Origin of the sequence: Brenneria izadpanahii, from assembly GCF_017569925.1 — a bacterium.
Taxonomy (GTDB): domain Bacteria; phylum Pseudomonadota; class Gammaproteobacteria; order Enterobacterales; family Enterobacteriaceae; genus Brenneria; species Brenneria izadpanahii.
The window spans coordinates 1,609,925-1,667,595 of sequence record NZ_CP050854.1; the positions used below are offsets into that span (position 1 = coordinate 1,609,925).

The 57,671-nt window shown below is 53.7% G+C and carries 52 protein-coding genes (2 of these 52 running past the window's edge); 44 read left to right on the forward strand and 8 right to left on the reverse strand.

What is annotated here, in order from left to right; all coding sequences use genetic code 11:
- The 4 genes from HC231_RS07150 to yfcD all read left to right on the forward strand — a co-directional run.
- On the forward strand, positions 1-953 hold the 3' portion of the coding sequence (locus HC231_RS07150; protein WP_208230370.1) for an ethanolamine ammonia-lyase subunit EutB. The gene continues 439 nt to the left of window position 1, outside the view; the window shows 953 of its 1,392 coding nt (coding positions 440-1,392); its start codon lies beyond the left edge, outside the window; it ends in the stop codon at positions 951-953.
- Positions 950-1,744, forward strand: coding sequence for an ethanolamine ammonia-lyase subunit EutC (gene eutC / locus HC231_RS07155; protein WP_208230371.1), 795 nt, complete (start codon positions 950-952; stop codon positions 1,742-1,744). Before HC231_RS07150 ends, eutC begins: the two co-directional genes overlap by 4 nt.
- Before the next feature lie 135 nt (positions 1,745-1,879).
- Complete coding sequence (yfcE, locus tag HC231_RS07160; protein ID WP_208230372.1) at positions 1,880-2,431, forward strand: phosphodiesterase; 552 nt, start codon at positions 1,880-1,882, stop codon at positions 2,429-2,431.
- A gap of 74 nt (positions 2,432-2,505) precedes the next feature.
- The gene (gene yfcD / locus HC231_RS07165; RefSeq protein WP_208230373.1) at positions 2,506-3,117 is read left to right on the forward strand and encodes an NUDIX hydrolase YfcD; all 612 of its coding nucleotides are present in this window, start codon (positions 2,506-2,508) and stop codon (positions 3,115-3,117) included.
- 470 nt (positions 3,118-3,587) lie between these two features.
- Here the strand turns inward: yfcD and pta are convergent, their stop codons facing one another.
- Both pta and ackA read right to left on the reverse strand, forming a co-directional pair.
- Complete coding sequence (gene pta / locus HC231_RS07170) at positions 3,588-5,729, reverse strand: phosphate acetyltransferase (RefSeq protein ID WP_208230374.1); 2,142 nt, start codon at positions 5,727-5,729, stop codon at positions 3,588-3,590.
- Between the two features lie 77 nt (positions 5,730-5,806).
- Positions 5,807-7,009, reverse strand: a complete 1,203-nt coding sequence (gene ackA, locus HC231_RS07175; protein ID WP_208230375.1) for an acetate kinase — start codon at positions 7,007-7,009, stop codon at positions 5,807-5,809.
- Between the two features lie 429 nt (positions 7,010-7,438).
- On the opposite strand from ackA, the gene yfbV reads away from it, so the two are divergent.
- The 4 genes from yfbV to HC231_RS07195 all read left to right on the forward strand — a co-directional run bounded on the left by yfbV (position 7,439) and on the right by HC231_RS07195 (position 11,257).
- Positions 7,439-7,897, forward strand: coding sequence for a terminus macrodomain insulation protein YfbV (gene yfbV, locus HC231_RS07180; RefSeq protein WP_208230376.1), 459 nt, complete (start codon positions 7,439-7,441; stop codon positions 7,895-7,897).
- A 155-nt stretch (positions 7,898-8,052) separates the two neighbouring features.
- A complete protein-coding gene (locus HC231_RS07185) occupies positions 8,053-8,547 on the forward strand; it encodes a YfbU family protein (protein WP_208230377.1) in 495 nt (164 codons plus the stop codon).
- Positions 8,548-8,568: 21 nt separating this feature from the next.
- On the forward strand, positions 8,569-9,222 hold the full coding sequence (locus HC231_RS07190; protein WP_208230378.1) for a sugar phosphatase: 654 nt from the start codon (positions 8,569-8,571) through the stop codon (positions 9,220-9,222).
- Between the two features lie 202 nt (positions 9,223-9,424).
- The gene (locus HC231_RS07195; protein WP_208230379.1) at positions 9,425-11,257 is read left to right on the forward strand and encodes an SLC13 family permease; all 1,833 of its coding nucleotides are present in this window, start codon (positions 9,425-9,427) and stop codon (positions 11,255-11,257) included.
- A 30-nt stretch (positions 11,258-11,287) separates the two neighbouring features.
- Here HC231_RS07195 and yfbR read toward each other — a convergent pair whose 3' ends face one another.
- Positions 11,288-11,887: a 5'-deoxynucleotidase gene (gene yfbR, locus HC231_RS07200; protein WP_208230380.1), complete on the reverse strand. Its 600-nt coding sequence runs from the start codon at positions 11,885-11,887 to the stop codon at positions 11,288-11,290.
- Between the two features lie 122 nt (positions 11,888-12,009).
- The gene (locus HC231_RS07205) at positions 12,010-13,224 is read right to left on the reverse strand and encodes a pyridoxal phosphate-dependent aminotransferase (protein WP_208230381.1); all 1,215 of its coding nucleotides are present in this window, start codon (positions 13,222-13,224) and stop codon (positions 12,010-12,012) included.
- A gap of 493 nt (positions 13,225-13,717) precedes the next feature.
- On the opposite strand from HC231_RS07205, the gene lrhA reads away from it, so the two are divergent.
- The 15 genes from lrhA to elaB all read left to right on the forward strand — a co-directional run bounded on the left by lrhA (position 13,718) and on the right by elaB (position 30,958).
- Positions 13,718-14,617: a transcriptional regulator LrhA gene (lrhA, locus tag HC231_RS07210; RefSeq protein WP_208231245.1), complete on the forward strand. Its 900-nt coding sequence runs from the start codon at positions 13,718-13,720 to the stop codon at positions 14,615-14,617.
- Between the two features lie 675 nt (positions 14,618-15,292).
- A complete protein-coding gene (locus HC231_RS07215) occupies positions 15,293-15,733 on the forward strand; it encodes an NADH-quinone oxidoreductase subunit A (RefSeq protein ID WP_208230382.1) in 441 nt (146 codons plus the stop codon).
- A 16-nt stretch (positions 15,734-15,749) separates the two neighbouring features.
- Complete coding sequence (locus HC231_RS07220; protein ID WP_208230383.1) at positions 15,750-16,424, forward strand: NuoB/complex I 20 kDa subunit family protein; 675 nt, start codon at positions 15,750-15,752, stop codon at positions 16,422-16,424.
- Positions 16,425-16,522: 98 nt separating this feature from the next.
- A complete protein-coding gene (gene nuoC, locus HC231_RS07225) occupies positions 16,523-18,322 on the forward strand; it encodes an NADH-quinone oxidoreductase subunit C/D (RefSeq protein ID WP_208230384.1) in 1,800 nt (599 codons plus the stop codon).
- A 2-nt stretch (positions 18,323-18,324) separates the two neighbouring features.
- Positions 18,325-18,873: an NADH-quinone oxidoreductase subunit NuoE gene (gene nuoE / locus HC231_RS07230; protein ID WP_208230385.1), complete on the forward strand. Its 549-nt coding sequence runs from the start codon at positions 18,325-18,327 to the stop codon at positions 18,871-18,873.
- Positions 18,870-20,219: an NADH-quinone oxidoreductase subunit NuoF gene (gene nuoF, locus HC231_RS07235; protein WP_208230386.1), complete on the forward strand. Its 1,350-nt coding sequence runs from the start codon at positions 18,870-18,872 to the stop codon at positions 20,217-20,219. Before nuoE ends, nuoF begins: the two co-directional genes overlap by 4 nt.
- Before the next feature lie 127 nt (positions 20,220-20,346).
- Positions 20,347-23,073, forward strand: a complete 2,727-nt coding sequence (gene nuoG / locus HC231_RS07240) for an NADH-quinone oxidoreductase subunit NuoG (RefSeq protein WP_208230387.1) — start codon at positions 20,347-20,349, stop codon at positions 23,071-23,073.
- Positions 23,070-24,047 (forward strand): NADH-quinone oxidoreductase subunit NuoH, encoded by a 978-nt coding sequence (gene nuoH, locus HC231_RS07245; protein WP_208230388.1) that lies wholly within the window; start codon positions 23,070-23,072, stop codon positions 24,045-24,047. Before nuoG ends, nuoH begins: the two co-directional genes overlap by 4 nt.
- Before the next feature lie 14 nt (positions 24,048-24,061).
- Positions 24,062-24,604, forward strand: coding sequence for an NADH-quinone oxidoreductase subunit NuoI (gene nuoI / locus HC231_RS07250; RefSeq protein ID WP_208230389.1), 543 nt, complete (start codon positions 24,062-24,064; stop codon positions 24,602-24,604).
- Between the two features lie 9 nt (positions 24,605-24,613).
- Positions 24,614-25,174 (forward strand): NADH-quinone oxidoreductase subunit J, encoded by a 561-nt coding sequence (gene nuoJ / locus HC231_RS07255; protein ID WP_208230390.1) that lies wholly within the window; start codon positions 24,614-24,616, stop codon positions 25,172-25,174.
- On the forward strand, positions 25,171-25,473 hold the full coding sequence (nuoK, locus tag HC231_RS07260; protein WP_048638113.1) for an NADH-quinone oxidoreductase subunit NuoK: 303 nt from the start codon (positions 25,171-25,173) through the stop codon (positions 25,471-25,473). The genes nuoJ and nuoK overlap by 4 nt, the downstream gene beginning before the upstream one ends.
- Positions 25,470-27,317 (forward strand): NADH-quinone oxidoreductase subunit L, encoded by a 1,848-nt coding sequence (gene nuoL, locus HC231_RS07265; RefSeq protein ID WP_208230391.1) that lies wholly within the window; start codon positions 25,470-25,472, stop codon positions 27,315-27,317. Before nuoK ends, nuoL begins: the two co-directional genes overlap by 4 nt.
- 98 nt (positions 27,318-27,415) lie before the next feature.
- On the forward strand, positions 27,416-28,951 hold the full coding sequence (gene nuoM / locus HC231_RS07270) for an NADH-quinone oxidoreductase subunit M (protein ID WP_208230392.1): 1,536 nt from the start codon (positions 27,416-27,418) through the stop codon (positions 28,949-28,951).
- Positions 28,952-28,957: 6 nt separating this feature from the next.
- Positions 28,958-30,418, forward strand: coding sequence for an NADH-quinone oxidoreductase subunit NuoN (gene nuoN, locus HC231_RS07275; protein WP_208230393.1), 1,461 nt, complete (start codon positions 28,958-28,960; stop codon positions 30,416-30,418).
- Between the two features lie 228 nt (positions 30,419-30,646).
- The gene (gene elaB, locus HC231_RS07280) at positions 30,647-30,958 is read left to right on the forward strand and encodes a stress response protein ElaB (protein WP_208230394.1); all 312 of its coding nucleotides are present in this window, start codon (positions 30,647-30,649) and stop codon (positions 30,956-30,958) included.
- Positions 30,959-31,098: 140 nt separating this feature from the next.
- Here elaB and HC231_RS07285 read toward each other — a convergent pair whose 3' ends face one another.
- Positions 31,099-31,629 (reverse strand): GNAT family N-acetyltransferase, encoded by a 531-nt coding sequence (locus HC231_RS07285; RefSeq protein ID WP_208230395.1) that lies wholly within the window; start codon positions 31,627-31,629, stop codon positions 31,099-31,101.
- Between the two features lie 48 nt (positions 31,630-31,677).
- Positions 31,678-32,559, reverse strand: a complete 882-nt coding sequence (locus tag HC231_RS07290; RefSeq protein ID WP_208230396.1) for a PhzF family phenazine biosynthesis protein — start codon at positions 32,557-32,559, stop codon at positions 31,678-31,680.
- A 391-nt stretch (positions 32,560-32,950) separates the two neighbouring features.
- Between HC231_RS07290 and HC231_RS07295 the strand changes: the two genes are divergently transcribed.
- The 16 genes from HC231_RS07295 (at position 32,951) to HC231_RS07370 (ending at position 50,620) form a co-directional block, all read left to right on the forward strand.
- A complete protein-coding gene (locus tag HC231_RS07295) occupies positions 32,951-34,519 on the forward strand; it encodes an ABC-F family ATPase (RefSeq protein ID WP_425490550.1) in 1,569 nt (522 codons plus the stop codon).
- A 620-nt stretch (positions 34,520-35,139) separates the two neighbouring features.
- Entirely contained in the window at positions 35,140-36,303 is a 1,164-nt protein-coding gene (hybO, locus tag HC231_RS07300) for a hydrogenase 2 small subunit (protein WP_208230398.1), read from the forward strand.
- A 3-nt stretch (positions 36,304-36,306) separates the two neighbouring features.
- Positions 36,307-37,341, forward strand: a complete 1,035-nt coding sequence (hybA, locus tag HC231_RS07305) for a hydrogenase 2 operon protein HybA (RefSeq protein ID WP_208230399.1) — start codon at positions 36,307-36,309, stop codon at positions 37,339-37,341.
- Positions 37,328-38,527: a Ni/Fe-hydrogenase cytochrome b subunit gene (gene hybB / locus HC231_RS07310; protein WP_208230400.1), complete on the forward strand. Its 1,200-nt coding sequence runs from the start codon at positions 37,328-37,330 to the stop codon at positions 38,525-38,527. Before hybA ends, hybB begins: the two co-directional genes overlap by 14 nt.
- The gene (gene hybC / locus HC231_RS07315) at positions 38,505-40,211 is read left to right on the forward strand and encodes a hydrogenase 2 large subunit (RefSeq protein ID WP_208230401.1); all 1,707 of its coding nucleotides are present in this window, start codon (positions 38,505-38,507) and stop codon (positions 40,209-40,211) included. Before hybB ends, hybC begins: the two co-directional genes overlap by 23 nt.
- Entirely contained in the window at positions 40,211-40,711 is a 501-nt protein-coding gene (locus HC231_RS07320; protein WP_208230402.1) for a HyaD/HybD family hydrogenase maturation endopeptidase, read from the forward strand. The genes hybC and HC231_RS07320 overlap by 1 nt, the downstream gene beginning before the upstream one ends.
- Before the next feature lie 28 nt (positions 40,712-40,739).
- The gene (gene hybE / locus HC231_RS07325; protein WP_208231246.1) at positions 40,740-41,240 is read left to right on the forward strand and encodes a hydrogenase-2 assembly chaperone; all 501 of its coding nucleotides are present in this window, start codon (positions 40,740-40,742) and stop codon (positions 41,238-41,240) included.
- A gap of 77 nt (positions 41,241-41,317) precedes the next feature.
- Positions 41,318-41,659 carry a hydrogenase maturation nickel metallochaperone HypA gene (gene hypA, locus HC231_RS07330; protein WP_208230403.1) on the forward strand — a complete coding sequence of 114 codons (342 nt, stop codon included), beginning with the start codon at positions 41,318-41,320 and terminating at the stop codon, positions 41,657-41,659.
- Positions 41,660-41,788: 129 nt separating this feature from the next.
- The gene (gene hypB, locus HC231_RS07335) at positions 41,789-42,889 is read left to right on the forward strand and encodes a hydrogenase nickel incorporation protein HypB (protein WP_208230404.1); all 1,101 of its coding nucleotides are present in this window, start codon (positions 41,789-41,791) and stop codon (positions 42,887-42,889) included.
- Positions 42,880-43,167 carry a hydrogenase maturation factor HybG gene (gene hybG / locus HC231_RS07340; protein WP_208230405.1) on the forward strand — a complete coding sequence of 96 codons (288 nt, stop codon included), beginning with the start codon at positions 42,880-42,882 and terminating at the stop codon, positions 43,165-43,167. Before hypB ends, hybG begins: the two co-directional genes overlap by 10 nt.
- Entirely contained in the window at positions 43,154-44,269 is a 1,116-nt protein-coding gene (gene hypD / locus HC231_RS07345) for a hydrogenase formation protein HypD (protein ID WP_208230406.1), read from the forward strand. Before hybG ends, hypD begins: the two co-directional genes overlap by 14 nt.
- 42 nt (positions 44,270-44,311) lie before the next feature.
- Positions 44,312-45,328: a hydrogenase expression/formation protein HypE gene (gene hypE / locus HC231_RS07350; RefSeq protein ID WP_208231247.1), complete on the forward strand. Its 1,017-nt coding sequence runs from the start codon at positions 44,312-44,314 to the stop codon at positions 45,326-45,328.
- 157 nt (positions 45,329-45,485) lie between these two features.
- The gene (gene hypF / locus HC231_RS07355; protein ID WP_208231248.1) at positions 45,486-47,795 is read left to right on the forward strand and encodes a carbamoyltransferase HypF; all 2,310 of its coding nucleotides are present in this window, start codon (positions 45,486-45,488) and stop codon (positions 47,793-47,795) included.
- A 377-nt stretch (positions 47,796-48,172) separates the two neighbouring features.
- Positions 48,173-49,486, forward strand: coding sequence for a heme anaerobic degradation radical SAM methyltransferase ChuW/HutW (gene hutW, locus HC231_RS07360; protein WP_208230407.1), 1,314 nt, complete (start codon positions 48,173-48,175; stop codon positions 49,484-49,486).
- A 13-nt stretch (positions 49,487-49,499) separates the two neighbouring features.
- Complete coding sequence (gene hutX, locus HC231_RS07365; RefSeq protein ID WP_208230408.1) at positions 49,500-49,994, forward strand: heme utilization cystosolic carrier protein HutX; 495 nt, start codon at positions 49,500-49,502, stop codon at positions 49,992-49,994.
- The gene (locus HC231_RS07370) at positions 49,991-50,620 is read left to right on the forward strand and encodes an SDR family oxidoreductase (protein WP_208230409.1); all 630 of its coding nucleotides are present in this window, start codon (positions 49,991-49,993) and stop codon (positions 50,618-50,620) included. The genes hutX and HC231_RS07370 overlap by 4 nt, the downstream gene beginning before the upstream one ends.
- A gap of 46 nt (positions 50,621-50,666) precedes the next feature.
- On the opposite strand, the gene HC231_RS07375 is transcribed toward HC231_RS07370, so the two are convergent.
- Positions 50,667-50,927: a hypothetical protein gene (locus tag HC231_RS07375; protein WP_208230410.1), complete on the reverse strand. Its 261-nt coding sequence runs from the start codon at positions 50,925-50,927 to the stop codon at positions 50,667-50,669.
- Between the two features lie 469 nt (positions 50,928-51,396).
- On the opposite strand from HC231_RS07375, the gene HC231_RS07380 reads away from it, so the two are divergent.
- Positions 51,397-52,122: a glutamine amidotransferase gene (locus HC231_RS07380; RefSeq protein ID WP_208230411.1), complete on the forward strand. Its 726-nt coding sequence runs from the start codon at positions 51,397-51,399 to the stop codon at positions 52,120-52,122.
- 62 nt (positions 52,123-52,184) lie between these two features.
- On the opposite strand, the gene HC231_RS07385 is transcribed toward HC231_RS07380, so the two are convergent.
- Positions 52,185-52,583, reverse strand: a complete 399-nt coding sequence (locus tag HC231_RS07385) for a lysozyme inhibitor LprI family protein (protein WP_208230412.1) — start codon at positions 52,581-52,583, stop codon at positions 52,185-52,187.
- 457 nt (positions 52,584-53,040) lie between these two features.
- On the opposite strand from HC231_RS07385, the gene fdnG reads away from it, so the two are divergent.
- The 4 genes in view from fdnG to fdhE are tightly spaced (at most 12 nt apart) and all read left to right on the forward strand, a layout consistent with a single transcriptional unit that may run on beyond the window.
- Positions 53,041-56,088: a formate dehydrogenase-N subunit alpha gene (gene fdnG, locus HC231_RS07390; RefSeq protein ID WP_208230413.1), complete on the forward strand. Its 3,048-nt coding sequence runs from the start codon at positions 53,041-53,043 to the stop codon at positions 56,086-56,088.
- 12 nt (positions 56,089-56,100) lie between these two features.
- Complete coding sequence (gene fdxH / locus HC231_RS07395) at positions 56,101-57,018, forward strand: formate dehydrogenase subunit beta (protein WP_208230414.1); 918 nt, start codon at positions 56,101-56,103, stop codon at positions 57,016-57,018.
- On the forward strand, positions 57,005-57,640 hold the full coding sequence (gene fdoI, locus HC231_RS07400; RefSeq protein WP_208230415.1) for a formate dehydrogenase cytochrome b556 subunit: 636 nt from the start codon (positions 57,005-57,007) through the stop codon (positions 57,638-57,640). Before fdxH ends, fdoI begins: the two co-directional genes overlap by 14 nt.
- A protein-coding gene (gene fdhE / locus HC231_RS07405) for a formate dehydrogenase accessory protein FdhE (RefSeq protein ID WP_208230416.1) crosses the window boundary here: on the forward strand, positions 57,640-57,671 show its beginning. 895 nt of this gene lie beyond the right edge of the window; only the first 32 of its 927 coding nucleotides appear in the window; its start codon is at positions 57,640-57,642; its stop codon lies beyond the right edge, outside the window. Before fdoI ends, fdhE begins: the two co-directional genes overlap by 1 nt.

Consider the following 57,671-nt stretch of genomic DNA (forward strand, 5'->3'; position numbering starts at 1 on the left):
GTAATACCATTGGGTTGCCGGGCCACATTAGCGTGCGGCTGCAACCTAATCATCCGACCGACGATCAGAAAGGCATCGCCGCCAGTATGCTGGACGGATTGCTGTACGGCAGCGGCGACGCGGTGGTCGGCATTAACCCCGCCAGCGACAGCCTGCCGCTGCTGGAGAAGCTGAACTACATGCTGGATGATGTGATCGGCCGTTTTGAAATCCCGACCCAGTCTTGCGTGCTGACGCATGTCACCAATACTTTACGGCTGATGGAGAGGGGCGCGCCCGTTGATCTGGTGTTCCAGTCGATTGCAGGAACCGAAGCGACCAATGCCAGCTTCGGTTTTAATTTGGCTACGCTGGAAGAGGCGCATCAGGCGGCTTTAAGCCTGAAGCGCGGAACGCTGGGCAACAACGTGATGTATTTTGAAACCGGGCAGGGCAGTAGCTTATCCGCCAATGCGCATCACGGTGTCGATCAGCAAACCTGCGAAGCCCGCGCTTACGCGGTGGCCCGACGCTTCTCTCCGCTGCTGGTGAATACGGTGGTGGGATTCATCGGCCCTGAGTATCTGTATGACGGCAAACAGATTATCCGCGCCGGTCTGGAAGACCATTTCTGCGGCAAGCTCTTGGGCGTCCCCTTGGGATGCGATGTGTGTTACACCAATCACGCCGAAGCCGATCAGGACGATATGGATACGCTGTTAACGCTGCTGGCCAATGCCGGATTGACCTTCCTGATGGGCGTTCCTGGGGCTGACGATATCATGCTCAACTATCAGAGCACCTCTTTCCACGATGCGCTATATATCCGTGAACTGCTGGGGCTGAAACATGCGCCGGAGTTCGGCGCATGGCTGGAGCAGATGAGGATCATCGATACGCAGGGACGGTTGTGCGACCCCGGCAGCCAGCATCCGCTGTTACAGCATCAACCCTATCTGGAGAAGAGCGTATGAGTAAGGTAATCCACGCCAATCCCTGGGAAACGTTGCGTGAGTACACCAATGCACGCATTGCTTTGGGACGCACGGGAGCCAGTATGCCGACCAGCGAGCTGCTGAAGTTCGGTATGGCGCATGCGCAGGCGCGCGACGCCGTTCACCAGGCATTTGACAGTGAAACGCTTGCCGGCCAGTTGGAACAAGCGGGGCTAAAAACCCTTACGGTGCACAGCGCGGCGGAAAATCGGCAACAATATCTATGCCGGCCGGATTTAGGCCGCCGCCTTTCCGCCTCAAGCCGCGAGCTGTTGTCATCAATGCCCGGCAAACCCGCTGATTTACTGCTGGTGGTGGGAGACGGTTTATCGTCCAAGGCGGTGCACCGGCAGGCTGCGCCGCTGATAAAAGCCTTATTGCCATATATTTCCCAATTAGAGCTGTCGCTGGCTCCGGTTGTACTGGCGCACCAGTCCAGGGTGGCGTTGGGCGACGACATCGGCGAGTGTTTACAGGCCAAAGCGGTCGCCATCCTGATTGGCGAACGTCCCGGACTTTCTTCGCCGGATAGCCTGAGCGTCTATATGACCTGGGGGCCGAATATCCGGCGGTTGGAGTCGGAGCGTAACTGTATTTCCAACATTCGTCCTGAAGGACTGGATTATCCCCTGGCCGCATTTAAGCTGGCCTGGCTGCTGGAGCAGAGTTTCCAGCGCCGGCTATCGGGCGTGCAGCTTAAAGATGAAAGTGATAATCCTGCGCTGCATGGGCGGATTGCGCCGCCATCTTCCTGGTTATCGTCACGCTAGCGGTAATGCCTTGGTTGCGAGGGAAAACAGGGCCGCTGCGGCGTTGTGATTTATCCTGAATTGGTAGTAAGACCGACCTCGCAACTTTGTTAAACTATACCCGAATTGCAACTTCAAGTAAGAAGGGTATACACGATGAAATTGATGTTTGCATCAGACATACACGGATCTTTAACCGCCACGGATCGGGTATTGGCTATTTTTGAACAAAGCGGCGCCGAGTGGCTGGTTCTCCTGGGCGATTTTCTTAATCACGGCCCACGCAATCCGCTGCCTGAAGGCTATCAGCCCTCGGAGGTCGCCGCCCGGCTGAATGCTTATGCCTTACGTATTATTGCGGTGCGGGGAAACTGCGACAGCGAGGTGGATCAGATGCTGCTGAGCTTTCCGGTGACGGCGCCTTGGCAACAAGTGCTATTGCCGCAAAATCGTCTTTTCCTGACGCATGGCCACCTCTATCATCCTGACAATCTGCCGCCATTAAATGAAAATGACGTGTTGGTTTATGGTCATACGCATATTCCGGTGGCGGAAAAACGGGGTGGCCTATACTACTTTAATCCCGGCTCGGTCAGTCTTCCCAAAGGGGGCTATCCCGCCAGTTACGGGATGCTGGAGCAGGGAACCTTACAGATTTGTCCGCTGCTCGGTGGCGAGCCTATTGCGCAGGTGACCATTAGGCATTAATTTAGCGGACAGTCAAAATCAGTTATTTAAAACAGACGCGCGTAGCAACGCGCCACACTAAAGGGTTTCAGAGGATGGCGGAACAAAGTCAGTCAGCAGGCACAGAGTGGGTTGATATTGTCGATGAGAACAATGAGGTCATCGCCCAATCGAGTCGTCAGCAGATGCGTGCTCAGTGTCTGCGCCATCGGGCTACCTATATCGTCGTGCATGACGGTATGGGGAAAATCCTGGTTCAGCGCAGGACTGAAATCAAAGACTTCTATCCGGGATGGTTGGATGCGACGGCCGGCGGCGTCGTACAAAGCGGTGAAAATATGCTTGAGTCTGCCCGCCGCGAGGCGGAGGAGGAGTTGGGTATTGCCGGCGTACCGTTTGCAGAACATGGTTTGTTTTACTATGAAGCAGATAACTGCCGTGTGTGGGGCGCGTTATTCAGTTGCGTGACTCACGGGCCGTTTGCTTTGCAGGAAACGGAAATTGATGAAGTAAGCTGGCTGTCTCCAGAGGAGATCACGGCGCGTTGTGATGAATTTACGCCGGATTCCCTCAAGGCGTTGTCGCTGTGGTTAACGCGTTACAATGACCAAAACTACGGTAAGCCGCTGACGCCGCGTGAAAACGGCGCTGATAGTGATGGTCCGAGCCGTTCTGAAAATGACGGCTTTATCGAACTGGAAAAATAAGGTTTTCTATCAGCGTGATGATGGTTAGCCGCTAAATCCCATAACCATTCTCGCCCGTTGTCGTCATTCCCGGCAATCTGGGAATGACGACAACGGGCAGAGTGAGTTTGAATCAGCCCCTGCTTTTCCGAAAGTCAGGGGCTGATTGCCGAAATATGGACTGATATCTATTAGCCCGTGTGGCTAACGGACAATAATCCCCAGCAGAATTCCCAACGAACCGAAGTCCGAATCACTGAATGGCAGCGAGAATTGCGATCAAACTTATCCGGTATTGACGTCGGTGAGGGGTGATTATGAACGAATAGGATGGGCGGCTGGCAAGCTGCTGACATCAATGCTCAAGAATGGTGTGGAAGAGCCGGTTGGCCGTTCGTGCTGTTATCGGTTTGAACCCGGAGCAAGCAGTTAATACGTGCGCGCATAAAAAAATCCCCGCAGGCGCGGGGATTGGTCTGTCGGACGGAGACTTAAAGCTGAGTCGCTTGAATCGCCGTCAGCGCAACGGTGTAAACGATATCGTCTACCAGAGCGCCGCGGGACAGGTCGTTTACAGGTTTACGCATACCCTGCAGCATTGGCCCGATGGAGATCAGGTCTGCTGAACGCTGTACCGCTTTATAAGTGGTGTTGCCGGTGTTCAGATCGGGGAAGATGAACACGGTGGCTTTACCCGCAACCGGCGAGTTCGGCGCTTTGGATTTCGCTACGTCGGCCATGATGGCGGCGTCATATTGCAGCGGGCCGTCAATAACCAGATCGGGACGTTTTTCCTGCGCCAGTCGGGTTGCTTCGCGCACTTTCTCAACATCGCTGCCGGCGCCGGAGTTACCGGTGGAGTAGGAGATCATGGCGACGCGTGGGTCGATGCCGAAAGCGGTTGCCGAATCCGCAGACTGGATCGCGATTTCAGCCAGCTGTTCCGCTGTCGGATCCGGGTTGATGGCGCAGTCGCCGTAAACCAGAACCTGTTCAGGCAGCAGCATGAAGAAAACGGAAGATACCAGCGAGCTGCCCGGCGCGGTTTTGATCAACTGCAGCGGCGGACGTATGGTATTGGCGGTGGTATGTACCGCACCGGAAACCAGACCGTCGACTTCGCCTTGTTCCAGCATCAGGGTTCCCAGAACCACGTTGTCTTCCAACTGTTCGCGGGCAACCACTTCGGTCATGCCTTTGTTCTTCCGCAGTTCAACCAGACGAGGAACATAACGTTCACGAACGGCTTCAGGATCGACGATTTCAATGCCTTTACCTAGTTCTACGCCCTGTGCGGCTGCAACGCGCTGGATTTCTTCCGGATCGCCCAGCAGCACGCAGTGGGCGATACCGCGTTCGGCACAGATAGAGGCCGCCTTAACGGTACGCGGCTCGTCGCCTTCCGGCAGGACGATACGCTTGCCGGCTTTACGCGCCAGTTCGGTTAACTGATAACGGAACGCCGGCGGAGACAGGCGGCGAGAACCTTCGGATTCAGCGCTCAGCGAGTCAATCCAGCCGGTGTCGATATGGCGAGCGACATACTCTTGTACTCTTTCCACACGCTGGTGGTCATTGGCCGGCACTTCGAGGCTGAAGCTTTGCAGGCTGAGAGAGGTCTGCCAGGTGTTGGTTTTCACCATAAAGACCGGCAGACCGGTCTGGAACGCGCGTTCGCACAGTTTGCTGATGCTGGGGTCCATTTCATAGCCGCCGGTCAGCAGAACCGCGCCGATTTCCACGCCGTTCATGGCGGCCAGACAGGCGGCGACCAGAACGTCAGGACGGTCGGCAGAGGTGACCAGCAGCGAGCCTGGGCGGAAATGCTCCAGCATGTGGGGGATGCTGCGCGCGCAGAAGGTCACGGATTTGATGCGGCGCGTCTGGATATCGCCTTCATTGATGATCTTGGCGCCCAGGTGATTAACCATATCAATCGCGCGGGTGGCGATCAGATCGAAATTCCACGGAATAGCGCCCAGCACCGGTAACGGGCTGTTGGCAAACAGCTGGCGTGGATCGACGTTCGCGACGTTAGCTTTGCTGGAGTCGTCAAAGATTTCAGACAGGTCGGGGCGGGTACGGCCCAACTCATCCACTGGCGCGTTCAGTTTGTTGATGATGACGCCGGTGATGTTTTTATTTTTGCTGCCGCCGAAGCTGGAACGAGCCAGTTCGATGCGTTCTTTCAATTGGGCCGGCGAGTCGTTGCCCAGCGCGATGACAAAGACGATTTCCGCATTCAGGGTTTTGGCGATTTCATAGTTCAGCGCATTGGCGAACTGATGTTTGCGCGTAGGAACCAAACCTTCAACCAGAACCACTTCCGCATCTTTGGTGTTTTCATGATAGCGGGCGATGATCTCTTCCATCAGCACGTCTTGCTGATTGGAGCTCAGCAGGGATTCTACGTGGCTCATCTGCAGCGGTTCGGCCGCATTGATCGTGGAGGAGTTGGCGCGAATGATGGTGGTGGTCTGGTCCGGCGCTTGGTCGCCAGCGCGGGGCTGGGCGATCGGCTTGAATACGCTCAGACGTACACCTTTTTGCTCCATGGAACGAATGACACCCAGGCTGACGCTAGTCAGGCCGACGCTGGTGCCAGTTGGAATTAACATGATTGTCCGGGACACGGCTAAACCTCTTTACGGTTGCTCGTTAGTCAAAAACAACTCCGTCAGCCTAGGCTGACGGAGTTGAGATTCGAATTTTACGCTGTCAGACGGAGGGCGTCTTGAGCGATAACCAATTCTTCATTGGTTGGAATAACCAGCGCTGGGCGGCTGCCATCTTTAGCGATATTACCGCCGTTGCCAAAGCGGGCTGCCAGGTTACGTTCATGATCGACTTCAAACCCTAACAGACCCAGTTTGTTCAGCGTCAGTTCACGTACCATCGCTGCGTTTTCACCAATACCGCCGGTGAAGACGACAGCATCCAGACGGCCTTCCATCAGCGCGCAGTATGCGCCGATGTATTTGGCCAGACGATGGCAATATACGTCCATTGCGCGTTTAGCGTCTTCTTTGGACATATAGTTTTCTTCAACGTAGCGGCAATCGCTGGTGACTTCGGTCAGACCTAACAGACCGGATTCTTTCGTCAGCAGTTTATTGATTTGCTCTACGCTCATGCCCAGTGAATCATGCAGGTGGAAAACGATCGCTGGGTCGATATCGCCGCTACGGGTACCCATCACCAGACCTTCCAGCGGGGTCAGGCCCATAGACGTATCAACACATTTGCCGTTGCGTACCGCGGTAACGGAACCGCCATTGCCCAGGTGACAGGTAATGACGTTCACTTCTTCTACCGGTTTATTCAGCGCTTCAGCCGCACGTTGGGTTACAAAGTAGTGGCTGGTGCCGTGTGCGCCGTAACGGCGAATATGGTGGTCTTTATACAGTTTGTACGGCAGTGCATAAAGATAGGATTCTTCCGGCATGGTCTGATGGAAAGCGGTATCAAATACGGCTACATTTTTATCAGCCAGTTTCGGGAATGATTTTAATGCTTCGGCGATGCCGATCAGGTGGGCCGGGTTATGCAGCGGCGCAAAAGGTATGGCTTCCTTGATACCCTGCAAGACGCTATCGGTGATAACCGCGGACTGAGTGAATTTTTCACCGCCGTGAACGATGCGATGGCCGATAGCAACCAGTTGAGCGGACAGCTCCGGTTTCTGGGAAAGAATGGTATTAACGATGAAGTTCAGCGCCTCGCTGTGAGCAGCGCCAGCACCCAGTGCGGCTTCTTGTTTACCCCCATCCATTTTCCACTTGATGCGGGCTTCGGGAAGGTGGAAACATTCGGCCAGACCAGACAGGTATTCCTCCCCGTTAATCGCATCGATGATGGCAAACTTCAGAGATGAACTACCACAGTTAAGAACCAGTACTAACTTACTCGACATGGAAGTACCTACTTGTTATATATGGTTAAAAAAATGCCAAACGGAGCATAGCGTAACGTATCTCATGGTTGGCATTTATGATTAAAATCACACCCCGGTGTGATACACCCGATATGACGGTGAAAAAAGCATCAATATTATCGAGTATGTTATACCGTATTTACAGTATAATAACACGATGAAGGCCTTATGAGGTCCGCAGTCAAGGGAGCGCAGAACCATACCGCCGGTGGCTGTTTACAATTTTTTTCGCAGGAAGCGTATCCCATGCGTCTAAGCCATACTGCGTCAGTAAAATAAGACGGCTAAAAGGCCGGACTAGGATACCGATAGCGTACGGCAAACACAAAATATATTTTAACATTATCAAATTGAGTTGTTGATTTGTGCGAAGATTTTATTTTTTATCTGTAAAGTTGAGGTGTGACTATGGCAACGAAACCTAGCGGTCGAATCAGTTGGCTACAGTTACTCCAGCGTGGGCAACATTATATGAAAACCTGGCCTACGGATAAGCGCCTGGCTCCGGTCTTCCCCGAGAACCGGGTGGCGAGGGCGACTCGGTTTGCCATTCGGTTTATGCCGCCGCTGGCGGTGTTTACCCTGACGTGGCAAATTGCCCTCGGAGGACAGATCGGCCCGGCCGTCGCCACCGCGCTTTTTGCCTGTAGTTTGCCGATGCAGGGGCTGTGGTGGTTAGGGCGCCGCTCTGTTACTCCGTTGCCGCCCACGCTATTGCAGTGGTTTCACGATATCCGCCATAAGTTGCTTGAGTCCGGTCTGGCGCTGGCTCCGCTGGAGGACGACGCCCCAACCTATCAGACCTTGGCGGATGTGTTGAAACGCGCCTTTAAACAACTCGATAAAACATTTCTGGACGATCTGTGATCTCCATCAGACAGATGATGGGCGGAATGCTATTTTTCCCCTCCTGCTGTTTCAAATCAAAAAATCGGGTGCTACGGCTATCTCGATGCGATGCAGTATGCGATTCTTTTTCAAAATAATTGTTGGTATGCCGGAATGAGGTTCAGGAGAGCACGATGGAAATGACGAATGCCCAGAGATTGATCCTTTCAAATCAATATAAAATGATGACGATGCTTGATCCGGAGAATGCTGAACGCTATCGCCGGCTGCAAACCATCATCGAACGCGGTTATGGTTTACAGATGCGGGAACTGGATCGTGAGTTCGGCGATTTGAGTGAAGATGTCTGCCGTACCATTATCAACATTATGGAAATGCACCATGCATTGCAGGTGTCCTGGGGAAATCTGAAGGACAAACAAGGGATTGACGAACGCCGCCTGACATTCTTAGGCTTTGATGCCGCAACGGAAGCCCGTTATCTCGGTTTTGTCCGCTTTATGGTGCATGTGGAAGGACGCTATCCGCATTTCGACTCGGGAACACATGGTTTTAATGCGCAGACAAAAATGTGGGATAAATATGCCAGAATGCTGGCTGTCTGGCAGTCTTGCCCGCGCCAATATCACTTGAGCGCGGTTGAGATTGCACAGATCATTAACGCCTGATTGATTGCAAAGGGGTTTTTTGTGGAGTGTAAAGGTTTTCTGTTCGATTTGGATGGTACGCTGGTCGATTCATTGCCGGCAGTGGAGCGATCCTGGACTCTCTGGGCGAAAGAGCATGGTATCGAACCACAGGAAGTTCTCGACTTCATTCATGGCAAACAGGCGATAACCTCTCTGCGCCATTTCCTCAAAGGCGAGAGCGAGGAAACCATTCAGCGGGAATTCGCAGCGTTGGAAAAAGTAGAAACGACGGATACGCAGGGCGTTGTTGCCATGCCCGGCGCTAAAGCGCTGTTGGTGAGGCTGGATGAGCTGGGTATTCCCTGGGCGATTGTTACCTCAGGTTCGGTGCCTATTGCGAGCGCTCGTCATAAGGCGGGTGAATTGCCGATGCCAAAAGTCTTTATTACTGCGGAGCAGGTGGCGCGGGGCAAACCGAATCCTGATGCCTATTTACTCGGCGCTCAGCGTCTGGGCCTGAAACCGGAAGAGTGCGTTGTGGTTGAAGATGCTCCCGCCGGCGTGTTATCCGGCCTGGCTGCGGGTTGTCAGGTTATCGCGGTCAAGGCGCCGGCGGATACGCCGAAGCTGGATCAGGTCGATCTGATTTTGGATTCGCTGGAACAATTGCGGATAGAGACGTCCGCTGATGGCGCTCGCATTATCACTAATTAGCGATGACCGCTAACTTACTGATAAAAGTGCTGCTAAATATGATCAAACCTCGCGTCTGCGGGGTTTTTTTATGGCAGACTACTGCGGTCTGCCACTCTTCTGATTGACGCTGGGCGGCATTTAAAAATGCACCGGCACTTTCTATGACATTCCGTAGGCATACATACCTATCAATGAATATCTTTCCGTCAGGGGAACCGTTTTGAATAGCGAACTTCTCTGGGTCTTATCCCTGTTGCTGATCGCCATTGTGTTGTTTACCACCAATAAATTACGCATGGATGTTGTTGCGCTGTTGGTCATTATTGCTTTTGTGCTGAGTGGAACACTGACGCTATCTGATGCATTGATAGGCTTTAGCGATCCCAACGTGATTCTGATTGCGGCATTGTTTGTTATTGGTGAAGGCTTGGTTCGTACTGGCGTGGCCTATCAGGTCGGCGACTGGCTGGTGCGCGCAGCCGGCCAGAGTGAACTGAAAATGTTGGTGCTATTGATGGTCACGGTTGCGCTGCTGGGCGCATTTATGAGCTCGACCGGCGTGGTGGCGATCTTTATTCCAGTGGTGCTTAGCGTTTCGGCGCGGATGAAGACATCCCCGGCGCGGTTGCTGATGCCGCTGAGCTTCGCCGGGCTGATCAGCGGGATGATGACGCTGGTGGCCACCCCGCCCAACATGGTGGTAAACAGCGAGCTAATGCGGGAAGGCATCGCCGGGTTTGGATTTTTCAGCGTGACGCCGATTGGCATCGTGGTGTTGTTGATTGGCGTCGCTTATATGATGGTGGCCCGATATCTGCTCAGTGACGCCAATGCGGAAGCGACAAAAGATATCTGGAAAAGAAAAACCTTCCGCGATCTGATCAGAGATTACAAACTAACGGGCAGGGCGCGCCGTTTGGCCATCCGTCCGGGCTCTCCTTTTATTGGCCACCGGCTTGACGATCTGCGGCTACGTCAACGTTATGGCGCGAATATCGTCGGTATTGAACGCTGGCGTAAGTTTCGGCGCGTCATGGTCAGCGTGGCGGGGAATACCGAACTGCGGCTGAATGATGTTTTGCTGATTGATATGTCCACCTCCGATGTCGATTTGCGTGAATTCTGTACGTCGCAGCGTCTGGAGCCGATGGTACTGCGCGGGGAGTATTTCTCCGAGCAGTCGCGTGACGTGGGGATGGCGGAAGTCTCTTTAATCCCTGATTCCGAACTGTTGGGTAAAACGCTGTACGAGGTCGGCTTTCGCAGCCGCTACGGTTTGACGGTGGTGGGGATCCGCCGCAATGGCGAAGCCATGGACGGGATCCTGGCCGACGAGCAGCTCCAGTTGGGCGATATTCTGTTGGTTATCGGTGACTGGCGCATGATTCGGCAGTTACATATGCAGAAAAACGATTTTCTGTTGCTCAATTTGCCTGCGGAAGTGGATGACGTGGCGCCGGCCATCAGCCAGGCGCCCCATGCGCTATTCTGCCTGGCTTTGATGGTCGCCATGATGCTGACCGACGAAATCCCTAATGCTATTGCGGCGCTGATCGCATGTTTGCTAATGGGTAAATTCCGCTGCATTGATATGGAAAGCGCCTACCGATCGATTCACTGGCCCAGTATCATTTTGATTGTGGGGATGATGCCATTCGCTCTGGCGTTGCAGCAAACGGGCGGCGTTACGCTGATCGTTAACGGGCTGATGGATATAGCGGGAGATTCCGGGCCTCATGTGATGTTGGTGTGCTTATTTGTTCTGTGCGCCGTTATCGGTCTGTTTATCTCCAATACCGCGACGGCCGTGTTGATGGCGCCCATTGCCGTTGCCGCGGCGAATCAGATGGGCGTCTCTCCTTATCCGTTTGCGATGATCATTGCGATCGCCGCTTCCGCTGCCTTTATGACTCCGGTTTCATCGCCGGTGAATACTTTGGTGCTGGCGCCGGGAGGATATAAATTCGGTGACTTTTTGCGTATCGGCGTACCGTTTACGGTGCTGGTCATGATCGTCAGCGTGATGATGGTGCCGTGGCTTTACCCTTTCTGATAGGCGCGAGCTTATCGGCATTGATATCGGTTACAGCGGTGAATCCTGGCTTATTTCGTCCAGCGATAAACTAAAACTCGGAATGAACACGGTCATAAAGTAGTCCATCTCCGGGCTTTGACGTTGCTGTAACGTTTTTTCCAGCCGGGCTTTGGCTAACGTGAATTCAGTGTTGCCTGCTGACAGTTCTTCCAGACATTTCAGGTAGGCGCACAGCGCATCGGCCTGCTTGACGATGGCCCGCTCATCTTCGCTCATATGCTGTTCGTCCAGCAGCGATTGATAGTCCTGCTGTAATTCCGCCGGCAGCATATCGATCAGTTTTTGCCGGGCTATCTTTTCGATCTTTTTATATTCGTGGGCGATCTGCGCATTGTAATACTTGATGGGCGTCGGCATGTCGCCGGTCAGAACCTCGCTGGCATCATGATACATCGCCAGTAAGGCAATACGTTCGGCATTAAGGTTGCCATTGAATTTACGGTTTTTTATCACCGCCAGCGCGTGGGCGACAAAGGCAACCTGCAGGCTGTGCTCTGATACATTTTCCGTGCGGACGTTACGCATCAGCGGCCAACGGCTGATGAGTTTCAGACGGGATAAATGGGCGAAAAAGTGACTCTGATTCATAACAATCTCTCAGACAACAGCACAATGGGAATCTATTGTGGCACTTGGCGGGGATTATGCAAACCATCCGGCAACTCCCCGGCGCCGGCGCGACGACCATTGCCGGGCGCGGGGGAGAAGCGCTACTGGCGATAGTGTTCCAGGAAGCGGCCCAGCTTATGCACCGCCATATCCAGTTCGTCAATACGGGGCAGGGTGACGATGCGAACATGGTCCGGGTTGGGCCAGTTAAACGCCGTTCCCTGAACCAGCAGGACTTTTTCCTGTAGAAGAAGATCCAGCACTAATTTCTGATCGTCATGAATATTAAAACGTTTGGCGTCGATACGCGGGAACATATAGAGCGCGCCTTGCGGTTTGACGCAGGATACGCCGGGGATCTGATTAATCAACTCCCAGGCTCGATTCCGTTGTTCATATAACCGCCCGCCCGGCTGAATGAATTCGCTGATGCTTTGATAACCGCCGATGGCGGTCTGAATGGCATGCTGCATCGGCACGTTGGCGCACAGGCGCATGGATGCCAGCATTTCCAATCCTTCAATATATCCCTTGGCATGTTTTTTCGGCCCGTTCAGCACCATCCATCCCTGACGGAAACCAGCCACGCGATAGGTTTTTGATAAGCCGTTGAAGGTGACGGTTAATAAATCCGGCGCCAGAGCGGCGATAGAGTGGTGCTGGGCATCGTCGTACAGAATCTTGTCGTAGATCTCGTCGGCGAAGATAATCAGGTTATGTTCGCGGGCGATTTCCACTATTTCCAACAGTAGCGCTTTGCTATAAACCGCGCCGGTCGGATTGTTGGGGTTGATAATGACGATGCCGCGGGTGTGCGGCGTGATTTTTTTACGGATGTCGTCGAGGTCGGGAAACCAGTCTGAGGACTCATCACACAGATAATGTACGGCATTGCCATTGGATAGCGATACGGCCGCGGTCCACAGCGGGTAATCCGGCGCCGGAACCAGCATCTCGTCCCCTGTATTCAGCAATGCCTGCATGGATTGCACAATCAGTTCGGAAACGCCGTTGCCGATGTAGACATCTTCGACGTTCATATCACGCATATCTCTGGCCTGATAGTGCTGTACGATGGCTTTGCGCGCGGAGTACAGCCCTTTGGAGTCACAATAACCCTGTGCCGTTGGCAGATTGCGAATAACATCAACCAGGATTTCGTCGGGGGCGTCAAAACCGAAAGGAGCCGGATTGCCGATGTTCAGCTTAAGTACTTTATTGCCTTCTTCTTCAAGACGTTTAGCTTCCTTGAGAACCGGACCGCGGATGTCATAGCAGACATTCTCCAGCTTCTTGGATTTTTCAATCGGGGACATAAATATCACAAACCTTTTGCGGGAAAAGCGTATTCCTATATGGAATAGCATAACCTGCTCAATGTACTCCTCCCGTAATACCTTTTGAAGAATGATTATCGCTTTCCCTGCAAATTATTTCGCTTATGCACTATACGGTTGTGTACTAGTCCGCTGGTGCGATACTGTAGGGGGACGAGTGATTTCGCATCAGTCGAGACGGCATTTGCTATGAAAATAGATGTCTGGTTATTAAAAAATGGAGAACATTTATTTTACAGAATGAAAAAAGAAAAGTGATTTATCAGATTAAAAATTCAAGGAGGTGAAGCATTTAAAACAATGACGGCTCATCAATTGAAAAGGCGATTGTGGTAACGAAATATAAGTATTTTTTTGCCCTTATGGTGCGTCTGCGATAGTGTCTTTAAAATGTATGGGTTGTTACCATTACATGTAATAAAACACCAGGATTTTTTTTGTCAAAAATTAAAATAGATAAGTGATGAATCGTATGACCAACGCAAATCGACCAGTAATTAATCTCGATCTTGATCTATTGAGAACGTTTGTCGCTGTTGCAGATTTGAACACTTTTGCAGCCGCTGCTGTTGCTGTTCGCCGAACCCAATCGGCCGTCAGCCAACAAATGCAACGTTTAGAGCAACTCATCGGAAAGGAGCTGTTTGCCCGTCACGGGCGTAATAAGCTGTTGACCGAACATGGCATCCAGTTTCTTGGATATGCGAGAAAAATATTACAGTTTAATGACGAAGCATGTACTTCATTAATGTTCAGTGATATTCAGGGTGCGCTCACCATCGGCGCTTCTGATGATACTGTTGATGCAATTCTTCCTTATATTTTACACCGGGTAACATCTGTTTTTCCTAAATTATCGATAGACGTTAACGTAACGCGCAGTGCGGAAATGTTGGAGATGCTACATCAAGGGAAAATTGATCTGGTGATTACCACGATGAACAGTATGGTATATCCCCATGTCTTATTACGGACCTCTCCAACGTTATGGTATTGCGCTGTTGATTATCAATTTAGACCGGAGGAACCTGTCCCGCTTGTTGTTCTGGATGATCCTTGTCCTTTTCGGACGTTGGCTTTGGAATATTTGGATGCGGTGGGGATCCCCTGGAAAATCGCCTATGCGGCATCAACGTTATCAGCCGCCCGCGCCGCTGTTAAAGCAGGCCTGGGTGTAACGGTGCGTTCGGTTGAGATGATGAGCCCGGGGTTAAGAGTGTTGGGTGAGGAGGATGGATTGCCCAGACTGCCGGAAACGCGTTATTACCTGTGTAAGAACCCGCATCATGAAAATGATCTGTCAACAGCGATTTTTAATGTGATCGGTACAGGCAAGAAATCTCATGAGCCTGTAGTCGATGAGTCATTATAAAGACACTGTATAATATTGTATGAATGTGTAACGGTCAGACATTGTTCCGGGCAAAGGGAATTGCCCGAATAATGACCGCGGTTGACTTACTTGCGTTGCCGTCGATAAACGCATTTTCATTCCGGCTGTCTGCCTCCCATCGTTCCGTCACGGTAAAAGAGTGAGGAATGTCACACACTTACCGCTTCATTTTTTATAAAACGCTGGTTCTTTTTTTTAAACCGTCGTTGTAAATTTTTTTTACTAGTGCGAGTTTTTTCACCGCCGGTTTTTTTACTAACTAAATTCCAAAAAATGTGTTCTGAGTCAAAAAATGCCCTTAATAACACTATGGGTGAACAGGAATCCATTTTGAAAATGGTATAGTGGCGGGGTGAAGCTGAGTTGAAGGTGATACCAATTTGTTAACGAACAACAAGCATTGACTCGATTTAGCTGGAAACGAGAATGTGAGTGTTAACAAAACTGTGTGCATGTAAACTGATATACTGTTACCTTTAGTAAGGTTGAAAAAAGGTTACAGAATTAGGGGCTCGATCATAACAAATGCCCGTTGACCTGACACGTTTCCGTGCGTTTTGTATGGTCTTTTATCCTTCCTTTTAATCGATGTGGTGCTTAGCTGCCGATAAAGAGCAGATGTTACTAGCCACTTTTGATGAGTAAGCAACGAGTATGTCAACAACTACAGAAGTCCTCGCCCATCATTGGGCATTTGCGCTATTCCTGATTATTGCCGTGGGCCTGTGCGGCTTCATGCTGACAGGCGGCTTTTTGCTCGGTGGTAGGGCAAGGGCCAGAGCCAAAAACGTACCTTATGAATCAGGGATTGACGCGGTAGGTTCAGCGCGTATGCGCCTGTCTGCCAAATTTTATCTGGTAGCCATGTTTTTCGTCATCTTCGATGTTGAAGCCTTATATCTTTATGCCTGGGCCGTCTCTATCAGAGAAAGCGGCTGGGTTGGCTTTATCGAAGCAACCATTTTCATTTTGGTGTTGCTGGCCGGTTTGATCTATCTGGTTCGAATTGGGGCGCTGGATTGGATCCCCGCGCGTTCCAAAAGACAGGTCGTTAAATCGGACATCATGAACATTACCAACAATCATCAGCAGTAACAGCGAGGCATTTAAGATGGACTATACGCTCACCCGCATAGAGCCGGACGGTGAGAATGACCGTTATCCCCTGCAACGGCAGGAGATCGTTTCCGACCCTCTGGAGCAGCATGTTCACCGCAGCGTTTATATGGGCAAGCTGGAGCATGCTCTTCATGATACGGTGAACTGGGGTCGTAAAAACTCTCTTTGGCCTTATAACTTCGGCCTTTCCTGTTGCTACGTTGAAATGGTGACATCCTTTACCGCCGTACACGACGTTGCCCGTTTTGGTTCTGAAGTATTGCGTGCGTCGCCGCGTCAGGCCGACTTCATGGTCGTGGCGGGAACCTGCTTTACCAAAATGGCGCCGGTTATCCAACGGTTGTATGAGCAGATGCTCGAACCCAAGTGGGTTATCTCCATGGGCGCCTGCGCGAACTCCGGCGGTATGTACGATATCTACTCTGTCGTGCAGGGCGTCGATAAATTCCTGCCTGTCGATGTTTATATCCCTGGTTGTCCGCCTCGTCCCGAAGCGTATATGCAGGCGCTGCTGCTGCTGAAAGAATCAATCGGCAAAGAGCGTCGGCCTCTGTCATGGGTCGTGGGGGAGCAAGGCGTTTATCGTGCCAATATGCAGTCTGAAAAAGAACGTAAACGCGGTGAGCGTATCGCAGTGACCAACCTGCGTTCGCCCGACGAGATTTGACCTGTAGGTGATGAGATTTCCGGCTGCGTAATATCACGATAATAGTGTGCGGCCACAATCAAATACAGAAATAGCACATTTAATGTGGTGACATATTTATGACAGATTTAACGACGCACGATATCGCTATGCCTGCCTGGCAAACTCGCGATCACCTTGATGATCCGGTCGTTAGCGAACTGTGCAACCGTTTTGGGCCAGAAGCATTTACTGTACAGGCGACACGCACGGGTTTTCCCGTTGTGTGGGTTAAACGTGAGCAATTACTGGAAGTCGTTTCCTTCCTGAAAAAACAGCCGAAACCTTATGTGATGCTATTCGACTTGCATGGCATGGACGAACGTCTGCGTACGCATCGCGAAGGGTTGCCAGCCGCTGATTTCTCTGTTTTTTACCACCTGATTTCCATTGAACGCAACCGCGACATAATGTTGAAAGTCGCGCTGGTCGAAGGCGATATGCACCTGCCGACCATGACCAACCTGTTTCCCAATGCCAACTGGTATGAAAGGGAAACTTGGGAAATGTTCGGCATGACTTTTGACGGACACCCCCATTTAACGCGCATCATGATGCCGCATACCTGGGAAGGTCATCCGTTGCGTAAAGATTATCCGGCTCGCGCTACCGAATTCGATCCTTTCGTGCTGACCAAGCAGAAAGAAGATTTGGAAATGGAGTCGCTGACCTTTAAGCCCGAAGCCTGGGGCATGAAACGCGGCACCGAAAATGAAGACTTCATGTTCCTTAACATGGGGCCGAACCACCCTTCGTCGCACGGCGCTTTCCGGCTGATTCTGCAATTGGACGGCGAGGAAATACTCGATTGCGTTCCTGATGTGGGCTACCACCACCGCGGCGCGGAAAAGATGGGCGAGCGCCAGTCCTGGCACAGCTATATTCCTTATACCGACCGTATCGAGTATCTGGGCGGCTGTGTCAATGAAATGCCGTATGTGCTGGCCGTTGAGAAGCTGGCGGGCATCGAGGTGCCGGAACGCGTTAAAACGATTCGCGTCATGCTGTCCGAGCTGTTCCGCATCAACAGCCACCTGCTTTATATCAGTACCTTTATTCAGGACGTCGGCGCCATGACGCCGGTGTTCTTCGCCTTTACCGATCGCCAGAAAATTTACGATTTGGTTGAAGCCATTACCGGGTTCCGTATGCATCCCGCATGGTTCCGTATCGGCGGGGTGGCGCACGATCTGCCGCGCGGCTGGGAGCGTCTGCTGCGTGAATTCCTCGATTGGATGCCGTCTCGTCTGGACACCTACGTCAAAGCCGCATTGCAGAACACTATCCTGAAAGGCCGTACGCAGGGCGTCGCCGCCTACAATGCGAAAGAAGCGCTGGAGTGGGGGGTTACTGGGGCCGGCTTGCGCGCTACCGGTGTTGATTTCGACCTCCGTAAACGCCGTCCGTATTCCGGCTACGAAAACTTTGACTTTGAAGTGCCGGTTGGCAACGGCATCAGCGACTGCTACAGCCGCGTGATGTTGAAAGTTGAAGAACTGCGCCAGAGCCTGCGTATTCTCGAACAGTGTTTGAAGAACATGCCGGAAGGGCCGTTTAAAGCGGATCATCCGTTGACTACGCCGCCGCCGAAAGAGCGCACCTTACAGCACATTGATACCCTGATTAACCACTTCCTCCAGGTTTCCTGGGGGCCGGTAATGCCCGCTAATGAATCATTCCAGATGATTGAAGCCACCAAGGGTATCAACAGCTATTACCTGACCAGCGATGGCGGCACCATGAGCTACCGTACCCGTATTCGCACGCCGAGTTATGCGCATCTGCAGCAGATTCCGTCAGTTATCCGCGGATGTCTGGTATCCGATCTGATCGTGTACCTCGGCAGTATTGATTTTGTCATGTCTGATGTGGACCGCTAATTATGCACGATCATAACAACACTCCCGATCATATCGACGCTCAGGGTCAACCTGCCGCCGATTCACTGACGAAAGAAAATGTTTTTGTGCTGAGCGACGCAGAGCGTGATGCGATTGAGCAGGAAAAACACCACTATGAGGATGCTCGCGCCGCGTCGATCGAAGCACTGAAAATTGTGCAGAAACAGCGCGGCTGGGTGCCGGATGGCGCAATCAAGGCTATCGCCGATGTGCTGGGTATTCCTGACAGCGATGTGGAAGGCGTGGCGACGTTCTATAGCCAGATTTTCCGCCAGCCGGTGGGGCGTCATATCGTTCGCTATTGCGATAGCGTGGTTTGTCATATCAATGGCTATGAAGGCGTTAAGGCGGCTTTGGAGAGAAAACTCAGCATTAAGCCAGGGCAGACTACGTTTGATGGGCGTTTCACCCTTCTGCCAACCTGCTGTCTGGGAAACTGTGATAAAGGTCCGTCAATGATGATTGACGACGATCTTCACAGTCACGTGAAGCCTGAAGATATCGAATCGTTATTGGAGCAGTATCAATGAGTAAAAACATTGTCCTGACTGCTGAACAGCATCCTCTGACCTGGCGTTTGCGTGATGATAAACAGCCGGTATGGCTGGATGAGTATCGCAGTAAAAACGGCTATGCCGGCGCGAAGAAAGCATTAAATGGTATGGCGCAGGATGAGGTGGTTTCTCTGGTTAAAGACGCCGGTCTGAAAGGCCGCGGCGGCGCCGGTTTTTCGACCGGGCTTAAGTGGAGCCTGATGCCGAAAGACGAAAGCATGAACATCCGTTATCTGCTGTGCAACGCGGATGAAATGGAGCCAGGAACCTATAAAGACCGCCTTTTAATGGAGCAGCTTCCGCATCTGCTGGTGGAAGGCATGTTGATCAGCGCGTTTGCCCTGAAAGCCTACCGTGGCTACATCTTCCTGCGTGGCGAATATATTGAAGCGGCGGTGAATTTGCGCCGCGCCATTGAAGAAGCCAAACAGGCCGGTCTGCTGGGCAAAAATATTCTCGGCAGCGGGTTTGATTTCGAACTGTTCGTTCATACCGGCGCCGGTCGTTATATCTGCGGTGAAGAAACTGCATTGATTAATTCGCTGGAAGGACGTCGCGCCAACCCGCGCTCCAAACCGCCGTTCCCGGCATCGGCCGGGGCCTGGGGCAAACCGACCTGCGTCAATAACGTGGAAACCTTGTGTAACGTTCCGGCCATTATCGAGCACGGGGCGGAATGGTATCAGGGGTTGTCTGCGGGCAAGAGTAAAGATGCCGGCACCAAGCTGATGGGTTTTTCCGGCCGGGTTAAAAATCCGGGCCTGTGGGAATTGCCATTCGGTACCACTGCTCGTGAGATCCTTGAGGATTACGCCGGAGGTATGCGTGACGGGCTGAAATTGAAAGCCTGGCAGCCGGGCGGGGCCGGTACTGATTTCCTGACGAGCGATCATCTCGATTTGCCGATGGACTTTGAGAACATCGGCAAAGCAGGCAGCCGTTTGGGCACCGCGTTGGCGATGGCCGTCGATAACGAAATCAATATGGTTTCTTTAACCCGCAATCTGGAAGAGTTCTTCGCTCGTGAGTCCTGCGGCTGGTGTACGCCATGTCGCGATGGTCTGCCGTGGAGCGTGAAACTGTTGCGGGCATTGGAGCGCGGGGAAGGTCAGCCCGGAGATATAGAAACGCTGGAGCAGCTTTGCCGCTTCCTGGGGCCGGGTAAAACTTTCTGTGCGCATGCGCCGGGCGCCGTGGAACCATTGCAAAGCGCCATCAAATACTTCCGGAATGAATTTGAAGCGGGTATTTCTCCACAATATCTGGGTAACACCAAAGCGATTGCCGGTATTCAACCTAACTTGTTGAAAGAACGCTGGTAATAAATCGCCTGATGAGCTTGAGATGCAGTAAATGTATCCGCCGGGCGGCACCGACAAGCCGCCCTCATAAACAGAATTTTTGATTAGCGCCTGTGGCGACACGGGCCATTATGGAAGCATGCTGACTATGGCTACTATTCATGTAGACGGCAAAGAGTATGAAGTAAATGGAGCGGACAACCTTCTTGAAGCTTGCCTGTCTCTAGGACTTGATATTCCTTACTTTTGCTGGCACCCGGCGCTGGGAAGCGTTGGATCCTGCCGCCTGTGCGCGGTAAAGCAATACCAGAACGCGGAGGATACCCGCGGTCGGCTGGTGATGTCTTGCATGACACCGGCCACCGAGGGGACGTTCATTGCGATTGAAGACGAAGAAGCGAAGTTATTCCGCAAAACGATAGTCGAGTTTCTGATGACCAACCACCCGCATGACTGTCCGGTGTGCGAGGAGGGGGGAAACTGTCATTTGCAGGATATGACGGTAATGACGGGGCAGAATTTCCGCCGCTACCGTTTTACCAAGCGTACTCACCGCAATCAGGATCTCGGCCCTTTCATTTCTCATGAGATGAACCGCTGCATCGCCTGCTACCGCTGTGTTCGTTACTACAAAGATTATGCGGATGGCACCGATCTTGGCGTATATGGCGCGCACGATAACGTCTACTTCGGTCGTCTGGAGGATGGCGCGTTGGAAAGCGAGTTTTCCGGCAACCTGGTTGAGGTTTGTCCTACCGGGGTATTCACCGACAAAACGCATTCCGAACGTTACAACCGTAAGTGGGATATGCAGTTTGCGCCGAGCGTTTGCCAGCAGTGCAGCATTGGCTGCAACACCAGCCCGGGTGAGCGTTATGGCGAACTGCGGCGTATTGAAAACCGCTTCAACGGCAGCATAAACCACTACTTCTTATGCGATCGCGGCCGTTTTGGCTACGGTTACGTCAATCTGAAAGATCGTCCCAAACACCCGTTCCAACGCCGCGGCAATGACGTGATCGAACTGACGGCCGAACAGGCGGTGGACGGCGCGGCCGATCTGCTGCGTCGGGCGAAGAAAACCATTGGGATAGGCTCACCGCGCGCCAGCATTGAAAGTAATTTCGCGTTGCGCGAATTGGTCGGAGCGGAAAACTTTTACACCGGCATCGCCCGCGATGAACAAAAACGTCTGCAACTGATCCTGAAAGTGTTGCAGGAAGGCGGCGTGCGTACCCCGGCCCTGCGTGAGATCGAAAGTTACGATGCCGTTCTGGTGCTGGGCGAAGATTTGACGCAGACCGGGGCTCGCATTGCATTAGCGGTTCGCCAGGCGGTGAAGGGTAAAGCGCGTGAAATGGCCGCGGCTCAGAAAGTGGCTGACTGGCAGATAGCGGCCATCATGAACATCGGTCAGCATGCCAAACATCCTCTGTTTATCACTAACGTGGATAATACCCGCCTGGATGACATCGCCGCCTGGAACTACCGCGCACCGGTCGCCGATCAGGCTCGGTTGGGATTCGCCATCGCCCATGCGCTGGATGACAACGCGCCGGCGGTGACGGATCTGGCCGACGGGCTCGACCAGAAAGTGGATATCATCGTTCAGGCGCTGGTCGGCGCGAAAAAGCCGCTGATTATTTCCGGAACCAACGCCGGCAGTGAAGAGATTATCGCCGCCGCCGCCAACGTAGCGAAAGCGCTTAAGTCCCGCGGTTCTGATGTGGGTATCACCTTCGTCGCTTCCGCGGCAAACAGCATTGGTTTGTCGATGATGAGCGGCGGTTCATTGAATGATGCGTTGGCGCAGTTGGAAAACGGCGATGCCGACAGCGTCGTGGTGCTGGAGAACGATCTCTATCGCCATGCGCCTGCGGCGCGTATTGATGCGGCGCTGGAGAAAGCCGGCAATGTGATTGTGCTGGATCATCAGCGGACTCGCATCATGGATAAAGCCAGTATTGTTCTATCGGCGGCAAGCTTTGCGGAAAGCGACGGTACGCTAATTAACCAGGAAGGCCGCGCTCAGCGCTTTTTCCAGGTTTATGACCCCGCTTATTACGACAACAGCGTCGTGATGCTGGAAAGCTGGCGCTGGCTGCACTCGCTGTTTACTACCTATAACAGCCGTAAAATCGACTGGACGCAGCTCGATCATGTCATTGATGCCTGTATTGATGCGATGCCGCAACTGGCGGCGATTAAACAGGCCGCGCCTGATGCGTCGTTCAGAATTCGCGGGCAGAAGCTGGCGCGTTCTCCGAACCGCTCCAGCGGACGTACTTCAATGCGCGCCAATATCAGCGTGCATGAGCCGCGTCAGCCGCAGGATAAAGACACCATGTTCGCCTTCTCCATGGAAGGGAATAACAGCCCGTTAGCCGATCGCCAGCAAATTCCTTTTGCCTGGTCGCCGGGTTGGAACTCACCGCAGGCATGGAACAAATTCCAGGATGAAGTCGGCGGTCATTTGCGCCACGGCGATCCGGGGGTACGAATGATTGAAGCGGGCGAGGGCTCGTTGGCATATTTCGACAACATCCCGGCGGCGTTTGTCGCTCAATCAGGAAGCTGGCGTGTGGCACCGTATTATCACCTGTTCGGCAGCGATGAAATGTCGCAGCGTTCAGCGGTGATTCAACAGCGGATGCCCGAACCTTACGTCATGGTCAATCCGGCTGATGCGGCCGTACTGGGCGTCAATCCCGGCACGCTGGTCGAACTGCGCTGTGATGGTCAGACGTTGCGTTTGCCGCTGCGGTTAAGCGACGGGTTGAGTCAGGGACAGGTTGGTTTGCCGCTGGGGCTGCCGGGCATCGCGCCGGTGCTGGCGGGCGCAACCGTTGAAAGTCTGCGGGAGGCTGCACAATGAGTTGGTTAACACCGGATCTCCTGGAAATATTGAGTTCTGTTGGAAAGGCGGTCGTTATCCTGCTGGTCGTCGTGACCTGCGGGGCGTTTATGAGTATGGGCGAACGTAAGCTTCTGGGGTTGTTCCAGGGGCGTTACGGGCCGAATCGGGTAGGTTGGGGCGGTTCGCTGCAGCTTGTCGCCGATATGATCAAAATGTTCTTCAAAGAAGACTGGGTGCCAAGATTTACCGACAAAGTTATCTTCACTTTGGCGCCAATGATCGCATTTACCTCATTATTGCTGTCTTTCGCCATTGTTCCCGTCAGCCCGACCTGGGGCGTATCTGATCTGAACATTGGGATCCTGTTCTTCCTGATGATGGCCGGATTGGCGGTTTACGCCGTGCTGTTTGCCGGCTGGTCGAGCAACAACAAATACTCCCTGTTGGGGGCGGTGCGCGCTTCCGCTCAGACGCTGAGCTATGAAGTGTTTCTTGGCTTGTCGCTGATGGGGGTGGTCGCCCAGGCCGGTTCTTTCAATATGAATGATATTGTCGAATCGCAGGCGCATTTGTGGAACGTCATTCCGCAGTTCTTTGGCTTTATCACTTTCGCCATTGCGGGCGTGGCGGTGTGTCACCGGCATCCGTTTGACCAGCCTGAAGCGGAACAGGAACTGGCGGACGGTTACCACATTGAATATTCCGGGATGAAATTCGGGCTGTTCTTCGTTGGTGAATATATCGGTATCGTCACGGTCTCCGCGCTTATCGTCACTCTGTTCTTCGGGGGTTGGCACGGTCCGTTCCTGCCGCCGTTCGTCTGGTTTGCGCTGAAAACGGCCTTCTTCATGATGATGTTTATTCTGATTCGTGCCGCGCTGCCCCGTCCGCGTTATGACCAGGTGATGGCTTTCGGCTGGAAAGTTTGTCTGCCGATAACGTTACTGAACCTGCTGGCGACAGCCGCGGTCATTTTGTACAACGCTCAATAAGGGGTGAGTGAACCATGACATTAAAAGATTTAGTGATTGGTTTCGGCACCCAGATACGCAGTATCTGTATGGTGGGATCGAACGCTTTCAGAAAGCGCGAAACCAGAATGTATCCTGAAGAACCCGTGAATCCGCCGCCGCGTTATCGCGGCCGTATCGTGCTGACGCGCGATCCGGATGGCGCTGAGCGTTGCGTGGCCTGTAACCTGTGTGCGGTGGCTTGTCCGGTCGGCTGCATCTCCTTACAGAAAGCGGAAACCAAAGATGGCCGCTGGTATCCCGAATTTTTCCGTATCAATTTCTCGCGTTGTATTTTCTGTGGTTTCTGTGAAGAGGCTTGCCCGACCACAGCCATTCAATTGACGCCGGATTTTGAAATGGGGGATTACAAACGTCAGGATCTGGTTTACGAAAAAGAAGATTTGCTGATATCGGGGCCGGGTAAATATCCGGAATATAACTTCTACCGGATGGCCGGCATGGCGATCGATGGGAAAGACAAAGGCGAAGCTGAAAACGAAGCTAAACCTATCGATGTTAAAGGCCTATTGCCCTAAGGAGCTAGCATGGAATTCGCTTTTTATATTGCGGGCCTGATTGCAGTAGTGGCGACGTTGCGCGTCATCACTCATACCAATCCCGTGCATGCGCTGTTGTATCTGATCGTTTCTCTCATTGCCGTCGCGTGTGTATTTTTCTCGCTGGGCGCCTACTTTGCGGGGGCGCTGGAGATCATCGTTTACGCGGGCGCCATCATGGTGCTGTTCGTGTTTGTGGTGATGATGCTCAACCTGGGCAATACCGTGGTCGAGCAGGAACGGGCATGGCTTAAGCCCAGCGTATGGATCGGCCCTGCATTATTGTCGCTGGTTTTGCTGGTGGTGATAGTGAAGGGCATCTTAAGTCTGGACGATCAGGGCATCGCCGGAGAAATGGTGGACGCCAAGTCGGTGGGTATCACCTTGTTCGGCCCTTATGTTCTCGCTGTCGAGTTGGCTTCAATGCTGCTGTTGGCAGGGCTGGTGGTTGCGTTCCATGTCGGTCGTGAAGACAAACGGGGCGAGGTCATCAGCAAAGAAACCGCGAACCAGAATGTTGATAATAAAATAACAGGGGAACGCGCATGATTCCGTTACAACATGGTTTGATTTTGGCCGCCATCTTGTTCGTTTTGGGGCTGACTGGGTTGGTTATCCGCCGTAACTTGCTGTTTATGCTGATAAGCCTTGAAATAATGATCAACGCCGCGGCGTTGGCGTTTGTGGTTGCAGGCAGCTACTGGCATCAGGCGGATGGACAGGTGATGTATATTCTGGCGATTACGCTGGCGGCGTCTGAAGCCAGCATCGGGTTGGCGTTGTTGCTGCAACTGTACCGCCGCCGCCAGAATCTGAATATTGATACAGTCAGTGAGATGCGCGGATGAACTTACTCTATTTAACAATACTATTCCCGCTGCTTGGGTTCCTGCTGTTGGCGTTCTCCCGCGGTCGCTGGTCGGAGAATGTGTCTGCGACGGTTGGCGTGGGTTCCGTCGGGCTGGCGGCGCTGACGGCCGCCTGGGTAGTGGTCGATTTTCTTGGTCAGCAACATACGGGCGTGAGCGTATTTGACCAGCATCTATGGACATGGATGGCGATTGGCAACTTTGATATCGGCGTTACGCTGACGCTTGACGGCCTGTCGGTCACGATGCTGTCCGTTGTTACCGGCGTTGGTTTCTTCATCCACCTGTATGCATCCTGGTATATGCGCGGTGAAGAGGGATACTCGCGTTTCTTCGCCTATACCAACCTGTTTATCGCCAGCATGTTGGTGCTTGTTCTGGCTGATAACCTGTTGCTGATGTATCTCGGATGGGAAGGGGTGGGGCTGTGTAGCTATCTGCTGATCGGTTTCTACTACACCAATCCGAAAAATGGCGCGGCGGCGATGAAAGCCTTTGTGGTTACTCGCGTCGGGGATGTCTTTCTGGCGTTTGCGCTGTTCATTCTTTACCGGGAACTGGGCACGCTCAACTTCCGCGAACTGATGGTGCTGGCGCCGCAGCAATTGGCCGAGGGGTCCCCGGCGATTACCTGGGCGACTCTGATGCTGTTGGGCGGCGCGGTCGGTAAGTCCGCTCAGTTGCCGCTGCAAACCTGGCTGGCGGATGCAATGGCGGGTCCGACGCCGGTATCTGCGTTGATCCACGCGGCGACGATGGTTACCGCCGGCGTGTACCTGATCGCCCGCACCCACGGCCTGTTCCTCATGGCGCCGGAAATTTTGCATCTGGTCGGTATTATCGGTGCGGTAACGCTGGTATTGGCAGGATTCGCCGCGCTGGTGCAGACGGATATTAAACGTGTGCTTGCATACTCCACCATGAGTCAGATTGGCTATATGTTTCTGGCTCTGGGGGTTCAGGCATGGGACGCAGCGATTTTCCATCTGATGACCCACGCGTTTTTCAAAGCGCTGCTGTTCCTGTCTTCCGGTTCGGTCATCCTGGCCTGTCACCACGAGCAGAACATTTTCAAAATGGGCGGCCTGCGTAAGACCATCCCGCTGGTGTATGTCTGCTTCCTGGTCGGTGGCTCGGCATTAGCCGCGTTGCCGATGGTTACCGCCGGGTTCTTTAGTAAAGACGAAATTCTGGCGGGCGCATGGGCTAACGGCCACATCAATCTGATGGTGGCAGGATTGGCCGGCGCCTTTATGACTTCGCTGTACACGTTCCGAATGATCTTCATCGTTTTCCACGGTGAAGCGAAAACCAAAGCGCATAAGGTTGAAGGCATTTCCCATCATTTACCGTTGATCGTGTTAATGGTGCTGTCCACCTTTGTCGGCGCGCTGATTGTACCGCCGCTGCACGGCGTACTGCCGGAAACGACGGAGCTTGAACACGGTCAGATAATGACGTTGGAAATCGCTTCCGGCGTGGTCGCCATTGCGGGGATTCTACTGGCCGCGGCGCTGTGGTTGGGCAAACGTCAACTGGTGAGCGGTATTGCGCAAAGCGCGCCCGGACGTTTCTTCTCAACCTGGTGGTTCTATGCCTGGGGCTTTGACTGGTTGTACGACAAAGTCTTTGTCAGACCTTATCTGGCCATTGCGAAGCTGCTGCGACGCGATCCGCTGGACGCACTGATGAATATTCCGGCTTTCATTACCCGTCTGGGAAATCGCGGGCTGGTAGTGAGCGAAAACGGTCAAGTGCGTTGGTACGTTGCTTCCATGGGGTTGGGCGCCGTCGTCGTGTTGGCGTTGTTATTGCTGGTTTAAGACGGTACCCGGGAACGTATGAAGGGTAGGGTATTCCTGATGTGAATGCCCACCCCGGCAAGTTTTCAGATTTCTTTAATTTAGGGACACAAAGCGCCATGCTACTACCTTGGCTAATTCTTATCCCCTTTATCGGCGGTCTGCTGTGTTGGCAGTCGGAGCGTTTAGGTACGAAAGTACCGCGCTGGATCGCGTTGATTGCGATGGGGCTGACGTTGGTGCTATCTCTGCAACTGTGGTTGCAAGGTGGTTATTTTTTGGCAACGCCCGGCGGACTGCCGCAATGGCAGGCTGAGTACAATGTTCCGTGGATCCCCCGCTTTGGCATTGATTTCCATCTCGCGCTGGATGGCCTATCGGTGCTGATGGTGGTGTTGACCGCGTTACTGGGTGTGTTGGCAATACTCTGCTCATGGAATGAAGAACATCATAACCAAGGGCTTTTCCACCTTGGTGTATTGTGGACCCTGGTCGGCGTTATCGGCGTATTTGTCGCTATCGACCTGTTCCTGTTCTTCTTCTTCTGGGAAATGATGCTGGTGCCGATGTATTTCCTCATCGCAATATGGGGACACAAAGGGTCTGACGACAAAACCCGAGCCGCGGCGGCAACCAAGTTCATCATTTATACCCAGACCAGCGGTTTGGTGATGTTGATCGCCATTCTGGCTCTGGTGTTCGTACACCACGACGCCACCGGCGTCTGGACCTTCAATTATGAAGCGTTGCTGAAGACGGAAATGTCGTATGGCATTGAATACCTGCTGATGCTGGGATTCTTTGTCGCGTTTGCGGTGAAAATGCCGCTGGTGCCGGTGCACGGTTGGTCGCCGGATGCGCATAGCCAGTCTCCGACCGCCGGCTCCGTCGATCTGGCGGGGTTGTTGATGAAAACGGCGGCCTACGGTCTGCTACGTTTCAGTCTGCCGCTGTTTCCCAATGCCTCGCACGAGTTTGCGCCGATTGCTATGTGGCTGGGGGTGATCAGCGTGTTCTACGGCGCCTGGATGGCGTTTAATCAGACCGATATCAAACGTTTGGTGGCCTACACTTCCGTCTCCCATATGGGATTCGTGATGATCGCCATCTACTCCGGCAATCAACAGGCTTTTCAGGGGGCGGTTATCCTAATGATCGCGCACGGCCTGTCGGCCGCGGGGCTTTTCATCCTGTGCGGTCAACTGTACGAACGTTTGCACACCTGGGATATGCGCCAGATGGGAGGGCTGTGGGCCCGTCTCAGATATCTGCCGGCGCTGTCGCTCTTCTTTGCCGTCGCCACATTAGGTATGCCGGGAACCGGTAACTTTGTCGGGGAATTTAATATTCTGATCGGCAGTTATCAGGTCGTTCCGGTGATTACGGTGATTTCCACATTCGGTCTGGTGTTTGCGTCGGTTTATTCGCTGATGCTGATGCAACGCGCTTATTATGGCTCCCCGAAATCAGAACAACCGCTGCTGGGCATGACGACGCGTGAACTGTCCGTCGTTATGCCGCTGGTGGTATTGCTGGTGTTGTTAGGGGTTTTCCCTCAACCGATTCTGGATACCTCCAGCGCGGCGATGGCAAACATCCAGCAATGGTTTATGTCGTCTGCTCCAGATTCAATACTTTCAACAACAAGGCCGTAATTCGCCATGACAATAACTCCTCAACAACTAATCGCGCTATCGCCGCTGTTAATCGTCGGATTGACGGTAGTGGTTGTGATGCTGTGCATTGCGTGGCGACGCAACCATTTTGTCAACGCAACCTTGACGATTATCGGTCTGGGCATAGCTCTACTGTCACTCTATTTTGTAGGCCAGGTAGGGCCGACCGATGTCACCCCGCTGTTGCGGGTTGATGGTTTTTCCATGTTTTATACCGGGCTGGTGTTGTTAGCCAGCCTGGCGACCAGCACTTTTGCTTATTCATGGCTGGAAGGCTATACGGACAACCGTGATGAGTTCTATCTATTGGTGCTGATCGCCGCGTTAGGCGGAGTCGTTCTGGCAAGTGCGAACCATCTTGCGTCGCTGTTCATCGGTATTGAACTGATTTCGCTGCCGTTATTCGGACTCGTCAGCTATGCCTTCCGCCAGGAACGTTCGCTGGAGGCCGGTATCAAATACATGTTGCTATCGGCTGCGTCGTCTTCTTTCCTGCTGTTTGGCATGGCGCTGATATATGCGGATTCGGGCAATCTGACGTTTGCCAACCTGGGACGGAGTCTGAGCGATCTCCACATCCATGAACCGCTGCTGCTGGCAGGTTTGGGGATGATCATTGTCGGCGTGGGCTTTAAGCTGTCGCTGTTTCCCTTTCAGCTATGGACGCCGGACGTGTATCAAGGGGCGCCGGCGCCGGTTTCCACCTTCCTGGCGACCGCCAGCAAAATCGCCATTTTCGGCGCGGTGATGCGTCTGTTCCTCTACGCGCCGATGGTGGATAGCGATTCGGTCAGATTGGCGCTTGGTGTGATTGCCTTCGCTTCCATTGTGTTTGGCAACGTGATGGCGGTTTCGCAGACCAGCATCAAGCGTTTGCTGGGGTACTCCTCTATTGCGCATATGGGGTATCTGCTGGTTGCATTGATTGCGGTGCAAAGTCAACAACTGGCGCTGGAAACGGTTGGCGTCTATCTGGTGGGCTACCTGTTTGCCAGCCTTGGCGCCTTTGGCGTCGTCAGCTTGATGTCCAGCCCGTGCAGCGGTCCGGAAGCGGACGCCATGCTTTCGTACCGCGGTCTGTTCTGGCATAAGCCCGTGTTGTCTGCGGTAATGACGGTGATGATGCTGTCTCTGGCCGGTATCCCGATGACGCTGGGCTTCTTCGGTAAGTTTTACGTATTGGCCGTGGGCGTGAACGCGGAACTGTGGTGGCTGGCTGGCGCGGTTGTCCTGGGTAGCGCGATTGGCCTCTTCTATTATCTGCGGATGATGGTCAGCCTGTATCAGGCTGCGCCGCAGGAGCTAAACCGCGGCGATGCGCAGGGAAACTGGGCATTAACGGCCGGCGGCGCTGTAGTGGTGATTTCAGCGATAGCCGTGCTGATTCTGGGCTTTTACCCGCAGCCGCTGATTTCTCTGGTGCAACTGGCTCAGCCAATCATGTAACGGCAAACCGAATTGCCTGATGTTAAAACCGCCGAAGGTGATGCCGACGGCGGTTTTTTTATGACTGGCTATCTTTGCCCCTGCGGGCCGTTGCAAGCGAGGTGTGAAATTGTTTTATGTCGGCATTTGTGAAGGGCGGCTTTAGGAATGATCTGTTAAGACCGCGACAGGCGGCAGAATTGTCTATAGTTAACTGGACAAGTATTTTTCATAAGGAAGGAGCATTTTATGGCAGTAGAAAAAAAACAGCCTGATGATATTCGCATTGACGACGACCTGAAACTTTTGTCCGACACGCTGGACGAATTACTGCGTTACTCTGGCGATCAGGCTGACAAAGCCTATCTTGAGCTCAAGAAAAATGCGGAAAAAGCATTGCTTGAAGTCAAATCGAGAATCGGCGCGACCGATAGTTACTATGCCCGGGTCAAACAAGTCGCTGATAAAGCGGATATCTACGTACATGACAAACCCTGGCAGGGCATCGGTATTGGCGCAACCGTCGGGCTGGTGCTTGGCTTGTTATTAGCCAAACGGTAACTAGCTATCTTTCAAGCTGGAGGCGTGTTGCGGCGGCGCGCATTAGGCGCGCTGGCGGTTAAACGAACGTAACGGCGGCGGCTCGCTCAGGAAGGGAATAGCGTGAACGAGCCGGTAACGCTTAGATGAACGCACAGCGATCAGACTTGATAATGATAAACATTTTGGTCAATACGGCGATCGCCAAGTTTCTCCCCGTCTTTTTTCTGTCCGTAAAGATTAAAGCCAAGCCGCTGTGCCAGCGCATTGCTGCGCGGGTTTTCCACCGAGGCTTTAATAATGCATCTCTTCACCAGCCCGGCTTTGATGTAGGCGTCGATCATGGTGCGGACTGATAACGAAACGATTCCTTTCCCCTCAAACTGTTCGGCAATCCAGTAGCCAATTTCGCCTTCTTGATCTTGAATCGTATTGAACGAGACGATGCCGGCGATGACGTCGTCCCAGCGGATGATGTATACCGCAGCGACGCCGGCGGCAAACGCGTGCCGATTGGCTCTGATGGTGTTCAGGGAGTCATCAACGTGCGTTACCGAGTCCGGCCAGGGCAAAGTGTGGCGCAGGCGGGGTTTTTCTTTCTGCACCAGCGCAAAAATTCCTGCCGCGTCGGATTCTTCCTGGATACTCAAACGCAGATGCGGATGATGATGTAATTCATAAAGTGTTTCCATGACTGCGCCTTCTCTTTAATTAGAACGGCTATCCTGTAGCAATAATGGTTATACCGAAAGCGTGCCATCAATAATCGTCACGCTATGTCCGCCGACCCAAGGCTCATCGTTCAGATAAATAACCGATATTCTGCCGTCACACTGGCGTTTGATGCCTTGGCGGACACGGTAGCCCAGCCGGGGCTCGCTATTATCGGGATGATGCTGTTGGCGCAGGAGCGTCGCCAGACAGGCATTGGCGCTGCCGGTAACCGGATCTTCCTTCATTTGTCCCAGCTCCATGTAAAATGTACGAACTTCGTAGTCCGCAGCGCCATCGCTATTATGCGGTCCATAAATGGCGATGCCGTCCGTCTGACAGGTTTCTTGCAGGTCAGCCAGAGAGGGGGCGTCGGGGACGATGTTCAGACAGGTATCGGCGCTGTCCATGCGGATAATCAACCAGCTTATCCCCATACGTACGGTTGCGGGCGGGTAGTCCTTATCAATTTTGCTGCTGCCGAGCGTGCGCTCCAGCAAAGGATAGAGTCCGGTATCAAACGGAACGATAGTCGCTTCAGGCACGTGGAAAGCCAGTAAGCCTTCGTCATCGATATTAATAGGCACCAGGCCGATTCCGCACTGCTGGATGATTTGTCCCGGAGATTTTGTTTGTAAACCAGACTCCAGCAGGGCATGCGCGGTACCCAGCGTCGGATGTCCGGCGAACGGCAGCTCTGATTCAGGCGTAAAGATTCGCACGCCGTAGTCGGCCAGCGGATTGGTTGGCGGCACCACAAAGGTTGTTTCCGACAGATTGGTCCAGCGGGCGATATTCTGCATTTGCTCATCAGATAATCCGTCCGCATCCAATATGACTGCCAGCGGATTTCCCTTGAGCGGCTGTTTGGTAAACACATCGATTTGTTTAAAGCGGCGCGCTATTGTCATAAACAATCCTTCCTGTCATACCCGTCATCTTTCAAGTTAGGTGTATTGGCCGCTTCTTGAAATCTATCGGCGTATCAATAAGTAAAATCGTTGATTAATTATGGCCGCAAATCAGCCGCTTGTCTTTTGAATAACATAGATTTTATCTATGTTGATGAATGCAATATGCGGTTTATCGCACGGAGGTATTATCCGCGTAACGGCAGGAAAATATCACGAGCGGCATCTTGTCTCCCCTTGGCAAACGAGGGATTCCGCTACGTTCATTGGCGGGAGGTGGTTAAATATCAATCAAAACTAGCCGCGATTATGAGGCGTGCTTGTGGCATAATGTGCGAAATATCACATTTTGACTTGAGTGAATTCTGTGCTAAGTACCAACAATATCACTATGCAGTTTGGCAGTAAGCCATTGTTTGAAAACATTTCCGTCAAATTTGGCGGCGGTAATCGTTACGGTTTGATCGGCGCGAATGGTTGCGGTAAATCCACTTTTATGAAAATTCTGGGCGGCGATTTGGCGCCGAGTTCCGGCAATGTTTTCCTCGATCCGAATGAGCGGCTGGGGAAATTGCGTCAGGATCAGTTCGCTTTTGAAAACTATAGCGTACTGGATACCGTGATCATGGGGCATGCCGAGCTATGGGCGGTGAAGGAAGAGCGTGACCGTATTTACTCACTGGCCGAAATGAGCGAAGAAGACGGCTATAAGGTCGCCGATTTGGAAGTGCAGTACGGTGAGATGGATGGTTACAGCGCCGAAGCGCGCGCCGGCGAACTGTTGCTGGGCGTCGGTATTCCTTTAGAACAGCACTACGGCCCGATGAGCGAGGTCGCACCCGGTTGGAAACTGCGTGTGCTGTTGGCGCAGGCGCTATTTTCCGATCCGGATATTCTGCTGCTTGATGAACCGACCAACAACCTGGATATCGATACCATCCGCTGGTTGGAGCAGGTGCTGAACGAGCGTAACAGCACCATGATCATTATTTCCCATGACCGCCACTTCCTGAATATGGTATGTACGCATATGGCGGATTTGGACTACGGCGAACTGCGCATTTATTCTGGGAACTATGATGAATATATGACGGCGGCGACGCAGGCGCGTGAACGTTTGCTGGCGGATAACGCCAAGAAGAAAGCGCAGATTTCCGAATTGCAGTCTTTCGTCAGCCGCTTTAGCGCCAACGCATCCAAATCCAAGCAGGCGACCTCCCGTGCTCGTCAGATTGATAAAATTCAGTTGGAAGAGGTGAAGGCCTCCAGCCGCCAGAATCCGTTTATTCGTTTTGAACAGGACAAGAAACTGTTCCGTAACGCGCTGGAGGTAGAGGCGCTGGCGAAAGGATTTGATAATGGTCCGCTGTTCAGCAAATTAAATCTGATGGTGGAAGTGGGGGAGAAAGTCGCCGTTTTGGGGACCAACGGTATCGGTAAATCGACGCTGCTGAAAACGCTGGTAGGGGATCTTCAGCCGGATAGCGGCACGGTTAAGTGGTCGGAAAACGCCAAAATCGGCTATTACGCCCAGGATCATGAATATGAGTTTGATGACGAGCTGACCGTATTTGACTGGATGAGCCAGTGGAAGCAGGAAAAGGATGATGAGCAGGCCGTGCGCAGCGTGCTGGGACGTTTGCTGTTCAGTCAGGATGATATCAAGAAGAAAGTGAAAGTATTATCCGGCGGCGAGAAAGGCCGTATGTTGTTTGGCAAGATGATGATGCAGCGCCCCAACATCCTGGTTATGGATGAGCCGACCAACCACCTGGATATGGAATCCATCGAGTCGCTCAACATGGCGCTGGAAATGTATGAGGGTACGCTGCTGTTTGTCTCTCATGACCGTGAATTTGTCAGTTCTCTGGCGACCCGCGTTGTGGAAATGACGCCGAATAAGATTATCGATTTCACCGGAAATTATGAGGATTACCTGCGCAGTCAGGGTATTCAGTAACATATTTATTTAACGCGACTCGCCGATTTACTAAGGCAGCATGGTTGATATTGATGCCGTTGCTGCCTTTTTATTAACATTATGCGTGAGCGCTTATTTTTTTACGTAGATGAAAAATATTCACGCAATATTTATTGTGCCGCCAGCCTCAGCGTTTCCCTTAGTCTGTAAATTTAACATTCTCGCTATTCCGATTGGTTTTTAAATTAAAAAATTTAAAGTAACTAAAGTGATTGTTAATTTCAAACTGGCGCTAGCTCTACATCATCATCTGGACAATTAATAAATAAAAATAATAAGTTCCCATGAAAAACTATTATTTTATCAGTGTCTTAAATCAACTTATTTGCGTGATCGTAAACTGTGATTAATCGATTTAGCTAGCTAAAAATAAATGATCGGATAATTTACGCACGTTATTGAGATTATTTCTCATCTGAAACAAAGATGTGATCTTTTAAATAGACGCTATGAGTATGCAGTCACAGTTATAACAGAAATAAGTATTCTAATGTCCTGGCGATTGATGAAGATCAAGTCTGTTAAATAAATTTCCTCCTTACCATAACCACACACATTTCGTGTGTTACTCCGTTTGAGTTACAGGAGAATAATAAAAAATGAGTGGGGAAAATTTAATGCTTTCCCATCATGGCGTTAATCGTCGTGATTTTATGAAGTTATGTGCAGCACTGGCGGCATCCATGGGGCTGGCTGATTCCGCCGTGGCGGAAATTGCCGAGTCAATCACTTCCACGCAACGCCCGCCGGTTATCTGGATCGGCGCGCAAGAATGTACCGGGTGTACGGAATCCCTATTGCGGGCGACGCATCCGACTATTGAGAATCTGTTATTAAATACCATCTCGCTGGAATATCACGAAGTGCTCTCCGCCGCTTTTGGCGAACAAGCGGAAGAAAACAAACATCGCGCGGTCGAGCAATACAAAGGGAAATATGTACTGGTTGTTGATGGATCGATCCCTATCAAAGACGGCGGTATCTATTGCATGGTGGCGGGCAAACCGATAGTCGAGCATATCCGTGAAACGGCGGAACATGCGGCGGCGATCATCGCCATCGGTTCTTGTTCGGCCTGGGGCGGCGTTCCGGCCGCGGGCGGCAATCCGACCGGCGCCGTCAGCCTGCAGGAGGTGCTGCCGGGTAAAACGGTGGTTAATATCCCCGGCTGTCCTCCTAACCCGCACAATTTCCTGGCGACCGTCGCGCATATCATCACCTATCAACGACCGCCGGCGCTGGATAACGAAGGCCGTCCGACATTCGCTTATGGACGTCTGATCCACGAAAACTGCGAACGTCGCCCGCACTTTGACGCCGGCCGTTTTGCCAAAGAATTCGGTGATGAGGGGCACCGTCAAGGGTGGTGTCTCTATCATCTGGGCTGTAAGGGGCCGGAGACTTACGGTAACTGTCCGACGCTGGAGTTTTGTGATGTCGGCGGGGGCATTTGGCCGGTTGGCATCGGGCATCCCTGCTATGGCTGTAATGAGAAAGGCATTGGTTTTACTAAAGGCATTTTTCAACTGGCCAATGTGGAAAATCCAACGCCGCGGGTGGAAAAACCGGATGTTCATAGCCCTGAAGGCGGACATATCTCAGCTACGGCGACCGGGCTAATCGGCGGCGTGATCGGCGTTGTCGGCGGCGTGAGTCTGATGGCCGTGCGTGAGTTGGGGCGCCAGCAAAAACAGTCCCAGCAAAAAACGTCTTCACAAAAACAGAGTCAGCAGGACGCTGGAAACGGATCCCGGGAGGGTTGAGCCGTGAACAGACGCAATTTTTTCAAGCTGGCTTCCGCCGGCGCGTTGCTGGCGGGCACGCCTTTGGCGGGACATGCGGCGGCAACCAATAAACCGCCGATTCCCGGCGCATTGGGGATGCTCTATGACTCCACGCTGTGCGTCGGCTGCCAGGCGTGCGTCAGCGAGTGCCAGCAACTCAATAAGCTGTCCTATAACCCAGGCAGCAAAATCTATGCCGGCGGCGATGCTACCTGGTCAAACAACGATAAGCTCAGTCCTTACACCAATAATATCATTCAGGTGTGGAGTTCAGGCGACGGCAAAAACAAGGATCAGCTAGACAACGGTTATGCCTACATCAAAAAACAGTGCATGCACTGCGTTGATCCTAACTGCGTATCGGTTTGCCCTGTTTCCGCGCTGAAAAAAAATCCCACAACCGGAATTATCCATTACAACGCCGATGTGTGTACCGGCTGTCGTTACTGCATGGTCGCCTGTCCGTTCAACATTCCCAAATACGATTACGAGGATCCATTCGGCAAGCTGCATAAATGCGAGCTGTGTAATCAGGCGGGTCTGGAACGGTTGGATAAAGGCGGGCTGCCGGGATGCGTCGAGGTTTGTCCCACCGGGGCGGTTATTTTCGGCACCCGTGAAGAGCTGCTTGCTGAGGCGAAACGCCGGTTGTCGTTGCAGGCGGGCGATGAGTATCGCTATCCGCGTCAGACGCTGGCAAAAAAGGATACCTATCTGCACACCGTGCCGAAATACGATCGGTATGTTTATGGTGAAAAAGAGGCGGGCGGCACTCAGGTTTTGGTGCTGGCCGGCGTGCCTTATCAGAACCTTGACCTGCCGGAGCTGGCCGAGCTGTCTACCGGCGCGCGTTCCGAACATATTCAGCACACCTTGTACAAGGGCATGATACTGCCGCTGGCGGTACTGGCGGGCTTATCCGTACTGGTGCACCGCAATACCCGAGCGGAAAGGCTGGATCATGACGATGGTACGCATGCTGATAAAAAACAGGAGAACGATCATGACGGCGCATAAAGCGAGCCCATTAGGCGGGCGTTTGGTCAGTTGGCCGGTGATGTTGCTGGCGCCGTTTGTCATTCTGTGCGCGCTGCTGATTGTCAAACGTCTGGTGTTCGGTCTTGGTTCGGTCGCCGCGCTAAACGGCGGTTATCCCTGGGGGATCTGGATCGCGTTCGATCTGCTGGTGGGAACCGGTTTCGCCTGCGGCGGCTGGGCGCTGGCCTGGGCCGTCTATGTGTTTAACCGCGGCGAATACCATCCGCTGGTTCGGCCGGCGTTATTGGCCAGCCTGTTCGGCTACTCGCTGGGCGGCTTGTCGATAACCATCGACGTCGGACGTTACTGGAACATTCCGTACTTCTTTATTCCCGGCCATTTCAATACCTCATCCGTGCTGTTTGAAACCGCCGTCTGTATGACGATCTATATCGGGGTGATGGCGTTGGAGTTCGCGCCGGTGATATGTGAACGCATGGGCTGGAAGGTATCGCTCAAAAGACTGAATAAAGTGATGTTCTTTATTATCGCGCTGGGCGCTTTGTTGCCGACCATGCACCAGTCATCAATGGGGTCGCTGATGATTTCCGCCGGATATAAAGTTCATCCGCTATGGCAGAGTTATGAACTGCTGCCGCTGCTGTCGCTGCTGACTGCGTTTATCATGGGCTTTTCGATTGTGATGTTCGAAGGCTCGCTGGTGCAGGCCGGATTAAAAGGGCGCGGGCCGAATGAAACGCATCTGTTCGCCCGTTTGACGCAAATCATTCAGGTATTGCTGCTGCTGTTTGTGGTGGTGCGTTTCGGCGAGATTATCTGGCGCGACAAGACGGCTTACCTGTTCAACGGCGATCGTTTCGCGCTGACTTTCTGGTGTGAAAGCGCGTTGATGATTTTCCCGCTGATCATGTTCCGCTTCAAGCGCTGCCGCTATGACGCGCGTCTGCTGTTTGCGGGCGCGCTGAGCATGTTGTTCGGGGCCGCGGTATGGCGGCTGAGCTATTCTCTGCTGGCTTTCAACCCTGGCGGCGGTTATCACTATTTCCCTGCCGCATCGGAGGTGCTGATCTCCATTGGTTTCGTCGCGATTGAAGTCTGCGCATACATCTTGTTAATCCGGCTGTTGCCGGTACTTCCCGCGCTGGAAGGCGTTCATAAGAATTATCAGGCCGAGGTAAAGCATGAGCCAACGCATCACCATTGATCCTATTACCCGCATTGAAGGACACCTGCGCATTGATTGCGAAATTGAACAGGGGAAAGTCACTAAAGCCTGGTCGTCCGGCACTATGTGGCGTGGTATGGAAGAGATTGTCAAAGGTCAGGATCCGCGCGATGCCTGGATGATCGTGCAGCGTATCTGCGGCGTATGCACCACGGTGCACGCCATTGCGTCGGTGCGCGCGGTGGAGAATGCATTACAACTGAATGTGCCGGTTAATGCGCAATATATCCGCAACCTGATTCTGGCGGCCCACAGCATTCACGACCATATCGTTCACTTCTATCAGCTTTCCGCGCTGGACTGGGTCGACGTTACGTCCGCACTGGAGGCTTCCCCGCAAAAGGCCGAAGCGTTGCTGAAAGGGCTGTCCGACTGGCCGCTGAACAACGCGGCGGAATTCACCAAAGTCCAGCAGAAGCTGAAAGATCTGGTGGCCAGCGGGCAACTGGGGATTTTCGCCAACGGCTATTGGGGACACCCGGCCATGGCGCTGCCGCCGGAAGTCAACCTGATTGCGGTTGCCCACTATCTGCAAGCGCTGGAGTGTCAGCGCGACGCCAACCGTATCGTGGCGATCCTCGGCGGTAAAACTCCGCATATCCAGAACCTGGCCGTCGGCGGCGTCGCCAACCCGATTAATCTGGATGCGCCCAGCGTACTGAACCTTGAACGTCTGATGTATGTAAAATCGTTCATCGATCGTTTAAGCGATTTTATCGAGCAGGTCTACAAGGTGGACTGCGCGGTGATTGCCGCGCATTACCCTGAATGGCTGAGTCTGGGCAAAGGCGCCGACAACTATCTCAGCGTGCCGGAACTGCCGACCGACAATCAAAACGGCAGCTTCCTGCTGGCCGGCGGCTATCTGGAAAACGGCGATTTCGCCAAATATCGTCCCATCGCCAGCCACAGCGACAAATTCCTGATCGATGGCATTAAAGAGAGCGGCAAGCATGCCTGGTATCAGGACGATGAGCCGCTGGCGCCGTGGGAGGGATTGACGCGTCCCAACTATACCGGCTGGCAGGAGGACGGCAAATACTCCTGGGTCAAATCGCCGACGTTCTACGGTAAAACGGTTGAAGTCGGGCCGCTGGCATGGCTGCTGTGCAGTCTGGCCGCCAAGCATGAAGACACGGAAAAGCACTTTGCTCAGGTTGCCGCCGCCTATCAGACATTAACCGGGCAGGCGCTGCAAATGGAGCAACTGCACTCCACATTGGGCCGGGTTATCGGCCGGACGGTGCATTGCTGCGTGCTGAAGGATACGCTGGCGCAGCAATGGCAGGCACTGGTGACCAACATCGGCAACGGCGACCACCAGACCTTCATTAAACCCGACCTGTCGCCGGAAACCGAATTCCGCGGCGTGGGCTTTGGCGAAATGCCGCGCGGCATGCTGTCGCACTGGGTCGTGTTTAAAAACGGCAAAATCACCAACTATCAGGCGGTGGTGCCCTCTACCTGGACATCCGGCCCGCGTAATTTCGACGGGCAGCCCGGACCTTACGAGCAGTCGTTGGTCGGCACGCCAATCGCCGATCCGCATAAGCCGCTGGAAGTGGTGCGCACCATCCACTCATTTGATCCGTGCATGTCCTGCGCGGTGCATATTGTGGACACGGTAAGCGGTAATGAAGTGACCCGGGTCAAGGTGCTGTGATGAACATACTGGTGCTGGGTATCGGTAATCTATTATTAAGCGATGAGGCCGTTGGCGTACGCATTATCGAAGCATTAGAGCAACGTTACCGGTTTTCGCCGCAGATCGACATCGTTGACGGCGGTACGTCGGGAATGGAGTTGATGGAGGCGATGGCCAGCCGCGATCACCTGATCGTGGCCGATGCCGTGCTGACCGGGCAGGCGCCGGGAACGGTGGCGGTTCTGCGTGATAATGAAGTGCCGGCGCTGTTTACGCGTAAGATTTCTCCGCACCAGCTAGGTCTGTCCGATGTATTGATGGCGTTACAGCTTACGGATGAGTTTCCCCGCCGGTTGACGCTGGTTGGCGTTGTCCCTGAATCGCTGGAGGTGCGCATCGGTTTGACGGAAACCGTCAGGCAGGCGATAGCGCCCGCTTTACGGCAGATTGTTGCTGCGCTTCGGCAAAGTGGGATCGCGGTCAGCGAACGTGAGCAATGTGAGGCCGCTAGTGAATAAGCAAGCTGAAGTTGGCGATTTCGACGTGATGTCGAGCGATCGCAAAGAATCTTCACTTATTTTCCGCCATGATGATGAGTGCCCGTCGGCCTGGCTGGAGACGATGTTCTCTGAAATCGCGCGTGAAAAAATGCGGATGCTGCCTTTTTACCGTGAGGCCATTCCCGTCAAAGCCTGTGGGTTTACCCTGTTCGAACAACAGTGGATAGGCTGTCTGCTGACTCCCTGGATGATGAGTCTGTTGGTGCTGCCGGGGCCGCAGCAGGATTGGCCGGTCAGAAAACTGGCCGATCGTTTGGCGCTGTCGCTGCCCTGCGGCAATGTGACCTTTATCGTTGGCGAAATGGCCGGCAAACAGTATCTGTCCTGTTCATTGATGTCGCCGATTGATAGCCATATAAGTGGCGAACAGGCGATTTCGCTGGCGGAGCAGAGTGCGAAAATGGCGCTGTCGCTGCCGGTTGTTGACGCCGACGCGCCGCGGAATCGTCGTCTTCGGGCCTTGATATTAGGGGACAAACGGGGATAGCAGGGCCGCCCCGGCTATCTTGGCTGTGAAACGAACGGTATTGCGCCGCCGGGCGCGAAACCACCGGAGTGAACGTCATGCATGAAATTTCCATGTGCTATAGCGCACTGGAACTGATCGAACAGCAGGCTCGTCAGCACCGCGCCCGGCGGGTGACCGATGTCTGGCTGGAGATCGGCGCGCTTTCCTGTATTGAAGAAAGCGCGCTGCGTTTTTGTTTTGAATCTGTCTGCCGGCAGACCATCGCCGAAGGATGCCGGCTGCACGTCGCGGTTCGGCCGGCCAAAGCCTGGTGCTGGGAATGCAGCGCCGTGGTGGACGTTGTGGAACATGGCGCAGGATGCCCGCAATGCGGCAGTTACAACCTGCGAGTGGATGACGGCGATAGCATGCAGATTAAACAGCTGGCGATAGAGTAATCATTATTTGACGCCAAGCCGCTGAACAAAGCGGGATGATAAAGGTACTGCGCCCACAGTTTGATTCGGGTTGAATGTTTCGGCAGAAGAGATTTTTAGTAAGCACGCTTTAACCGGGAGGAGATCCCTATGTGTAGTACATGCGGCTGCGGTGAAGGGGAACGTAAAATAGAAGGTGATGAGCCTCTTCATTCACACGACCATCATGAACATGAACACCACCACGCTCACGACCATGAGCATTCTCACCATACTCACGCACATGATCGCCGGCCCCATCAACACAAACATAAATATGTCTATCATACTCATGTGCACGACCACGACGGGCGCAGCGGCGATGAACCCCGTTATGTGATTATTCACCATCATCACTATCATCATCAGGGCGATGTGCATAATCATTACTATGCCGGCGCGGAGCAGCAAGCGATTGAGCCTTCAATCGGACATCATCGTCACGACTCCCATCATGAGGCGCATTCTGCGGCGGAGCCGGCGTTTCAGCCGGAGGTCAACGAACAGGATCTGCATTACGGACAGGGCGCGGCGGGAACCCATGCGCCGGGCGTCGGCCAGCAGCGTCTGCTGCAGATTGAAATGGATGTGCTGAGCAAGAATAACCACCTGGCGGAGCATAACCGGGAACATTTTAAGGCCCAGAACATTCTGGCGCTGAATCTGGTTTCCAGCCCCGGTTCGGGTAAGACCACCCTGTTAACCGCCACGCTGAATCATATCAGCCAGCGGTTCCCTTGTGCGGTTATTGAAGGCGATCAGCAAACCACCAATGATGCCGAACGCATTCGGGCGACGGGCGTGGCGGCCATCCAGGTGAACACCGGCAAAGGATGCCACCTGGATGCGCAGATGGTGCACGATGCCGCGCACCGTCTGCAACTGCCGGACAACTGTCTGCTGTTTATCGAAAACGTCGGCAATCTGGTGTGTCCGGCCGGCTTTGATCTGGGCGAGCGCGCCAAGGTCGCCGTGCTTTCGGTAACGGAAGGCGAGGATAAGCCGTTAAAATATCCGCACATGTTTGCCGCGGCGTCGTTGATGATCATTAATAAAATCGATCTGTTGCCCTATCTGGATTTCAATCTGGAAACCTGCGTAGCCAATGCGCGCCGCGTCAATCCGGATATTCAGGTTATCGCGCTGTCCGCCAGCCACGGCGACGGCATGGAGGAGTGGATCGGTTGGCTGGAGGCGCAGCTATGTGCTTAGGCATTCCGGGAAAGGTGATTTCCGTCGGTGATGATATTCACCAACCCGCGTATGTCGATGTCTGCGGCGTACAGCGCTCGGTGAGCATCGCGCTGGTTTGCGAAGGCTCGCCCGCCGATCTGGTGGGGCAGTGGGTGCTGGTGCACGTCGGTTTTGCCATGAGCCTGCTGGATGAACAGGAAGCGCGGGATACGCTGGAGGCGTTGCAGTCTATGCGGGCCGTTGGACTGGAACTGGATGAAATGCGACAGACCGGAGCCGACCATGCAGTACGTTGATGAATTCCGCGATCCTGAACTGGCGAAAGCGTTATTGCGCCGTATTCAGTCGTTGGTGGCGGACATGCCGCAGCTGCGCGAGCGCCCGCTGCAACTGATGGAAGTGTGCGGCGGGCATACGCACGCCATTTTTAAATTCGGTCTGGATCGCCTGTTGCCGCCGGAGATCGAGTTTATTCATGGGCCGGGCTGCCCGGTTTGCGTATTGCCGATGGGGCGCATCGACGCCTGCCTGGAAATCGCGGCGCATCCTGAGGTGATCTTTTGCACCTTCGGCGACGCCATGCGGGTGCCGGGGCGTAATGGTTCATTGCAGGATGCCCGGCGTCATGGCGCCGACGTACGCATGGTTTATTCGCCGCTGGATGCGCTGGATCTGGCGGAAAAAAATCCGCACCGGCAGGTGGTCTTTTTCGGCCTGGGATTTGAAACCACCATGCCGAGCACCGCGCTGACGCTGCAACAGGCCAAACGCCGTCATGTCGCCAACTTCACGCTGTTTTGCCAGCACATCACCATTATTCCGACGCTGCGCAGTTTGCTGCAACAGCCAGACCTGTATATTGACGGTTTTCTGGCGCCGGGGCACGTCAGCATGGTTATCGGCGCTCATCCGTATCAGCCGCTGTGCGATCGCTTCCACAAACCTTTTGTGGTCACCGGCTTTGAACCGCTGGATATTTTGCAGGCGATGTTGATGCTGGTAAGCCAGATCCACGATGCGCGTTGCGAGGTGGAAAATCAGTACCGGCGTATTGTGCCGGACAGCGGCAACCTGCTGGCGCAGCGGGCGATGGATGAGGTATTTGAAACCAAGTCCAGCAGCGAATGGCGCGGCTTGGGCGAGATAGCGGACTCCGGTATGCAACTGCGGGCGGCCTATGCCGATTTTGACGCGGAACGCCGTTTTCATCCACGGCAGCAGCGTAGCGCCGATGAGCCGGAATCACGCTGCGGCGACGTGTTGACCGGGCGCTGCAAACCGGCGGATTGCCCGCTATTTGCACGGCGTTGTACGCCGCAAAATGCGATTGGGGCGCTGATGGTGTCTTCCGAAGGGGCATGCGCGGCTTATTATCAGTATCGGCGGGAGTGTGCCTGAATGAGTCATTCAACACAGCCAAATATCGTCTCTTTAAAAGAGATGCAGCTAAAAGAAATTACGCTGGCGCACGGCAGCGGCGGCCGGGCGATGCAGCAACTGATTGAACAACTGTTTTTGCAGGCGTTCGATAATCCGCTGCTGGGGCAGCGGGAAGATCAGGCCAGATTACCCCTTGCCGCGTTGACGCGACAGGGCGATCGTCTGGCGTTCACCACGGATAGCTACGTTATCGATCCTCTATTTTTCCCCGGCGGCGATATCGGCAAATTGGCGGTGTGCGGTACGGCGAACGACATCGCGGTCAGCGGCGCCGCGCCGCAGTATCTTTCCTGCGGGTTTATTATTGAAGAGGGATTCCCCGGCGCCGATCTGCTGCGTATTGTGGCCTCGATGGCGCAAACCGCGCGGGAGGCCGGAATACAAATCGTTACCGGCGACACTAAAGTGGTGCCGCGCGGCGCGGCCGACAAGATCTTTATCAACACCGCCGGGATTGGCGTGATCCCAACGGATATTCACTGGGGAACGGGAGAGATCCGCCCGGGCGATAAAATTATCGTCAGCGGTACGCTGGGCGATCATGGCGCGACCATTCTTAATCTGCGCGAGCAGTTGGGGCTGGAAGCGACGCTCGCCAGCGACTGCGCGGTATTGGCGCCGTTAATTGCGCCGCTGCGCGACATTGCCGGCGTCCGGGCGTTGCGTGACGCCACGCGCGGCGGGGTCACGGCTATCCTGCATGAGTATGCGCAGGCCAGCGGCTGCGGGATGGAGATCAACGAAAGCGATTTGCCGGTGAAGCAGGCGGTGCGCGGCATTTGTGAAATACTGGGATTGGAAGCGCTCAATTTCGCCAACGAGGGCAAGCTAGTGCTGGTGACGTCCGCCGAGGCGGAAGGCGAGGTTTTGGCCGCGCTGCGTTCGCATCCGTTGGGGCAGGACGCGGCGACCATCGGCGTGGTGACGGAAAAACCGCAGGTCCGCCTGTGCGGCGTGTTCGGCGCTTCACGGCTGCTGGATTTACCGCACAACGAGCCGATGCCGAGGATTTGCTGAAGGAAGCAATTAAGTGTTATTTGGTGACTCACTATAGATAATGATGTTTTGTTTTATTTGCGGTTTTTCCTTCGCGTTAAAAATTGCGCTGAACTTACATAGAAACCTGTCTAAACAGCGATCGGTCTAAACAGGCAAGGATATCCCCCACGTGAGCGTGAACAATAACGGCATTCAGATCCGGGTAAAAGGCAAAGTGCAGGGAGTGGGGTTCCGGCCTTATGTCTGGCAACTGGCTCATAAGCTGGAGCTATGCGGCAGCGTCAGCAATGACGGCGCCGGGGTGCTGATCCGCCTCTACCCGTCGGAAAACATCGATCGCTTTATTGCTGAACTGCCCGCCTTGTGCCCGCCGCTGGCGCATATTGACAGTATGACCTGTGAGCCGTGGCGGTGGCCGTCCGCACCTTCCTCATTTGTTATCGAACATAGCGGAGCGGGGCGGATGGATACGCAGGTGGTGCCGGATGCCGCAACCTGTGAAGAATGTCTGCGCGAGCTGAACGATCCGGCTAATCGCCGTTATCACTATCCGTTTATCAACTGCACCCACTGCGGCCCGCGTTTCACCATTATCCGCCAAATGCCTTATGACCGTCCGTTTACCTCGATGGCGGCTTTCCCGTTGTGTCCGCAGTGCCTGACTGAGTATCAACATCCCGCCGATCGCCGCTTCCATGCGCAGCCTAATGCGTGCCCGCAGTGCGGTCCGCAGGTCTGGCTGGAAGATGAGTCGTCGGCGCGGCAGGCCGAAGGGGATGAGGCGATTCGTCAGGCCGCTTGTGCGCTGCTGGCCGGGAAAATCGTCGCCATTAAAGGCATCGGCGGTTTTCATCTGGCCTGCGACGCCACCAATACGCAGGCCGTACAGCGCCTGCGGCGGCGCAAGCGTCGGCCCGGCAAGCCGCTGGCGGTGATGTTGCCGGATGCCGGCTGGCTTGGGCAATGCGCTACCGTCGCGGATATTCCCGCCGCGCTGCGATTATTGAAAAGTACGGCGGCGCCGATTGTGCTGCTGCCGCAGCGTCAGGATGGTCCGCTATCTGAGGCGATCGCACCCGGTTTGTCTGAAGTCGGACTGATGCTGCCCGCCAACCCGCTGCAACACTTGTTAATGGCATGCGTGGCGCGTCCGCTGGTGATGACTTCAGGTAATGCCAACGGCAAACCGCCGGCATTGACCAATGCGCAGGCGATGGAGCAACTTGCCGGCATTGCCGATCTGTGGTTAATGCACGATCGGGACATTGTGCAACGCGCCGACGATTCGCTGGTCAGGTTTCATAACAACAGGGCGGAGATGCTGCGCCGCGCGCGCGGCTACGTGCCGGATGCGCTGCCAGTGCCGCCGGGATTCGCCAAACAGCCCGCGCTGCTGGCGATGGGGGCGGACTTAAAAAACGCCTTTTGCCTGCTGCGTGATGAACATGCCATCGTCAGCCAGCATCTGGGCGATCTGGCTGACAGCGATATCGAACAGCAATACCGCCAGGCAATAACATTGTTTGAGGATATTTACCGCTTTACGCCCACGGCGATTGCGGTTGACGCGCATCCCGGTTATATCAGCCATCGTCTGGGAAAAGATTTGGCCGAACAGCGGCGCATACCCTGTATCGAGGTGTTGCACCACCACGCCCATATCGTCTCTTGTCTGGCGGAGCATCAGCGGCCGCGCGACGCCGCGCCGGTGATCGGGCTGGCGCTGGACGGTATCGGGTTCGGCGCGGACGGCCGGTGGTGGGGCGGCGAGTGCTTGCTGGCGGATTATCGCCAATGCCGGCATCTTGGCGGATTACCCGCCGTCGCCTTGCCCGGCGGCGATCTGGCGGCGCGCCAGCCGTGGCGTAACCTGTTGGCGCAGTGGCTACGTTTTGTCCCCGATTGGGCCTCATTACCGGAGGCGACGGCCATCCCGGCGGATCCATCTAAGTTACTTAGTAAAGCGATTGAGCGAGGGATCAATGCTCCATTGGCTTCCTCCGCCGGCCGTTTGTTCGACGCGGTCGCCGCGGCGGCCGGGTTCTCCGCGCCAGAACAAAGTTGGGAAGGGGAGGCCGCCTGCTGGCTGGAATCGATGGCCTGGCAAAGCCTGCTGTTTATGCGTCAACCGCCGTGGCGAACGCCGGTAACGCTGCCGCTGCTGGCTGACGGTACGCTGGATCTGGCAACCTTCTGGCGGCAGTGGCTGGCCTATCGCGCCGCGCCAGCCGATAAAGCCTACGCGTTTCATCATGCGCTGGCTCAGGGCTTCGCCGACCTGGCGCGGCGGGCGGCGCGGCAATATGGCGTGAATACCATGGTATTGTCCGGCGGCGTGATGCATAACCGCCTGCTCGCCGAACTGCTGCGCCGCAAACTAGCGGAATTCACGCTGCTGCAACCGCAACGGCTACCCGCCGGCGACGGCGGACTGGCGTTGGGACAGGCGCTGATCGCGGCGGAACGTTTGTCATTCATTTCATGAAGAATAATTAATTATCCGCCGGTTGAACGTGGCGCTTATTTGTTTTTAATTAATTGTTTATCAATGGTATTTTTTACCATCGTTACTTTTTCCCTGCGGCGTCTATTTTCTGTAAATGAATAAATTTTAATGATGCGCCTTTTAGTATCATTTTGATAACACAGCGATATTCCTTGATTTTCAATATATTGAAAATTAAAGAAAAACCTCATCACCATTCCCAATATTTCTTTCCTTTATGGTTAATGATTTGGTTAATAAACCGCGTTTTCGTTGAAATAACCGAATCCGCGCCTTATCCAGTTATTCAGCCTTGTTGATAAATAAAAATTATTATCATCTAATTTATAATAATGCTTTTGAAGGGATGTATATGAATGAACATAGACCTGACGCCCTATTATGCTCAACCCGGTGAACAGCCGTTCGGCGCGCGGCGTATGGCAATGCCCTGGCGCAATCATGTGCCGCTATCGCCTGAACAGATCCCTGCCGCCTGGCAGGCGTTGACGCAACAAACATTGCCCGCCCGCAAGCGTCTGCTGTATCTGCATATCCCTTTCTGCGCGACGCATTGCACCTTTTGCGGCTTCTACCAGAACAAATTGCGCGACGACAGTACGGAGATCTATACCCGCTATCTGTTAAAAGAGCTGGCGATGGAGGCGGACAGCCCGCTTCATCAGTCCGCGCCTATTCACGCCGTATATTTTGGCGGCGGTACGCCAACGGCGATGGCGGCCAAAGAGCTTGCCTTGATCATCAGGACGATTCGCGATTCGCTGCCGTTAGCGCCCGACTGCGAAATTACGGTTGAAGGCCGATCGCTGGATTTCGATGACGAGCGCATCGACGCCTGGCTGGATGCGGGCGCCAACCGTTTTTCCATCGGAGTTCAGACCTTTGACAGCCGCATTCGTCGACGGATGGCGCGCACTTCCGACAAGCAGCAGCTGATCCGCTTTCTGGAGCGTTTATGCCAGCGGGATCGGGCCGCCGTGGTTTGCGATCTGATGTTCGGATTGCCGGGGCAAACGCCGGAAACCTGGCGGGAGGATCTGAATATTGTCAGCAATTTGCCGCTGGATGGGGTCGATCTCTACGCTTTGAATTTATTACCCACCACGCCGTTGGCGAAAGCCGCCGAGAATCAGCGCGTCGTCTTGCCTGATGTAAGCGCGCGACGTGATTTTTATCTCAGCGGCGCGTCATTTTTGGCGGATGCCGGCTGGCATCAGTTAAGCAACAGCCACTGGGCCAGAACCACCCGAGAACGTAACCTGTATAACCTGCTGATAAAACAGGGCGCCGACTGTCTGGCGATGGGCTGCGGAGCAGGCGGTAATCTTAACGGTCAGGCTTATATGATGGATCGCAGTCTGGAACGTTATTACCAGACGCTGGATCAGGGGCAAAAACCGATCATGATGATGACGCCGGCCAGCCCGGCCGGCTCCTGGCAACACCAGCTTCAGGCCGGGATCGAGGTAGGAAGGGTTAAATTGCCGCAGTTGACCCGTCACGCCAATGCGCTTCAGCCGTTGCTGAGCCAGTGGCATCAGGCCGGGCTAACCTGCGATGACTCTACCTGTCTGCGTTTAACCAACGATGGCCGTTTCTGGGCTAATAACCTGATGCAGGCATTACAACAAATTATTCCTCAGCTGAATGCCGAAGAACACGCTCACTAACCGGAGACTCACCATGACATTGAATGAATTATTGGCAACCGAGCCGGATGGCACGCTGGAAGAGATCGCCAGTCAGTATGATACCTCGCTGCTTAATGTAGTTAAGGCGTTACCCGCGGCGCAGCGGACGCTGGTCTCCGGCGAGCGGTTTGACCAAGTTTGGGACGCGATTACCGGCTGGGGCGAGGTTACGTTGATCAGCCACACGGCGGACGCCATTCTGGAATTTAAAAGCGAGCTGCCGAGCGGCGCGCATCGTCATGGCTACTTTAACCTGCGCGGCAAAAATGGGCTAAGCGGGCATATTCGCGCCGCCAACTGCCGGGATATCGCTTTCATTGAGCGTAAGTTCATGGGAATGGACACAGCGTCTGTGGTGTTTTTTAATGCCGCCGGAGATGCTATGTTTAAAATCTTTCTCGGACGGGATAGCCATCGTCAACTGTTGACGACACAGGTTGAGGCGTTCCATACGTTAGCTGTTGAGTTACAAGCGGAGCAGGTATGACGTGGCTACTCTTTGGTGCGGGTCAGGGTGTCGGCGGCTGTTTATTACAGCGCGCCATTGAATGCGAGCAACCGGTGGTTGTGGTGCTGCGCGATGCCGAACAAACGGAACGCTGGCGCGCGCGGGGCATTACCGTGGTGCAGGGCGACGCCTGCGACGCGGAGACTGTCGAGAAAGCCTGCCGGCTGTCGGGTAAGGATGCCATCGTTGTGTCCACCATGGGCGGCGGCGACGTCAATTATTTGGGGCACCGCGTGGTGATTGACGGCGCCGAACAGGCGGGCATAAAACGTATGCTGCTGGTGACATCCATGGGCTGCGGCGAACAATGGCCGCTGCTGTCGCCGCGCGCCAAGGCCGCCTTTGGCCTTGCGGTGCGGGAGAAGTCGCTGGCGGAAAGCTGGCTGCAAACCAGCACTCTGGATTATTGTATCGTCCGGCCGGGCGGACTGCTGGATGTCGTTGCGACACATAACGCGCGGCTAACGCAGGGGGATGCGGTATTAGGGCTGGTTTCCCGCCAGGATGTGGCGCTGGCCGTCGATCGTTTGCTGCAACAGCCGGTATTCGGCAACCAAATCTACAGTCTGATCGATCCCGATCTCGAACTGCCGCTGATGCCATAGCGTACTCCATTGATATCATTTTCTACGGTGCGCCGACGGCGGTTCGCTATTTTCCTTGATTGGAATTTTTAGATTTGTCGGCAGGATAAACCGGAGCGAAATAGGCTATTACGGAGCAGGGAAGTAAGCAAATTAATTGAATGACTCCCACTTCAATATCAGCGACTTCTTCCTGATTGGAAGCATGTGAAAAGATATACGCATTGATGATTTCTTCCGATGGTTTCGGCCATGATAACCCTGAAAAATAGACAAAAAAGACCTGAAATAGGTTAATAATAACCATGCGATAAAGAACTTTATCCATGCTTTCATTTTACTGTTATCTTCCCCGATGTTTTGATATCCGTTCACGGATATATTGATTCCCCATGAGATGGCGGTAAATCTCTTAATATCTTAAAGATGTGTTATTAATAAATGCAATACAATTAATAGCTTATCTTTTAATTATAAATGCGTAAGATTTGCCGTTTTATATCTTTCTGATATTGGATATTTAATTATTTTATTGTCTATTTAACGGCGAACGCAGGCTAATAAATAAAAGGTGCGAAATGCTTTTGGCAAGAATTTATTTATCGCGCATCCATTTAAAAATAACCTCTAATTTAATTAAGGATATTGACGGCTATTCAATCCTAAAAAAATGATAAGTAAAATCATTGATATGTGTATTAATTTGAATTAATAATAACAAAGACAAACAGGTTTCTCTTGGGTATTTAAGCCTGGTTTTTTGTTAGTCACTCATCGGTGTGGGGTAGAGCAAGAGCATGAGTACAAAGGTATTACTGGTTATTCAGATGGGTGAACCGCCGGAAGATATTGCTTCTCAGGTTGGGCCGCAGGGGAAATGGTTTGCGGATGCGCTGCCGGATGGAACGCACGAGCTGCGGGTGATTCGGCCCGATATCGGGGAATCGCTGCCGCCGTTCGATCGGCTATCGGCGGTGATTATTTCCGGTTCCTGGTCGATGGTGACCGATAGGCTGGACTGGAGCGAGTATACCGCCGGCTGGCTGCGTGAAGCGTTTTACGCCGATGTGCCGATGCTGGGGGTTTGTTACGGACACCAGTTGCTGTCTCATGCCTTGGGCGGTACGGTGGGCGATAATCCCAACGGCGCCGAAATGGGGCTGCAAACGGTAACATTGAACCCCGAGGCGGAAAACATCGGTTGGCTGCAACAGCATCCGCAACAATTTCAGGCTTATCTTAGCCACCGCCAGTCGGTGCTGGTTCCGCCCGCCGGCGCGCAGGTGTTGGCCAGTTCGCAGATTGACCGCTGCCAGATCATCCGCTACAGCGATAACGTGCTAAGCGTACAGTTTCATCCTGAGTTTAATGCGAACATCATGTCGGCCTGTTTACGGCGCAATGAAGCGCGGATGCGGCAGTTAGGATTTGATGTCGATCGGATGATGGCGCAGCTTACGGAAGAACCGCGCTGGGCCAGAAAAATTCTGCTGGATTTTATTCAGCAATACGCTACCCGGTAGCTTGAGTGAGCTGAAGAGGCGGCGGCTTTTTATCCGCCGTCTACAGACCGAGCCATGCCATTTTACTGATACGGCATCGCGTTTAGCTGGGCGATCCGTTGCTTATCCATCCTGATCGCACAGCTGTCGGTCAACTCGGCGCTGGCCGCCGTTCCCTCTTCCGCGATAAACGCTTCCAGGCGGCACTGTCCGTCACGATATTTCAGCCAGCCGCGTTGCGAGTCCAGCAGCGTTTGCAAATAATGCGTTCCCAAATCTTCATCGGCCCTATAGGCGGCTTCGATGCGTTTTTTAGCGTTGCGGTAGGCCGTATTGAGTTCAGACTCGACGGATGATTTCATCAAGGACGGGTCATTCCCGGTTTCATTATCCGATGCGATCTGCGAGCCGTCGTGCTGGGCCGCGGCGGCCGCGCTGATTTGCATGGTTAGCGGTATCAATAGTAATAGCGGCTTTATCATTGATCATTCCCGATTGATATTTTTTCCTTAAAAGAAAATTCGCCGCATAGTGTCGCAAAGCGCGCCGCTATTCAATATGGATAATCCGCATCTGTTTATTTCCCCTCCATTTTCATGTCTTGGTTAATAGCCGAATCGTTTTATTTATTTAATGAAGAAAAATAAAGCGTGATGCATGACCGTTATATAAAAAATAACATAGCGACAATGCGTTAGGCTCGAAATGAGAATAGATATCATTCTGAATTGTTGATTTTCTGGCTATTAAGTGAGCGATTTTATCTTTTTTTGTGATTTAAATGTTGTTAATAAGATAAATATTTGAGGTTTTAATTTTTCTTCGCATAATACATTATTATTAATGTGGTTTTCAGTTAGCAAATATTCCTTCCTATTAAAAAAGAAAGAAAATTTTCACCACGATTTTATGTGAGCAATGTGGTGCGAGGAGTTATCCATGCAGGTCAGTAGACGACAATTTTTTAGAATTTGCGCGGGGGGGATGGCTGGCACCACGGTCACCGCCCTGGGTTTTTCCCCGGCGGCCGCGCTGGCGGAAAACCGGCAATACAAGCTATTGCGAGCGAAAGAGACGCGTAATAACTGCACCTACTGTTCCGTCGGGTGCGGAATTTTAATGTACAGCCTGGGCGACGGCGCTAAAAACGCCAAGCCGTCGATCTTCCATATCGAAGGGGATCCGGACCATCCGGTAAGCCGCGGCTCGCTGTGTCCGAAAGGCGCCGGACTGATTGATTATATCCATAGCGATCAGCGCCTTAAATATCCTGAATACCGGGCGCCGGGTTCGGATAAATGGCAGCGTATCAGTTGGCCGGAAGCGTTCGAGCGTATTGCGCGCTTGATGAAAACCGACCGGGACGCCAATTTCGTTGAAAAGAACAGCGCGGGAGTGACGGTTAACCGCTGGCTGACGACGGGGATGCTCTGTTCGTCGGCCGCCAGCAATGAAACCGGAATGTTGGATCAGCGCTTTACCCGCGCGCTGGGGATGCTGGGGATTGATACCCAGGCGCGGCTGTGCCACGCGCCCAGCGTATCGGCGCTGGCGCCGACATTCGGCCGCGGGGCGATGACCAATAACTGGGTTGATATTAAAAACGCCAATGTGGTGATCGTCATGGGGGGGAATCCCGCTGAGGCGCATCCCGTTGGTTTTAAATGGGTGATCGAAGCCAAAATCAAAAATGGCGCCAAGCTGATCGTGGTCGATCCGCGTTTCAATCGTACCGCTTCGGTTGCCGATCTTTACGCGCCCATCCGGGCGGGATCGGATATCGCCTTCCTGCTGGGGGTGATCCAGTATCTGCTCAGCAACAACAAAGTGCAGATGGAATATGTCGCGTCCTATACCAATGCCAGCCTGCTGGTGCGGCAGGATTACACCTTTGATGACGGTATTTTCAGCGGCTATGATCCGCAGACGCGTAAATATGAGCGCGCCTCCTGGCAGTATGAGCTGGATGAAAATGGCTTTGCCAAACGCGACGCCACGCTGAGCCACCCCAGGTGCGTATGGAATCTGCTAAAGCAGCATGTCAGCCGCTATACGCCGGACGTCGTCGCCAGCATCTGCGGCACGCCGAAGGAAGATTTTCTCACCATCTGCGAAATTCTGGCATCGACCTGCGTGCCGGACAGAACCGCCACCTTTCTCTATGCGCTCGGTTGGACGCAGCACACCACCGGCTCCCAGATGATTCGCGCCGCGGGAATGATTCAGCTGCTGCTGGGCAATATCGGCATGGTGGGCGGCGGCGTCAACGCCCTGCGCGGACACTCCAATATTCAGGGCTATACCGACCTCGGCCTGCTCTCTTTACGGCTGCCGGGCTATATGGATTTACCGTCGGAAAAACAGACCACGCTGCAAGACTATTTAAGCCAGGTTACGCCGAAAGCCCTGCTTCCCGATCAGGTGAACTACTGGAAGAACACGCCCAAATTCTTTATCAGCATGATGAAGAGTTTTTACGGCGATAAGGCGCAGAAAGAAAACGACTGGGGATTCGACTGGTTGCCCAAGTGGGATCAAAGCTATGACGCGCTGCACTACACGCAGATGATGATTGAAGGCAAGGTCAACGGTTATATCGCCCAGGGATTTAACCCGATAGCCGCGTTTGCCGATTCCAATAAAGCTCGTGACGCGCTGAAAAAACTGAAGTTTTTGGTCATTATCGATCCGCTGGCGACGGAAACCTCTAATTTTTGGCAAAACCACGGCGAATTCAACGAGGTGGACAGCGCCAGTATTCAAACCGAAGTCTTCCGTCTGCCGTCCAGCTGTTTTGCCGAAGAAAACGGTTCGATTGTTAATTCGGGCCGCTGGCTGCAATGGCACTTTAAAGGCGCGGAACCGCCGGCGGAAGCCTTGCACGACGGTGTCATTCTGGCCGGGATTTTCCTGCGCCTGCGGGAAATGTACGCCAAAGAGGGGGGCGCCAACCCTGAACAGGTTCTCAATATGGCGTGGGATTACCTTAATCCTGAAGATCCGACGCCTGAAGAGGTGGCGAGAGAAGGGAACGGCTACGCGCTGGCGGATATTTACGACGATCAGGGCGCGCTGGTTCTGAAGAAAGGGCAGTTGCTGTCCGACTTTTCGCAACTGCGGGATGACGGCACCACCGCCAGCTTCTGCTGGGTGTATACCGGCTGCTGGACCGAGCAGGGCAATCAGATGGCGCGGCGCGATAACGCCGATCCGTCCGGTTTGGGCAGCACGCTGGGATGGGCCTGGGCCTGGCCGCAAAACCGCCGCATTCTGTATAACCGCGCTTCCGCCGATGAACAGGGGAACCCCTGGGATCCGAAACGGGAAATCCTTCGCTGGGACGGTCAGCGCTGGCAGGGGATCGATGTTCCCGACTACGGCAATGCCGCGCCGGGCAGCGGCGTCGGGCCTTTTATTTTGCAGGCGGAAGGCATGGGGCGTCTGTTTAGTATCGATAAGCTGACCGACGGCCCGTTCCCGGAACACTACGAGCCCGTTGAATCGCCGCTGGCGAAAAGCCCGCTGCATGAGAATACGCGCTTTAATCCGGCCGCCCGCCTGTATGACGCCGATCGGCAACGCATGGGCTCGGCGTCTGAATTCCCCTACGTGGCGACCACCTATTCCATTACCGAACTGTTTCGCCACTGGACCAAACATGCGCGGCTGAATGCGATCGCGCAGCCGGAACAGTTTGTCGAAATCGGCGAGTCGCTGGCCGAGCAGAAAGGCATCCGCGCCGGCGATATGGTGAAGCTCAGCAGCAAACGCGGCTATATCAAAGCCAAAGCGGTCGTCACCAAGCGCATCCGCACGTTGACGATCGAAGGCCAACCGGTGGAAACCATCGGCGTGCCTTGTCATTGGGGCTTTGAAGGCACCACGCAGAAAGGGTTTTTGGCTAACATCCTGACGCCTCACGTCGGCGATGCCAATACCCAGACGCCGGAATACAAGGCGTTCCTGGTTAATGTGGAAAAGGCGTAGCGGAGAAAGATTATGGCCATGCAATCACAAGATGTTATTCGTCGTTCCGCCACCAACTCGCTGACGCCGCCGCCGCAGGCCCGCGATCACCAGCAGGAAGTCGCCAAACTGATAGACGTTACCACCTGTATCGGCTGTAAAGCCTGTCAGGTCGCCTGTTCGGAATGGAACGATATCCGCGATGAGGTGGGGCATAACGTCGGCGTATACGATAACCCGACGGATTTAACCGCCAAATCCTGGACGGTAATGCGTTTTTCCGAAGTGGAAGAGCAGGGCAAGCTGTCGTGGCTGATCCGCAAAGACGGCTGTATGCACTGCGCCGATCCGGGCTGCCTGAAAGCCTGTCCGTCGGAAGGCGCCATTATTCAGTATGCCAACGGCATCGTCGATTTTCAGTCCGAGCACTGTATCGGCTGCGGCTACTGCATCGCCGGCTGTCCGTTTGACGTGCCGCGCATGAATAAAGAGGACAATCGCGTCTACAAATGCACGCTGTGCGTGGACCGCGTAGCGGTGGGACAGGAGCCGGCCTGCGTCAAAACCTGCCCCACCGGGGCTATTCATTTCGGCACCAAAGAGGCGATGAAAGATCTGGCGGCCGAGCGCGTTATCGATCTCAACAGCCGTGGCTATGATAACGCCGGATTGTACGATCCGGCCGGCGTCGGCGGCACGCACGTCATGTATGTCTTACATCATGCGGATAAGCCCCAGCTTTATCATGGCCTGCCGGATAATCCCGCCATCAGCCCGACAGTGACTTTCTGGAAAGGGATCTGGAAACCGCTGGCGGCCATCGGTTTTGCCGCCACATTCGCCGCCAGCGTATTCCATTATGTCGGCGTGGGTCCGAATCGCGTAGAAGAAGACGACGAAGAGGGCGAGGATGAGGCGCATCATGAGGATAAACAACATGAAAAAGAGTAATCGGATTCAGCGCTATAGCGCGCCGGAGCGCATTAATCACTGGATTGTGGCTTTCTGTTTCGTGTTCGCCGCCATCAGTGGTCTGGGCTTTTTCTTTCCATCGCTCAACTGGATGATGAATATTCTGGGAACGCCGCAGCTGGCGCGTATTCTGCACCCGTTTATCGGCGTCGTGATGTTTGCGGCTTTTTTGCTGATGTTTTTCCGTTACTGGAAACACAATCTGATTAACCGCGACGACATCGAGTGGGCCAAAAATATTCATAAAATCGCCAGAAATGAGGAAGTCGGCGACACTGGCAGGTATAATTTCGGTCAGAAGTGCGTATTCTGGTTAGCGATTATCAGTCTGATACTGCTACTGGCGAGCGGCGTGGTCATGTGGCGGCCCTATTTTGCCGACGCCTTCCCCATTCCCGTTATCCGCCTGGCTTTGCTGGTTCATTCGCTGTCGGCGATTGGGCTAATCCTCGTTATCATGGTGCATATCTATGCGGCATTGTGGGTGAAAGGAACGATTACCGCCATGGTGGAAGGCTGGGTGCCGGCCGCCTGGGCGAAGAAGCATCATCCGCGCTGGTATCGTGAGCTACAACGTAAACAACAGGAAAAACAACCCTGATGAGTATCCGTATTGTTCCTCAGGAACAGTT

Coding starts and splice junctions, on each gene's coding strand:
- eutC (WP_208230371.1), top strand. CDS start 950: ATGAGTAAGGTAATCCACGCCAATCCCTGGGAAACGTTGCGTGAGTAC.
- yfcE (WP_208230372.1), top strand. CDS start 1,880: ATGAAATTGATGTTTGCATCAGACATACACGGATCTTTAACCGCCACG.
- yfcD (WP_208230373.1), top strand. CDS start 2,506: ATGGCGGAACAAAGTCAGTCAGCAGGCACAGAGTGGGTTGATATTGTC.
- ackA (WP_208230375.1), bottom strand. CDS start 7,009: ATGTCGAGTAAGTTAGTACTGGTTCTTAACTGTGGTAGTTCATCTCTG.
- yfbV (WP_208230376.1), top strand. CDS start 7,439: ATGGCAACGAAACCTAGCGGTCGAATCAGTTGGCTACAGTTACTCCAG.
- HC231_RS07185 (WP_208230377.1), top strand. CDS start 8,053: ATGGAAATGACGAATGCCCAGAGATTGATCCTTTCAAATCAATATAAA.
- yfbR (WP_208230380.1), bottom strand. CDS start 11,887: ATGAATCAGAGTCACTTTTTCGCCCATTTATCCCGTCTGAAACTCATC.
- HC231_RS07205 (WP_208230381.1), bottom strand. CDS start 13,224: ATGTCCCCGATTGAAAAATCCAAGAAGCTGGAGAATGTCTGCTATGAC.
- lrhA (WP_208231245.1), top strand. CDS start 13,718: ATGACCAACGCAAATCGACCAGTAATTAATCTCGATCTTGATCTATTG.
- HC231_RS07215 (WP_208230382.1), top strand. CDS start 15,293: ATGTCAACAACTACAGAAGTCCTCGCCCATCATTGGGCATTTGCGCTA.
- HC231_RS07220 (WP_208230383.1), top strand. CDS start 15,750: ATGGACTATACGCTCACCCGCATAGAGCCGGACGGTGAGAATGACCGT.
- nuoC (WP_208230384.1), top strand. CDS start 16,523: ATGACAGATTTAACGACGCACGATATCGCTATGCCTGCCTGGCAAACT.
- nuoE (WP_208230385.1), top strand. CDS start 18,325: ATGCACGATCATAACAACACTCCCGATCATATCGACGCTCAGGGTCAA.
- nuoF (WP_208230386.1), top strand. CDS start 18,870: ATGAGTAAAAACATTGTCCTGACTGCTGAACAGCATCCTCTGACCTGG.
- nuoG (WP_208230387.1), top strand. CDS start 20,347: ATGGCTACTATTCATGTAGACGGCAAAGAGTATGAAGTAAATGGAGCG.
- nuoH (WP_208230388.1), top strand. CDS start 23,070: ATGAGTTGGTTAACACCGGATCTCCTGGAAATATTGAGTTCTGTTGGA.
- nuoI (WP_208230389.1), top strand. CDS start 24,062: ATGACATTAAAAGATTTAGTGATTGGTTTCGGCACCCAGATACGCAGT.
- nuoJ (WP_208230390.1), top strand. CDS start 24,614: ATGGAATTCGCTTTTTATATTGCGGGCCTGATTGCAGTAGTGGCGACG.
- nuoK (WP_048638113.1), top strand. CDS start 25,171: ATGATTCCGTTACAACATGGTTTGATTTTGGCCGCCATCTTGTTCGTT.
- nuoL (WP_208230391.1), top strand. CDS start 25,470: ATGAACTTACTCTATTTAACAATACTATTCCCGCTGCTTGGGTTCCTG.
- nuoM (WP_208230392.1), top strand. CDS start 27,416: ATGCTACTACCTTGGCTAATTCTTATCCCCTTTATCGGCGGTCTGCTG.
- nuoN (WP_208230393.1), top strand. CDS start 28,958: ATGACAATAACTCCTCAACAACTAATCGCGCTATCGCCGCTGTTAATC.
- elaB (WP_208230394.1), top strand. CDS start 30,647: ATGGCAGTAGAAAAAAAACAGCCTGATGATATTCGCATTGACGACGAC.
- HC231_RS07285 (WP_208230395.1), bottom strand. CDS start 31,629: ATGGAAACACTTTATGAATTACATCATCATCCGCATCTGCGTTTGAGT.
- HC231_RS07290 (WP_208230396.1), bottom strand. CDS start 32,559: ATGACAATAGCGCGCCGCTTTAAACAAATCGATGTGTTTACCAAACAG.
- HC231_RS07295 (WP_425490550.1), top strand. CDS start 32,951: ATGCAGTTTGGCAGTAAGCCATTGTTTGAAAACATTTCCGTCAAATTT.
- hybO (WP_208230398.1), top strand. CDS start 35,140: ATGAGTGGGGAAAATTTAATGCTTTCCCATCATGGCGTTAATCGTCGT.
- hybB (WP_208230400.1), top strand. CDS start 37,328: ATGACGGCGCATAAAGCGAGCCCATTAGGCGGGCGTTTGGTCAGTTGG.
- hybC (WP_208230401.1), top strand. CDS start 38,505: ATGAGCCAACGCATCACCATTGATCCTATTACCCGCATTGAAGGACAC.
- HC231_RS07320 (WP_208230402.1), top strand. CDS start 40,211: ATGAACATACTGGTGCTGGGTATCGGTAATCTATTATTAAGCGATGAG.
- hybE (WP_208231246.1), top strand. CDS start 40,740: ATGTCGAGCGATCGCAAAGAATCTTCACTTATTTTCCGCCATGATGAT.
- hypA (WP_208230403.1), top strand. CDS start 41,318: ATGCATGAAATTTCCATGTGCTATAGCGCACTGGAACTGATCGAACAG.
- hypB (WP_208230404.1), top strand. CDS start 41,789: ATGTGTAGTACATGCGGCTGCGGTGAAGGGGAACGTAAAATAGAAGGT.
- hybG (WP_208230405.1), top strand. CDS start 42,880: ATGTGCTTAGGCATTCCGGGAAAGGTGATTTCCGTCGGTGATGATATT.
- hypD (WP_208230406.1), top strand. CDS start 43,154: ATGCAGTACGTTGATGAATTCCGCGATCCTGAACTGGCGAAAGCGTTA.
- hypE (WP_208231247.1), top strand. CDS start 44,312: ATGCAGCTAAAAGAAATTACGCTGGCGCACGGCAGCGGCGGCCGGGCG.
- hutW (WP_208230407.1), top strand. CDS start 48,173: ATGAACATAGACCTGACGCCCTATTATGCTCAACCCGGTGAACAGCCG.
- hutX (WP_208230408.1), top strand. CDS start 49,500: ATGACATTGAATGAATTATTGGCAACCGAGCCGGATGGCACGCTGGAA.
- HC231_RS07370 (WP_208230409.1), top strand. CDS start 49,991: ATGACGTGGCTACTCTTTGGTGCGGGTCAGGGTGTCGGCGGCTGTTTA.
- HC231_RS07375 (WP_208230410.1), bottom strand. CDS start 50,927: ATGGATAAAGTTCTTTATCGCATGGTTATTATTAACCTATTTCAGGTC.
- HC231_RS07380 (WP_208230411.1), top strand. CDS start 51,397: ATGAGTACAAAGGTATTACTGGTTATTCAGATGGGTGAACCGCCGGAA.
- HC231_RS07385 (WP_208230412.1), bottom strand. CDS start 52,583: ATGATAAAGCCGCTATTACTATTGATACCGCTAACCATGCAAATCAGC.
- fdnG (WP_208230413.1), top strand. CDS start 53,041: ATGCAGGTCAGTAGACGACAATTTTTTAGAATTTGCGCGGGGGGGATG.
- fdxH (WP_208230414.1), top strand. CDS start 56,101: ATGGCCATGCAATCACAAGATGTTATTCGTCGTTCCGCCACCAACTCG.
- fdoI (WP_208230415.1), top strand. CDS start 57,005: ATGAAAAAGAGTAATCGGATTCAGCGCTATAGCGCGCCGGAGCGCATT.